Consider the following 57,671-nt stretch of genomic DNA (forward strand, 5'->3'; position numbering starts at 1 on the left):
CGCGATCTTCGCGAGCGAGCCGCCGAACTTGCCTACCGCCGTACGCGCGGCCGATACGATCACTACGTCAGTCATTTCAGTTTCCTTTTGGCATCGAATGTTAATGCGGCTCCGGACGGTTCCATGCGCTCGCGCGCACGGCTCGCGCGCGCCGCTCAGAAATCGCGTTCCAGCACGTAACGGCCGGGCGCTGCCTCGATCACCGGGTAAGTCTTCGATCCCTGCGCCGTAGCCGCCTTGACCTGCTCGCCCGCGCTCTTCGCGAGCCAGTCGGTCCAGGTCGGCCACCAGCTTCCGGGATGCTCCGTCGCTGCCTCGATCCACGCGTCTGGATTCTCGGGCAGACGCTCGGTATCGCTGTCGATCGTCCAGAAACTGCGTTTGTTCTTCGATGGCGGGTTGATCACGCCCGCGATATGCCCGGACGCGCCGAGCACGAACTTCTGCTGCCCGTTCAGCACCGGCGCGGACGCGTACGCCGATTTCCACGGCACGATATGGTCTTCGCGCGAGCCGTAGATGAACGTCGGCAGCGTGAGACGCGACAAGTCGAGCGGCGTGCCGCACACCGTCACCGCGTTCGGCACCCTCATCTTGTTCTCGAGATACGTGTTGCGCAGATACCAGACAGCCATCGGTCCGGGCAGGTTCGTCGAGTCGCTGTTCCAGAAGAGCAGGTCGAACGCCTGCGGCGTGCGGCCCTTGAGATAGTTATCGACGACGTAATTCCACACGAGATCGTTCGGGCGCAGATACGAGAACGTATTCGCGAACTCGACGCCGCGAATGAGTCCCGCAGGCGCGCCGTTCTTGCCGCCGATCGACTGCTCGCGCATCTGCACGTGCGCCTCGTCGATGAACACGTCGAGCACGCCCGTGTCGGAGAAATCGAGCATCGAGGTGAGCAGGGTCATCGAAGCGGCCGGATCCTCGCCGCGCGCCGACGCCACCGCGAGCGCGTTTGCGAGAATCGTCCCGCCGATGCAGAAGCCGAGCGTGTTGATCTTGTCCGCGCCGCTGATCTCGCGCACGACGCGGATCGATTCGAGCGCGCCTTCTTCGACGTAGTCGTCCCACGTCTTGTGCGCGATCGACTGATCCGCGTTGCGCCACGACAGCATGAACACCTGATGACCCTGCTCGAGCGCATAACGCACGAGCGAGCCTTCCGGCGACAGATCGAGGATATAGAACTTGTTGATGCAAGGCGGCACGATGAGCAGCGGCCGCGCATACACCTTCGGCGTGAGCGGCTTGTACTGGATCAGCTGCAGCAGTTCGTTCTCGAATACGACCGAGCCTTGCGTCGACGCAATGTTCTTGCCGACGAAAAAGCGCGATTCGTCCGACTGCGAAATCTTGCCGCGCTGCATGTCGGCAAGCAGATTCATCATGCCCTGGCGCAGGCTCTCGCCCTTGCTTTCGATGAGCGTCTTCTGCGCTTCGGGATTGAACGCAAGGAAGTTGCTCGGCGCAGCGGCGGCGGCCCATTGCTGGACGGTGAAGCGGATACGCTCGCGCGTCTTCGGATCGCTCTGCACGGCGTCGGCGAGTTCCTGCAGATAACGCGCGTTCAGCAGATACCACGCCGCGGTGAACGCATACGCGGGCGTCGATTGCCAGGCGGTGTCGGTGAAGCGCCGGTCCTTCAGCGACGAAGGATCGATGCTCTGCGCGCTCGCCTGCTTGAGCAACTCGGCGGCATCGCGCGAATAGTTGCTCTGCAATTCATGCAGACGCTCGGGAGCGATCGCGGCGGTCGGAATCTTCGGCAGTGTAGGCAATCCCTGCATCGCCGCGCCGAAGCCCGGCATGCTGCTCGCGAGCTTCGCGAATTCCGCCATGCCGTTCATCTTCGTGAAATCGGGCATCTGCGGCATGGCGCCGAATGACGGAAAAGCAGCGGGAAAACCGGCAGGGAATGCAGCAGGAAATGCCGCGGACGGGAACCCGTTGGGAAGCCCGTTGGCAAATGCGCCGAAAGCAGCGAACGGCGAAGCCGCCGCGTCGCTCGCGGTATTCGTCTGCGGAGTGAGTTTCGACCATTGCGCGGGATCAGCTACGCTGCGCCACGCGTTCAGCCATTGATCGAACGCCTGCTGTACGCCAGTCGTATCGGCGGATGGAGCTTCGGCCGAGGTGCTGTCGGCGGTACGGGAGCGGGAAGATGAGGAAGTAGATTTGGAAGCCATACCCGCTTTTGACCTGTGAGTCTCGCAAGACTTGGATTGCTAATGCAGGCATCGCCGGGCTTTCTGGCCAGCGCGCAAGTGTTGATGCGCCTTATGCGCGCGGCAAGAAAGAACCTTGCTACGCCGTGCCCGATTGAATGAATTCCGGGAACATTCTTGCTCCATGATGTCAGGCATGTCAATGCTTCGTCCCGATTTTGCCGCAGTGCGATATTTTTTTAATTATCGTTTTCCCCCATGCGAATTATTGCATTCGCACGGGTTTCGTCATGGGCGCGAAACGATCGTCGGGTAAGTTCCGATATTGATGATAACGGTCAGTCGTTTAGCCAGATCATCGCGGCCATGCGGCCCGTCACGCGATCGCGCCGATAGGAATAGAAACGCTCTTTCTCGATGACCGTGCAAAGTGTGCCGCCGTGAATGCGCGAGTCGTCGATGCCGAGATCGGCGAGTCGCAGGCGCGCGAGCGCGTAGATATCCGCGAGATATTTGGCGGGCGTTCCGCCCAATGGCGCGAATGCCGCTGCGGTCGCGTCACGGCGCTGCGCACGCGCCGCCGCGACGAACGCATCGAGCACGTCCTCGCCCACTTCGAAGGCTTGCGGTCCGATCGCCGGTCCGAGAAACGCGTTGAGCTTCGACGACGGCACGCCCGCGAGATTCGCGACGCGCTCGCCCGTCTTCTCGACGATCCCGCCCGCGAGACCGCGCCAGCCCGCGTGCGCGGCGCCTACCGCGCGGCCTTCGTCGTCGCAGAGAAGGACCGGGAGGCAATCGGCCGTCATCACGACGCAAACCACGCCCGCGCGATCCGTCGCGCTCGCATCTGCCCGGGTGCGCTCACCGCGTGCGAGGCGCTCGATGATCGTATGTGCATCCTCGACTTGCGTGCCGTGGATCTGTTCGAGCCACGCCGCATTACGCGAGCCCGTCAGCGCGAGCGCGCGGCGGCGGTTTTCCGTGACGGCTTCCGGCGCGTCGCCCGACGAGAAACCGAGATTGAGGCCGCCGGCGCCGGGCGCTCCACCATAAGGTGCGTCGCTCACGCCGCCCGCGCGCGTCGTGACGAATGCGCGCACACGCGGCGACACGTTCCATTGCGGCCAGACACAGTCGTTCTCGCGCATCATGCTTCGTCGTCCTCGTAGTTTTCGTCTTCGTCGTCCCAGTCTTCGCCTTCTTCGCCTTCTTCGCCCTCGCCCATTTCATACACTTCGGCGAAGTCTTCGTCCTCGTCGAATTCGACTTCCTCATCCTGTCCGAAGCCGAGCTCCGCCGCGAGCGCCGCGATGTCCTCGGGAACGTCCGCGCGCCAGTGCACTTCCTTGCCGGTTGCGGGATGAATCAGGCCGAGCCGCCACGCGTGCAGCGCCTGACGCGCGAAGTCGTTGGGCAGCGGCCTGACCGAACGTTTGCCGCGCGCGTGCCCGTACACCGGATCGCCCAGCAGCGGATGCTGCACATGCGCGCAATGCACGCGAATCTGATGCGTGCGGCCGGTTTCCAGATCGCAATGAATCGCGCTGACGGGCTGGCCGTGCCACGTGGTGCGGTCGACGGTGCGGAAATGCGTGCGCGCCGGCTTCCCCGATGCGGTCTTCACGACCGCCATGCGCGTGCGCTCGCGCGGATCGCGGCCGATGGGCGCGTCGATCGTGCCGTCGTCGGGCATGTTGCCCCACACGAACGCGACGTAGCGGCGCTTCACCGTGCGCGCCTGCAACTGGCGCACGAGGTCGGTCTGCGCTTCGAGCGTGCGCGCGACGACCATCAGCCCGGACGTTTCCTTGTCCAGCCGATGCACGATGCCCGCACGCGGCAGCCCGGCGGCGGCATCGCCGTAACGATGCAGCAGACCGTTGAGCAGCGTGCCGCTCCAGTTGCCCGCCGCCGGATGCACGACCATGCCCGCCGGCTTGTTGATGACGACGAGCGTCTCGTCCTCGTACACGATGTGCAGCGGCACCGGTTCGGGCGTGAACGCGAGCTGCTCGGGCAGAAGGTCCGGAACGAGCGTGATCGTTGCGCCGAGCGGCACGGGCTGGCGCACTTTCGCTTTCGCGCCGTCGACGAGCACGCGCCCTTCCTCGATCCAGCCCTGCAGCCGGCTGCGCGAGAACTCCGGGAAAACTTTCGCGAGCACCTTGTCGAGCCGGTCGCCCGCGAGTTCGTCGGGTACGCGCGCCGTGCGCGGCGCTTCACGGTCCGCGCCGGCGGTCGAATCGACCGACGCCGAGTCGTCGCCGGTGGCGCATGGGCTATAATCTTTGAGTTGGTCTTTGGTACGACGTGTACTTGAGCGGGTCATTTGAACGAGATTCGGCGGCATGTAAGAAAAGCCGCGCCGGAAACACAGCTAGAACAGCGAAGAATCAGCAAGAATCAGCCAGGAACAGCAAGCACTGATGCGAGCCTTCAACATCATTCATCACTCGATGCGTCAATCGATCAAGTATCTGGCGCTGGCCGCGAGCGTCGCCATCGTCACGGCCTGCCACGGCCTGCCCGAGAAGACCGACGAAACGGCGACTTGGAATAACAACAAATTATATACGGAGGCCCAGGACGCGCTATCCGGCAGCGACTGGGGCAAGTGCGCGAAGTATTTCGAAGCGCTCGAAGGCCGCGATCCGTTCGGCCACTTCGCGCAGCAGGCGCAGATCAACGTCGCTTACTGCGACTGGAAGGACAGCGAAACCGCCAACGCCGACCAGGCCATCGACCGTTTCATCAAGCTGCATCCGGATCATCCCGAGATCGCGTACGCGTATTATCTCAAGGGCATGATCCACTTCAATGACGACCTCGGCCTCTTCGGCCGCTTCTCCGGTCAGGACATGAGCGAGCGCGACCCGAAGTCGCTGCGCGAGTCCTATGACGCGTTCAAGGTCGTCGTCGACAAATATCCGCAGAGCAAGTACGCGCCGGATGCCGCGCAGCGCATGCGCTACATCGTGAACGCGCTGGCGTCGCATGAAGTGCACGCGGCCGATTATTACTATCGCCGTGGCGCGTATGTCGCCGCGATCAACCGCGCGCAGCTCGCCATCCGCGAGTACCGGAACGCGCCGGCGACCGAAGACGCGCTGCATATCATGATGCTGTCGTACGAAAAGCTCGATCAGCCGCAACTCGCCGACGACACCAAGCGCGTGCTCGCGGCGACGTTCCCGGACAGCCCGTATGTCACCGGCAAGCGCCGCGCGGGCACCGACAAGCCCTGGTACCAGATCTGGTAATCCAGAAAGCAAAAAGCGAAACGGCCGGTTGATCACCGGCCGTTTTTTTATGTCGACGAAAACTCAGGAACCCGATGCTTATTCGGCCAGTTCCGTTTTCCACTTCGCCGCGTCGCTGAAAAACTCGCGCACCACGTCCAGTTCGCGCGTGCGCTTGAACGGCGGCAGACTTTGCCAGATGCGCCGGCCGTAAGGCTTGTCGACGAGACGCGTGTCGCAGATCATCAAGACGCCGCGATCCGTCTCCGCACGAATCAGCCGCCCCGCGCCCTGCTTGAGCGTGATGACCGCCTGCGGCAGTTGATGCACGGCGAACGGACTCAGGCCTTTTTTCGTCAGCGCATCGAGACGCGCGGCGAGCACCGGATCGTCGGGCGGCGCGAACGGCAATTTGTCGATGACGACGAGCGACAGCGCGTCGCCGCGCACATCGACACCCTCCCAAAAGCTCTGGCTACCGACGAGAATCGCGTTGCCGTATGCGCGGAAACGGTCGAGCAGTTCGGTGCGGCTCGCATCGCCCTGCACAAGCAGCGGATTGTCCCAGCCGCGCCGCTCGATCACCTCGCGCAGACGATTGGCGATGCGGTCCACCGCGCGCAGCGTCGTGCACAACACGAACGCGCCGCCGCCCGCCGACTCGATTACCGGCAGCGCGGCTTCGAAGACCGCGTCGGTGAACTGCGGTGACGACGGCTGCGGCAGATTGCGCGGCACATACAAGAGCCCTTGCGACGGGTAATCGAACGGGCTCGGCAAGGTCATCGAACGGCGCGCGTTCAGCCCCATCTGCGCGGCGTAATGCGTGAAGTCGCCGCGCACCGAAAGCGTCGCGGACGTGAAAATCCACGCGCGCGGCACGCCCGCGCGCTGCTTCGCGAAAATCGGCGCGACCGAGAGCGGCGTCTCGTGCAACTGCACCGTGTGCGAGAACACTTCGATCCAGCGCACCATTTCGTTCGGCTCTTCCTTCGCCGCCTCGCGGGCGACATCCTCGTCCGCGACGACGGCGCGTTCGAGCGAGGTCGGCGGCGTCGTCCAGCCCGCGAGCAGATCCTGCAACTCGCGCGCGCGACGCACCAGCGCCTGCAACGATTCGGCCCGCTCCGCATGCGACGACAGCGCCGCCGCGAGCGCCGACAGGTGCGTCTCGAGCGTGTCAAGCGACTCGAATATTGGATGACTGTCCGGCAACTGGCCGAGCGACAGCCGCACCGAATCTTCCTTGAACGCGAGCCGCACGTCGCGCGCCGCGCGCTCGAGGGCCGCGCCGAGCTTGGTCCAGTCGGCGGCGTCGCGCGCGTGCGACAGACCTTCGGCGACCGTATCGCGCGCGAGTTCGAGCAGTTGCGTGGTCGAAAGCGTATCGCCGAAGAAAAGCGTCGCGGTTTCGGGCAACTGATGCGCTTCGTCGAAGATGATCGTGTTGGCCATCGGCAGGAGTTCGGCCATGCCGGTGTCGCGCAGCATCACATCGGCGAAAAACAGATGGTGATTCACCACGACGATATCCGCCTGCTGCGCCTCCTTGCGCGCCTGCATCACGAAGCATTCCTTGTAATGCGGGCATTCCTGGCCGAGGCAGTTGTCGCGCGTGGACGTGACCATCGGCCAGACGGGCGAGTTCTCAGGCACGCTCGCGAGTTCGGCCTTGTCGCCGGTGCGCGTGATCTTCGCGAAACGGACGATCTCCTGCAGATGCGAAGTGTCCTGGCGCGTCGGCAGACGGCCGTTGTCGGCGGTGCGCTCGAGGTAGTAGTGGCACAGATAGTTGGCGCGGCCTTTGAGCATCGCGACCGAAACCGGCACCGCGAGCGCGTCGCGCACGGTCGGGATGTCGCGCTGAAAAAGCTGGTCCTGCAGATGCTTCGTGCCCGTCGACACGATCACCTTGCCGCCCCACAACATCGCCGGGACGAGATACGCATAGGTCTTGCCGGTGCCCGTGCCGGCCTCGACGATGAGCGTATTCTCGCCACCGTCGATGGCCGTCTTCGCCGTCGCGATGCCGATGTCGTCGGCGGGCTGCTCTTCTTCCGGCGCGTAGGGCTTGTCGGACGGACCTAGCTTGCGCGCGGGGCGGCGCTGCGCCTCGAACATCGCGGGCTCGGGCATCGCGCGTCCGGACGCTTCCATCGCGGCAGCGACCGAGCGCGCCATTTCGATCTGCGATGCGCGCGGCCGATATCCGTCGATCGCGCGCGCGAGCAGCCCCTGCGCGGAGAAGATGGCGTCGAGCTCGGCGCCGCGCTTGTCGTTTAGCGCGAGCGGCGCGGCTGCGTCGTCACTGGGTTGTGCGGATGAGTTCAAGGCGTGCTAAATCCTGCGGCGGGTTTCGGCGAATGACAGTAAGTGACAGTGAGTGACAGCGACTCTCGGCGCGCACGCGAAAAGCGCCGTCGCCGGCACGAAACCGCGGCCGGCGCGCGGCGTTCAGTGCGCGTCCGAGTCCAGCTGCAATTGCAGCAGGAGAATGGTGTCCTTGACCTTGAGCTTGCGCTTTTTCAGGCGCCTCAGCTCCAGGTCGTCGATGCCGGTCATCTTTTCGATCAGCGTGGCCAGACTGTGATGCTCGTCCTGCAATTGCGCGATGCGATCGCGCAGCACGGCGGCATCCATGGCGGGTTGTCGGGGTGCGCGCGGGGATTCACTAAAGCGCTGCTGCATGCTCGCCTCCTTTCATCCACTTGGCGCGGGCCCGGACAGCGAGCCCGAGTGCCCTATTTACCTTGCTGCTGTTGTTGCTGTTGCAGTTTCAACTGCTCCTGGCGCTCCTGTTCCTGCTGTTGCGCCTTTTCCTGCGCTTTTCTGGCGGCTTCCTTCTGACGCGCCTCGACTTCCGCGCGATGCTGTGCGGCTTCCTGCTGCTTCTGCTCGTAGCGCTGCGCCTTTTGATCGCGTTCCTGCGCATCCTGCACGCCGCGCGCGCGCGCCTCGTCGAGCTGCTTCTGATAATCCGCCTGCTTGCGATCGTACGCTGCCTGATTGGCTGCGCGCTGAGGGGCTTCGGCCTCGCGCTGCGCGGCGGCCAGCGCGTTCTGGCGCTGCCTGTCCTCGTAAGCCTGCTGGCTCGCTTTCTCGTTCGCGGCGCGCTGCGGCGCTTCCGCTTCGTATTGCGCGCGCTTGATGGCCGTCTGCTGATCGCGCTGCTTCGCCCGCTCGGCGCGTTGTTCGTCGTCGAGCGCGAGCTGCTCCTGGCGAATCTGCTGACGCGTCTCGCGCATTTCGTTGCGCGCGTTGTCGATACAGTGATTCACGAAGAACTTGCTATAGCAGTCGTGCTCCTTGACGCCGTAGCGGTAGTCGTTCTCGGAGGTCCGCCGGTCGAGTGCCTTCTGGCGTTGCGCGAAATCGGCTTGCGGCGAATCGCCGGCGGCGGGCGCTGCCTGCGCGCTCACGGATGATGCGGAACCGGCCGGACCGGCGGCTTGCGCGAACGCGCGTTGCGGCGCGAATGCGCCCGCCGCGCACAGCAGCAGGACAGCCGCGAAAGCCGGCGTGTTCGAAAGGCGGAAGTTGGGCAAATGAATGGGCGGCAACGTGATAAAGAATCAGGTGCGAAACGGCTTGTGCGATGTCCAAATTCTATCATCGCGCGCCGGAGCGCTCTTTCATTTATGGCAAAATGCCCCGCTCAGCAACCCGGTCCGAACCTGGCTCGCCACGCGCTCAAGCCGCACGCGCCGCCCCGCTTTCGCGAAGGCCGCGCGTGCGCAGCGGATCTCGCCGGCGAGCCGCAGACAGTGCAGAATCATGACGCAAACCGTAGCACTCAAGATCGTACAGCGCATTGCCACCGAACTCACCGTGCAGCCGCGTCAGGTCGCCGCCGCCGTGGAGCTTCTCGACGAAGGCTCGACTGTTCCGTTCATCGCCCGATATCGAAAGGAAGTCACCGGCAACCTCGACGACACGCAACTGCGCACGCTCGAAGAACGCCTGCTGTATCTGCGCGAACTCGAAGATCGCCGCGCGACGATCCTGCAAAGCATCGACGAGCAAGGCAAGCTGAGCAACGAATTGCGCGGCGCCATCGAAGGTGCGGACAGCAAGCAGGTGCTGGAAGACCTCTATCTGCCGTATAAGCCGAAGCGCCGCACGCGCGCGCAGATCGCGCGCGAAGCGGGTCTCGAGCCGCTCGCGCAGGCGCTTCTCGCCGATCCCACGCTCGATCCGCAGGCCGAAGCCGCGAAGTTCGTCGATACCGACAAAGGCGTCGCCGATATCAAAGCCGCGCTCGACGGCGCGCGCGACATCCTCTCCGAGCAATTCGGCGAAACGGCCGAAGTCCTCGGCAAGCTGCGCGAGCACCTGTTCAACCAGGGCCTCGTCATGTCGACCGTGGTGGACGGCAAGCAGAGCGAGGAAGGCGAAAAATTCCGCGACTACTACGACTACAGCGAAACGATCCGCACCGTGCCGTCGCACCGTGCGCTCGCACTGTTCCGCGGCCGCAACGCGGGCGTGCTGAGTGTGAAGCTCGGACTGGGCGAAGAACTCGATGCGCAGGTTCCGCACCCGTGCGAAGCGATGATCGCGGGACACTTCGGCATCGCCAATCGCGGGCGCGCCGCCGACAAATGGCTCTCCGACGTGTGCCGCTGGTGCTGGCGCGTGAAGGTGCAGCCGCACATCGAAACCGAATTGCTGACGCAACTGCGCGAAAACGCGGAGCACGATGCCATTCACGTGTTCGCGCGCAATCTGAAGGACCTGCTGCTTGCGGCGCCCGCCGGCCCGAAGGCTGTGATCGGTCTCGATCCGGGTTTGCGCACGGGCGTAAAGGTTGCGGTCGTCGATCGCACCGGCAAGCTGCTCGCGACCGACACCATCTATCCGCACGAGCCGCGCCGCGACTGGGACGGCTCGCTCGCGAAGCTCGCGCGCATCGCGCAGGCCACGCAGGCGGAGCTGATCTCGATCGGCAACGGCACGGCATCGCGCGAAACCGACAAGCTCGCGAGCGAACTCATCGCGAAGCATCCGGAACTGAAGCTGCAGAAGATCGTCGTGTCGGAAGCGGGTGCGTCGGTGTATTCGGCGTCCGAACTCGCCGCGAAGGAGTTTCCGGAGCTCGACGTCTCGCTGCGCGGCGCGGTATCGATTGCGCGGCGTCTGCAAGACCCGCTCGCGGAACTCGTCAAGATTGAGCCGAAGGCGATCGGCGTCGGCCAGTATCAGCACGACGTGAATCAGCGCGAACTCGCGCGTTCGCTCGATGCGGTCGTCGAGGATTGCGTGAACGCGGTCGGCGTCGATGCGAACACGGCATCGGTCGCGCTGCTCGCGCGCGTGTCGGGGCTGAACGCGACGCTCGCGCGCAACATCGTCGATTTTCGCGATGCCAACGGGCCGTTCCCGTCGCGCGAGCATCTGAAGAAGGTGCCGCGTCTGGGCGATAAAACTTTCGAGCAGGCAGCCGGCTTCCTGCGCATCAACAACGGCGAGAATCCGCTCGATCGTTCGTCGGTGCATCCGGAAGCGTATCCGGTCGTCGAACGCATTCTCGCGAAGATCAAGAAGCATATCGGCGATGTGCTCGGCAAGCGCGAAGCGTTGACGGGTCTTTCGCCCGCCGAATTCGTCGACGATCGTTTCGGCCTGCCGACCGTGCGCGACATTCTCAGCGAGCTCGAGAAGCCGGGCCGCGATCCGCGCCCCGAGTTCAAGACGGCGACGTTCAAGGAAGGCATCGAGAAGATCTCCGATCTCGTGCCGGGCATGATCCTCGAAGGCGTCGTGACGAACGTTGCGGCTTTCGGCGCGTTCGTCGATATCGGCGTGCATCAGGACGGGCTCGTGCACGTCTCGGCGATGTCCACGAAGTTCATCAAAGACCCGCACGAAGTCGTGAAGGCCGGCCAGGTCGTCAAGGTAAAAGTGCTGGAAGTGGATGTGAAGCGCCAGCGCATCGCCCTCACCATGCGTCTGGACGACGATTTCGCGCAGGCTTCATCGAACGCGGGCGGTGGCGCAGGTGCATCGCAATCGCGCGGTTCGCAGGATCGATGTTCGGGGCAGCGTCCGCAGCAGCGTCGCGAGCCGGAACCATCCGGCGCGATGGCCGCGGCGTTCGCGAAACTGAAGCGGTGACGTTTCGCGCCGTCAACAAAAAACCCCACGTTTTGCGACGTGGGGTTTTTTTATCGCTGGCGGGCGATGGACGACGCAGCGTCAGATCTCGATCTTCGTACCCAGTTCCACCACGCGATTGGCTGGAATACTGAAGAAATCCGTCGGCTTAGCGGCGTTCTGATGCATCCACGCAAACACGCGCTCGCGCCATACCGACATGCCCGGCAACTCCGTCGGCACGACCGTCTCGCGCGCCATGAAGAACGACGTGTCCATCAGCTCGAAGGTCATCGCGTGGGTGCGCGTGATCTGTTCTAGCACGGCCTTCACATCGGGCGTCTCGTTGAAGCCATACGCCGCCTTCACGAGAAACAGTCCGCCGCCGATGTCCTTCACTTCGACACGATGCGCGTCGTCGACATAAGGAATGTCGCGCGTCAGGAAGTTCATGAAGATGGTGCGTTCGTGCAGCACCTTGTTGTGCTTGAGGTTGTGCAAGAGACTCACGGGCACGAGCGAATCGCTGCCGGTGAGATAGATCGCCGTGCCCGACACGCGATGCGGCGGATGCGCGAGCAAGCCCTGCAGGAACGGCATCAGCGGAATGCCGTCCGCCGCCGTGCGATCCTTCACGATCATACGGCCTTTGTACCAGGTCATCAGCAGGAAGAAGAGCGCCCCGCCGATGCATAGCGGCAGCCAGCCGCCCTGCTCGATCTTGAGCAGGCTCGCACCGAAAAAGCCGATGTCGATCATCAGGAACACGGTGATCATCCCGCCGACGAGCCAGCGGTTCCAGCCCCACAGATTCACCATCACGACCGACACGAGGATCGTGGTCGTCAACATGGTCGCGGTGACGGCGAGACCGTATGCGGCGGCAAGATTCTCCGAACTCTTGAAGCCGATGACGATGCAAAGGATGATGAAAAGCAGCATCCAGTTGACGAGGGGAATATAGATCTGGCCGATCGCCAGTTCAGACGTATGCATTATCTTCATGCGCGGCACGTAGCCGAGCTGGATCGCCTGACTCGTCAGCGAATACGCGCCGGAGATCACCGCTTGCGACGCGATCACCGTCGCGACCGTCGACAGGATCACGAGCGGCAGCAACGCCCAGTCGGGCGCGAGCAGGAAGAACGGATTCTCGATGGCCTGCGGCGAGTGCATCAGCAACGCGCCCTGACCGAAGTAGTTGAGCAGCAGCGAAGGCATCACAAAGCCATACCAGCCGTAGCGGATCGGCTTCACGCCGAAGTGGCCCATGTCCGCGTAAAGCGCTTCCGCGCCGGTCAGCACGAGCACGACCGAGCCGAGCACGATATACGCCTGCAAGACGTGCTGCGCCATGAAGGACGCCGCGTAATACGGATTGAGCGCGACAATGATGCGCGGCTCCATCACGATATGCGCGGCGCCGAGCACCGCGAGCGTCGCGAACCACACGACCATGATCGGACCGAAGAGCTTGCCGACGACCGCCGTGCCATGACGCTGAATCCAGAAGAGCAGGATCAGGATGACGATGGTGATCGGCAGCACATAGGGCGTGAGTTTGGGCGCCGCGATCTCCAGACCTTCGACGGCCGAAAGCACGGACATCGCGGGCGTGATGACGGCATCGCCATAGAACATGCATGCGCCGAAAATGCCGAGCATCATCAGCACGCCGGAGACCTTTCCGGCCTCTCTTACGCTGCGCAGCGCGAGCGTGGTCATCGCGAACACGCCGCCTTCGCCGTTGTTGTCGGCGCGCATGACGAAGAGCACGTACTTGACGGCGACGACCATGACGATCGCCCAGAAGAGCAAGGAGATGACGCCGAGAATCGACGCTTCCGACAAGCCGATGCCGTGCGACGGGCTGAAGGCTTCTTTGAGTGAGTAGAGAGGACTCGTGCCGATGTCGCCGAAAACGACACCGATCGCCGCGAGCGCAAGCGAGTGTAAAGGCTGTTTATGCTCGTGCGCGTGAGTCGTGTTAGTCATAAAAGCGAGATATCCGTCCAGAGCGGAAAGAAACGAACGCCATTCTATCTAACGTCGCACGCGAAGACGCCTTCTCGCGTGTTGCTACAGCGCGACGAGAGGCGCGAGAGAGAGTGTAGCATCGTGCTCCGCGTGCGTCGGCGGGCGCGTCGAATACAGTCGTGTGCGCTTCGGTCAAAGAAAAACGCCGCTGCACCGGGCGTGTGCCAGGTAGAGCGGCGGCGTCATTCGAAACAATCAGAGCTTGCGATTCATGCACGTCCGTTCTGCGTGCCGCGCTTGATCCATGCGCCGAGGTTGTGCGGACGCACCGTGTCCCACTCTTCGAATGGCTGATGTATCCACGGATTCGTTTCAAGATGCTGAACGTGATAGTCGGGCTTGACCTTCGAGCAGGCCTTGTACCACAGCACCGCCGAGCGCACCGCCGTGATCGCCGGATAACGCTCCTTCAGATGCTCCTGCACGCGTGCGAGCGTGACGCCCGAATCGACCAGATCGTCGACGAGCAGCACGTTGCCGGACAGGTCGCCGCGCGTCATCGTGATGTATTGCGCGATGTCGAGATCGCCCTGCTCCGTGCCCGCCGCCTCGCGGTACGAACTCGTCGCGAGAATGGCAAGCGGCAGATCGTAGATGCGCGAAAGCTGGTCGCCCACCCGCAGGCCGCCACGCGCGAGGCACAGGATCTTGTCGAACTTCCAGCCCGATTCGTGCACCTTCAGTGCGAGCAGTTCGATCAGCCGGTGATATTCATCCCAGCCGACCCAGAGGTTCTTGTCGTCGTTGCGCGGGTCCGTCATCGCGATCATGGTGAGGCTCTTTCGAATGCTTAGGTTATATACGAAATGTGGCCGCTGATGCGGCCACATTTTTACGGCGTCCGGTTCCGGTCGATGCGCGTGCGGCGCTCAGACCTTGAACGGATGGCGAAGCAGGATGGTTTCATCGCGGTCCGGACCGGTCGACACCATGTCGATCGGCACGCCCGCCACTTCCTGCACACGCGTCAGATAGGCGCGCGCGTTTTCCGGCAGGCCGTCCCATTGCGTGATGCCGATGGTGCTTTCCTTCCAGCCGCCGAACGTTTCGTACACCGGCTCGCAGCGCGCGACTTCCGATGCGCCGCGCGGCAGGATATCGACCGGCTTGCCATCGAGTGTGTAGCCCGTGCAGAGCTTCACTTCGTCGAGGCCGTCGAGCACGTCGAGCTTCGTGATGCACAGGCCCGAAACGCCGTTGATCTGGATCGCGCGGCGCAGCGCGGCGGCGTCGAGCCAGCCGGTGCGGCGCGGACGGCCCGTGACCGAACCGAATTCCTTGCCGACGGTCGCGAGGTCGAGACCGACCTTCTCCTGGCGCTGCGGATTGTCCGCGTCGTACAACTCGCTCGGGAATGGGCCCGAACCGACGCGCGTGCAGTACGCCTTCGTGATGCCGAGAATGTAATTCAGGCGCTGCGGCCCGATGCCCGCGCCCGCAGTCGCCGCGCCCGCGACGCAATTGCTCGACGTGACGAACGGATACGTGCCGTGGTCGATATCGAGCAGCGTGCCTTGCGCGCCTTCGAACAGCAGATTGCTGCCCGCGTGGTTCGCGTCGTAGAGACGGCGGGAGACGTCGGTGACCATCGGCGCGAGACGGTCGGCGTAGCCGAGCATCGTGTCGAGCGTTTTCTGGAAATCGACGGCCGCAGCACCGAGATACTGCGTCAGCACGAAGTTATGGAAATCGAGCGCTTCGCGCAGGCGTTCTTCGAACACCGGGCGATCGAACAGATCCTGAACGCGCAAACCGCGGCGCGCGACCTTGTCTTCATACGCCGGGCCGATACCGCGGCCGGTCGTGCCGATCTTGCCGGCGCCGCGCTTGGCTTCGCGCGCCTGGTCGATGGCGACGTGATACGGAAGCACGAGCGTGGCGGCTTCCGAAATGAACAGGCGCTTCTGGACGTCGATACCCGCCGCTTCGAGTTCGTCGATTTCCTTGAACAGCGCTTCCGGCGACAACACGACGCCATTGCCGATGTAGCAGGCCGTACCCGCGCGCATGATGCCCGACGGAATGAGGCGCAGAATGGTCTTCTTGCCGCCGATGATGAGCGTATGGCCGGCATTGTGACCGCCCTGGAAGCGCACGACGCCCTGGGCGTGGTCCGTCAGCCAGTCGACGATCTTGCCCTTGCCCTCATCACCCCACTGGGTGCCCACCACGACGACGTTGCGCCCCGGGTTCACATTCACTGCACTGGCAGACATGTTGATTCGTTAGCTGGTTAAAAACGTATTTTACCTATGTTCGCGGAAGGTTCCGAGTTTTTCGGGACGCGTTTCGCGATTTCGTCACGGTCGCGCGATTGGATTGCACTAAGCAAAATCCGTTGCCGATCAAGCGACTATATGCACCGTCCGCATCACGCGCGCGTTTCGACGGTCCATGTGCCGTCGCGCTCGACGAGCACGCGGTCGAACGCGAATTCGTCGAGATCGTGGTCGTGGCCGGGCAGCGCCTGAATCACCACTTCGCCCGCGTCGCGCAGCGCGAGAATCGCCACGCGCAACGGCTCGTCGTGCTTCCACGGCGCGAGGATCGCGCTGCCGCGCGCGTCCATCGGCGAAATGCGCGCCACTTCACGCAGATCGAGCGAGAAGCCCGTCGCAGGGCGCGCGCGGCCGTAGGCGAGACCGACGTCATCGTACCGGCCGCCGCGCGCGACCGCGTTCGGCACGCCATCGACATAAGCCGAGAACATCACGCCGCTGTGATACGCGTAGCCGCGCAGATCCGCGAGATCGATCATCAGCTCCGCGCCTTCGACCTGGGCCGCGAGGAACGCGAGGTCATCGAGCGCGCGCGCGATCACCGGCAGATTCGGCAAACGGCCGCGCGCGATCTGCAACACCGATGCATCGCCATACAGCGACGGCAGCGCGCGCAGCGCCTCGCGCGGCACTTGCCCGAGATGCGCGGTCAGTTCGTTCAGGCGCGGCACGTCCTTGCTCGCGAGCGCGTCGTAGAGCGCCTCGCCGAGCGATGCGGCGGCCGGCTCCAGTTCGAGCAGCGCGGCGAGCACGCCCGCGTGGCACAGATCGAGGCGCACTTTCTTCAGACCTGCGAGATGCAGCGAATCGAGCATCAGCTGCTGGATCTCGAGGTCCGCTTCGAGACCCGCGTGACCGTAGATTTCCGCGCCGATCTGAATCTGCTCGCGCGTCGCGTGCAGACCGCGCGGGCGCGTATGCAGCACCACGCCCGCGTAGCACAGACGCGTCACGCCCTGACGATTGAGCAGATGCGCGTCGATGCGCGATACCTGCGGCGTGATGTCCGCGCGCAGGCCGAGCGTGCGCCCCGACAACTGATCGACGAGCTTGAAGGTGCGCAGGTTCAGATCGCTGCCGCCGCTCGTCAGCAGCGATTCGAGATACTCGAGCATCGGCGGCATCACGAGCTCGTAGCCGTACGAACGGAAACGGTCGAGCAGACGCCGGCGCAACTCTTCGATCTTGCGGGCTTCCGACGGCAAAACGTCGGCGATATTCTCGGGAAGTAACCAGGTGGACATCGATGCGATTCCTACGGGACGCGAGGCTCGACGCTTCGTGCGTGGCGCTCGTCGGTCAGGGACAGAAAGATAGAAACAAGATAGGCCAAACGACGCGATGCTGCCGGCGCCCGCTCACGTCGCGATCAGGAGCAGGATCAGCCCGAGCACCATCGCGACCAGCCCGCCGATGCGGATGTGGTGAACCGGCCGCTCCGCGATGCGGCGAAAGGTGTCGCGCCACGCGGTCGGAAAAACGAAGGGAAACATACCTTCGATGATCAGCATCAACGCAAGTGCGAGCAGTAACGTCTCGGCCATGTCCAAGGGATTTTTATCGATGCCGCGCGGCCGGGACGATCCGACCGCGCAGCGCGCACGGGATCAGCGCTTCGCCGTGGGCGAAGCAGGCGTGTCCGCCGCGCCGCCGTTCGGGCTCTTCATGAAGCGGAAGAAATCGCTGCTCGGGTCGACGATCATCACGTCGCCCGGCTTGAACGTCTTCTTATACGCTTCGAGGCTCTGATAGAACTGGTAGAACTGCGGATCGCGTCCGTACGCATCGGCCGCTATGGCCGCCGCCTTGCTGTCTCCTTCGCCCTTGATCGACTGCGCCTGGCTGTAGGCGTCCGCGAGGATGGCCTGCTGCGTGCGTTCCGCGTCGGCCTTGATCTTGTCCGCTTCCGCCGTGCCCTTCGCGCGCTCGTTCGCCGCGGCTTGCTGGCGGGCCGCGATCATGCGCTTGTACACCGAATCGGCCACCGCCGACGGAAAGTCGATGCGCGTCATCTGCAGATCGACGAGTTGCACGCCGAACGCCGCAGCCGCGCCTTCGATGTTCTTCTGCGCGTCGGTTTCGATCGCCTGCTGGTTGCCGAGCGCATCGGTGAGCGTGCGCTTGGCGAAACCGCTCGCGAGCGCCGTGCGCGCGAGCGCGGTGATGCGCTCCTGCGCCGTCTGCGTGTTCTTTTCGTTGCTTTCGAAGAGCTTCAAGGGATCGGCGACGCGATACTTGACGACCGTGTTCACGAGCACTTCGTTCTTGTCCGAGGTCGAGAAACGATCGGCGCCGGATTCGTCGATGGTGAGCGTGCGCGTGTCGATGAGCGTGAGCGTCTGGAACGGCAGCGGCAGCTTGAAGTGCAGCCCCGGGCCTTCGAGACGCGGATTGCCTTCGCCGTGCGCGGCGACGACGGCGGCGTGTCTTTCGTCGACCGTGAAGATCATCGACGATCCGATGAACAGCACGATCACGACTGCGACGATGAGCGCAATGATTCGATTCATGTTCGCGCTCCTTATTGCAGGTCTTCGGACCGGCTGCGCGAGCGAAACGCATCGCGCGAGCGCAGCGGATCACCGCCGGCATTCGCACTCGCGCCGCTGGCCGCGCTCGCCGCGCTGGCGGGTGCGGCCGCGGCCGGCGCCGATGCGCTCGCCGCGCCCTGCGCGCGCGCCTGCGGCGTTTCCGTCATCGCGGGCGTACCCGCGCCGCCGCCGGCGTCCGTCGATTCCTTCGCCTGCTGCCGGTTGGCTTCGACGAGCTTGTCGAGCGGCAGGTACACGACGTTATTGCCGGCCTTGCTGTCGACGAACACCTTCGTGGTGCGCGAGTAAATCTGCTGCATCGTGTCCAGGTACATGCGTTGACGAATGACCGCGGGCGCCTTCGAGTACTCCGCGTAGACTTCCTTGAAGCGCTCGGCGTCGCCTTGCGCCTGCGTGACCTGGCGATTGCTGTAAGCCCTCGCCTCGTCGATCAGCTTGCCCGCGTCGGCTTTCGCGCGCGGCAGCAGTTGATCCGCATAGGCCTGCGCGGTGTCGCGCGCGCGCTCGTTGTCCTGACGCACGCGCGCCGCTTCTTCGAACGCCGACTGTACCTGCTGCGGCACCTGCACGCTTTGCACCGCGACGCCCGTGACCTGCAGGCCCGTACGGTAGGTATCGAGCGAGCGCTGGATCGTCTCGATCAGGCGCGCGCGCAGCGCCTCGCGATCCTTGTAGAGCATGTCGTCCGTCGACAGACCGCCCGCGATCTCGCGGATCGCGGACTGCGCGGCCTGCGTGACGCTGTCGTCGGCATTGACGCTGCGGAACAGGAAATCGGTGGGTGACTTGATCTGATACTGAACGGCGAAGCGCACGTCGACAATGTCCGCGTCGTTCGTCAAAAGCGACGCGTCGCGCACGTTGCCTTGCGAGAGCGCCGTGCCGCGGCCGACTTCGACCGAACGGATCTGCGACGTATCGACGATTTCGCTTGTCTGGAACGGATACGGCAGACGCCAGTGAATACCTTGCGCGACCGTCTGACGATACTGCCCGAACTGCGAGACGACGCCGACATGGCCGTCCTGCACGACGAACACGCCGCTGCCGAGATAAATGGCGATCAGCACGCCGATGACGATGCCAAGGCCGATCTTCGTGCCACGGCCGTTCTCGCGCGGCGCGCCGTTGCCGGGCTTCCTGCCGAACACCCCGGCAATGCGGCGATTGAACTCGCGCCACATCTCGTCGAGATCGGGCGGGCCTTCGTCCTTTCCGTTCGGGCGCTTGCCGTCCTGCGGACGCTTCGAATCGTTCTTCACGCCATTGCCGTCGCCCCGCCCCCAGCGCGGGTCGTTGATCGAAAAGACGGCATGCTCAGCTTGCCGGAAAACCCGCTCTTTGTAGTCGTTCACTCGGTGATTCACCATTAGACAGCCGGGGTCGACGCCAGGTCGATGCGATTCCGAAGCAACTCAATGTCCGTGCTCGGGAACCTTGCGATCGTCACGTTCAGCGGCCGGCCGGTCGTGTTCCGGCTGCGCGTTGGTGTCGTGTGTGGCGTTTGACCCGGACTGCGTGGATTGCGTTGCTTCGGACGTTTCGTGCGGCTCCGATAATTCGGCGAGCACGCTGGGAAGGCCCGCATCGGTTTCTTCGGATTCCGCCGTGGCGATTTCGGCGATGGCAGCGCGCAGCGCATCGAGCCCCTGACCCGTGCGTGCGCTCAAGAAAACGCGCGAAATATTACCATACTCGTCCCTTTCAACCGCCTCGTCGCGGGCCGCGAGCTCCGGCACCGAATCGATCTTGTTGAAAACGAGGATCTGGCGGATGTTGTCCGCGCCGATGCCGCGCAACACCTCGTTCACCTGATCGATCTGATCCAGGCGCACCGCGCTCGATGCATCGACGACATGCAGCAGCACGTCCGCATGGATGGTCTCTTCGAGCGTGGCGCGAAAGGCGGCGACAAGCTGGTGCGGCAGTTCGCGGATGAAGCCGACCGTGTCCGACACGACCACATGACCCGCTTCCTCGCCGAGAAAGACGCGGCGCGAGGTCGTATCGAGCGTGGCGAAAAGCTGGTTGGCCGCGTACGCCTGCGCCTTCGTGAGCGCGTTGAACAACGTGGACTTGCCCGCGTTCGTATAGCCGACGAGCGACACCGACATCGTGCGATTGCGCACGCGCTGGCGCCGCTGCGTGCCGTGCTGGCGACGCAGCTTTTCGAGCCGCGACTTGAGCGCCTTGATGCGCTCGCCGATCAGCCGGCGGTCGGTTTCGAGCTGCGTTTCACCCGGACCGCGCAAGCCGATACCGCCCTTCTGGCGTTCGAGGTGAGTCCATGCGCGAATGAGGCGCGTCGACAGATATTGCAGTTGCGCGAGCTCGACCTGCAGTTTGCCTTCGTGACTGCGGGCGCGCTGCGCGAAGATGTCGAGAATGAGGCTCGTACGATCGACCACGCGGCGATTCAGCGCGACTTCGAGATTGCGCTGCTGCGCGGGCGCGAGCGCGTGATTGAAGATGACGAGTTCGACGTCGTTCGCCTCACACTGCAGACGCAGTTCTTCGACCTTGCCGCTGCCGATGAACATTTTGGCATCGGGACTCTGACGGCGGCCTGTGAGCGTGACGGCGGGATGGGCGCCCGCACTTTGTGCGAGCAGGCTGAGTTCTTCCAGACTGGCTTCGAAATCGATCTTGCCGAAGTCGATGCCGACGAGCGCTGCGTTGATCAAATTAATATGTTTAAGTATTTGAAGCGACCGGCGAGTTGCTTAATGTTCGCTTTTGAATTAGCAATTCGCGCCGGCCGCGACATGGTTTAGGACGATTCAGCGTCCGGGTGGAAATTCACCGGGCGGGCCGGCACGACCGTCGAAATGGCGTGCTTATAGACCATCTGGGTGACCGTATTTCGGAGCAACACGACGTACTGGTCGAACGATTCGATGTTCCCTTGGAGCTTGATGCCGTTGACCAGATAGATCGAGACCGGCACGTGCTCTTTACGCAGCGCGTTCAAAAACGGGTCTTGTAACAATTGCCCTTTGTTGCTCATAGCAAACTCCGTGTTTTTTTGCAGGTTGGGTTTATTGCGGGCGAAGAAAAAGAGATCCGCCGACAATCGCTACACTATAGCTGATTTTCGCTGTTTCACGTTTCCGGCGCCGGATCGGCCAAATGGCCAACGGCACCGAACCGTAAGGCTTTGCGCGACTCTTACTCCTTGTCCGCGTAAGGATTTCGGCTCGACCGAAACTCTATGCGAAGTGGAGTGCCGGCAAGTCCGAAAGTTTCGCGAAAACGCCCTTCCAGATATCGCTTGTATGTGTCCGTGATCGCGTCGAGCGCATTGCCGTGCACGACGATGATCGGCGGATTCTGCCCGCCCTGATGCGCATAACGCAGCTTCGGGCGTACGGGTCCGCGACGGCGCGGCTGCTGGAACTCCACCGCCTCGATCAGCGCGCGCGTCAGCTTCGGCGTCGGCAGCTTGGCCATTGCGGCGGCGTAGGCGTCGTCGACCGATTTCATCAGCGCGCCGATGCCCGTCTTTTCCAGCGCGGAAACGTAGTGGAATTTAGCAAAGTCCAAAAACTTGAGCTTGCGTGTCAGGTCCGCCTTCGTGCGCTCGCGCACATGCGAATCGAGCCCGTCCCACTTGTTCACGCCCACTACCAATGCGCGGCCCTGTTCGACCACGAAACCGGCGATATGCGCGTCCTGCTCCGAAATGTCCTGCTGGGCGTCGAGCAATAGGATGACGACGTTGGCATCGGAAATCGACTGCAGCGTCTTCACGACCGAAAACTTCTCGATGGCTTCGAACACCTTGCCGCGCCGGCGCAAGCCCGCCGTGTCGATCAACGTGTATTTGCGGCCTTGTCGCTCGAAATCAACATAGATCGAATCGCGCGTGGTGCCGGGCATGTCGAACGCGATCACGCGCTCCTCGCCGATCAGCGTGTTCACGAGCGTCGACTTGCCGACGTTCGGACGCCCGACGATCGCGATCTTCACGCCGTGCTGCGCCTTCTCCGCTTCCGTCTCTTCCGGCTGATCCTTGTACGCGATGTCGAGCGCGTCGTTGATCATTTCGACGACGCCGTCCCCGTGCGCCGCCGAGATCGCGCGCGGGTCGCCAAGACCGAGCTCGTAGAAGTCCGCCGCGACCGCCGAGTACTTCATGCCCTCGGCCTTGTTCACGACGAGAAAGAGTGGCCGGCCCGTCTTGCGCAGATAGTCGGCGATCGACTTGTCCTGCGGCGCAAGGCCGTTACGCCCATCGACGATGAACACGACGATGTCTGCCTCTTCCACCGCCTGACGCGTCTGCCGCGCCATCTCGTGGAGGATGCCGTCCTTCGCGACCGGCTCGAAGCCGCCCGTGTCGACGACGAGATACGGACGCTCACCGCCCACGCGGCCTTCGCCGTAATGGCGGTCGCGGGTGAGGCCCGGCAGGTCGGCGACAAGCGCGTCACGCGAGCGCGTCAGCCGGTTGAAAAGAGTCGATTTCCCAACATTGGGGCGCCCGACGAGGGCAATCACGGGTTTCATCTGATTTTGTTCAAAGTTGAACGCAAGGCGAACGCGGAACGGGCGGTACAACCGTCTCGTTGCGTTCCGCTACGCCGCGCAATGGCTGCGCTTGTCGAAAATTAGCATGGATTCGGCCTGCCGCACGCGAGGCGCGCGGTTGGACGGATCGTCGGCGGTCGATCGCCGGTCTTGCCTCGTTCGAGGCTCTTTTTTTGCGCGACGCCTTCGCGCGGCGCGCTTCGTTCTTGCGACCCTGCTTTTGCTTGCGGGTTTTATCGCGCCGCACGCGTGGCGTGGCGCTTCTTTCTCGTGCGGCTCGTCGTGGCGAGCCTGCCGCGCCGCCTGCTGCTCGCGCCGCGCTTTTTCCGATGGACCGCGAGAGAGCGTCGCCCGCTCGCGGCCCGCCTTCGATCAGTTGCCCGGACGGAAACCGTAGAGATCGCCGTCATGCGTCTGCACGACGAGCGTGCTGCCCGCCAGCACGGGTGCCGCGGTGATCGCACTGCCATCGGTCGGCGCGCGGCCGATGAGCTGGCCGTTTTCCGTGTTGAGGAAATGAACGAAGCCCTTGTAGTCGCCCACGACGACCGCGCGGCCGAGTATGAACGGCACGCTGACGACGCGGTTCTTCAGCACGTCGGTCTTCCAGAGCGGCGAACCATCCGATGCGCGGAACGCGTTGACGACCGACCAGTCGTCGCCTGCCGCGACGATCTGCTCGTCCTGCGCGAGGCCGCTGTCGCTCGAGAAGTTCTTTTCCCACACCGGGCGGCCCGAGTTCGCATCGAAGCAGCCGATGCGGCCCTGGAACGTCACCGCGCAAGTCTGCGCGCCGACGAGCCCCGGCGCGCCGGTCACGTCGTTGATGCGTTCGACTTCGGTCACGCCCTTCGGATACGACACCGGCGCCTGCCAGTAGGCATCGCCCGTTTGCAGGTTGATCGCCGCGAACGTGCCTCCGGGGAAGCCCGCGAGCACGGCCTGATTGCCCGCGAACGTCATGCCCGCCGCGACGCGCAGATTCAGAGGCACGGCGCGCAACTGAAAGACCCACTTCTGTTCGCCGGTCTGCGCGTTGAATGCGATGACCTTGCCGTCGATGGTGCGCACGACCACGAGATCGTTGCCGACGAGCGGCGGCGACACGATCTCGCCCGGCGCGGTGGCCGTCCACAGCAGCTTGCCGTCGCTGCCGAGCACGTCGACCTGGCCCTTCAGGCCGCCGACGGCGGTGAGATTGCCGTCGCTGCCGACGCCCGCCGACAGATCGTCCTTGAGCTTGGTGCGCCAGACGTCCTGCCCGGTCTTCGCGTCGATCTTGGCGACGGTGCCGTTCGTGCCCGCGGCGAAGACGTAGTCGCCCACGGCGACCGGCGCGAACAGATAGCGCCCCGCCTTGCCGACGCTCGCCTTCCACGTCTGGTTGACGTTCAGCACCGGCTTGAAGTCCGCGAGCGGGACCGGCACGCGGCGTTCATCCTTGGTCGACGAGCAAGCGGTCAACAAGACGGTCATCGCACAGGCGAGCGGCACGGCGTAGCGTTTCAAAAAAGTCATCGGTGGACGCAACATGGATTGGTGAATTGGGTTGATCGGCGCTGCCCGCCGCATCGCTTCATGGCGACACCGTGACGGGCGGCTTGATTGACTGATGGCTGTATGGACGGATACCGATTGAATCGATGACGATCAGCCGCCGAGCGCATCGAGCTTGAACTGGATCAGTTGACGCGCGGACGTGTCGTTCTCGGGCAGCGCTTCGAGCGCGACCTTGTAGGCGGCGCGCGCGTCGTCGCGTTTGCCCTGCGCGGCGAGCAGGTCGCCACGGCGATCCGCGATCACGCCTTTGAACGCATCGAGCGGCTGATCCGCGAGCAGCTTCAGGCCCGCGTCGTAGTTCTTCTCGTCGAGCAGCACGAGCGCGAGACGCAGCTTCGCGATCTGCTTGTACTCGTCGTCCTTCGCATGATCGATGGCCCATTGCAGTTGCGCCTTCGCGCCCGCCGCGTTGCCCGCCATATAGAGCGACTTCGCCGCCGCGAGCGCCGACATCTGCGCGTAGCCCGTGCTGCCGAACTTGTCTTCCATGTCCGACGCGACACGCGCAACGAGCGCCTGGTCGTTGCCGTTCACGGCCTGCTGCAAATGATCGTAGAGCACCGACGCTTCGGCTGCCTGGCGGCGCTGCCAGAAATTCCATCCGTTGTACCCGGCCCCAATGAGGAGCGCCACGAGCACGACCCACGTCGTGGTGTTACCCCATTTGCCCCACCAGGCCTTTACGCTTTCAAGTGATTCTTGTTCGTCGTGATAGCTCATCGTCCAGCTGATCCTTCCTGCGTTTCAATTCCCTCAACGAGCGCCGCGCGCGATGCCGGATCGTTGCGATCCTGGCCGATGCGCGCGGTCATGCGCCTGATCTCAGGCGCCCTCGTCATCGGCGGTTGCAACCATCGCATTGATTAGGTATTCGGTCAAGTCTTCCGCCGGAACGTTCACTTGCTCGTTCTTTTGCCCGCCCGACGTTTCGTCGACCGAACGACGCAGCGACTTGACGCCGATCATGCCTTGCGCGAGTTCGTCCTCGCCGAGCACGACAGCGAATGCCGCGCCGCTCGCGTCGGCCTTCTTCATCTGCGACTTGAAGCTCGCCGATGCGCCGTCCGGGCTGCAATGCAGGATGACGTCGAGACCGGTGTCGCGCAGCCGCTCCGCGACGATGAACGCCTGCTCCGCCGCCGCTTCGCCCTGATGCACGACATAGACGTCCGTGCCTTCGGCTTCCGGCACGAGTTGCTCTTCCTTCAGCAGTTCGAGGATGCGCTCGACGCCCATCGCCCAGCCGCATGCGGCCGTCGGCTTGCCGCCGAGTTGCTCGATGAGCGGATCGTAGCGCCCGCCGCCCGCGACCGTGCCTTGCGCGCCGAGCTTGTCGGTGACCCACTCGAACACGGTGAGGTTGTAATAGTCGAGGCCGCGCACGAGACGCGGATTGATCGTGAACGGAATGTTGTTCGCCTTGAGCAGACGCTGCACCCCTTCGAAGTGCTTGCGCGACTCATCGCCGAGAAAATCGACGAGCTTCGGCGCGTTCTGCGCGATTTCCTGCATCGCCGGATTCTTCGTGTCGAGCACGCGCAGCGGGTTCGTGTAGAGACGGCGCTTCGCTTCCTCGTCGAGTGAATCGACGTGCTTCTCCAGATATGCGATCAGCTCCTTGCGATGCGCCGCGCGCTCTTCGGCCTGCCCGAGCGAATTCAGTTCGAGGCGAATGCCCGTGAGCCCGAGGTCGTCCCACAGACGCTGGCACATCATGATGATTTCGGCGTCGGTATCCGGGCCGGCGAAGCCGAGTGCTTCCACGCCGACCTGATGAAACTGGCGATACCGCCCGCGCTGCGGACGCTCGTGACGGAACATCGGGCCGACGTACCACAGGCGCTTCGGGCCGTCGTACAGCAGGTTGTGCTCGATGGTCGCGCGCACGACCGCCGCCGTGTTCTCCGGGCGCATGGTCAGATGCTCGCCGTTGAGCGCGTCGGTGAAGCTGTACATCTCCTTCTCGACGATGTCGGTCACTTCACCGATACCGCGCGTGAACAACTGCGTATGCTCGACGATCGGCGTGCGGATGTTCTGATAGCCGTATGCGCGCAGCATCGACTTGACGGTGGTCTCGAAGAAATCCCACAGCGCGGCATCCTGCGGGAGGATGTCGTTCATGCCTTTCACACCGCTCAGTTTTTCGAGCCGTTTCTTCTGTTCAGTCATCTTTTCTTAGAGTGATGCCGCGGATGTCTCGACGCGCTGTCCGTAAGTGCGCTCGACATAGTCGCTGACGATTTGCTGAAATTCCTCGGCGATGCGCTCGCCGCGCAGCGTCTTCACCTTCACGCCGTCGATGAACACGGGCGCGGCCGGATTCTCGCCCGAACCCGGCAGGCTGATGCCGATATTCGCGTGCTTCGACTCGCCCGGCCCGTTGACGATGCAGCCCATCACCGCGACGTGCATCTTCTCGACGCCGGGGTACTGGTCGCGCCACGTGGGCATCGAGTTGCGCAGATAGCTTTGAATCTGCGATGCGAGTTCCTGGAACAGCGTGCTCGTGGTGCGGCCGCAGCCCGGACACGCGATGACCATCGGCGTGAAGGAGCGCAGGCCCATCGTCTGCAGGATTTCCTGGCCGACGACGACTTCGCCCGTGCGCGCGCCGCCGGGTTCCGGCGTCAGCGAAATACGGATGGTGTCGCCGATGCCTTCCTGCAGCAGCACCGAGAGCGCCGCCGTCGACGCGACGATGCCCTTCGAGCCCATGCCCGCCTCGGTCAGGCCGAGATGCAGCGCGAAGCTGCAGCGCTTCGCGAGTTCGCGATACACCGCGATCAGATCCTGCACACCGCTGACCTTGCACGACAGGATGATCTTGTCGCGGCCGAGGCCCAGTTCGACGGCGCGTTCGGCCGAACCGATCGCCGACTGGATCAGCGCTTCGTACATCACGCTTTGCAGTTCCCACGGCGCCGAGCGCGCGGCGTTTTCATCCATCATGCGCGCGAGCAGGTCCTGATCGAGACTGCCCCAGTTCACGCCGATGCGCACCGGCTTGTCGTACTTGATCGCGGCTTCGATCATCTGCGCGAATTGCGTGTCGCGTTTCGCACCCTGGCCGACGTTGCCCGGATTGATCCGGTACTTCGACAGCGTCTCGGCGCACGCGGGATGATCGCGCAGCAGCAGATGGCCGTTGTAGTGGAAGTCGCCCACGAGCGGCACCGTCACGCCCATGCGGTCGAGCTGCTCGCGGATATGCGGCACGGCGGCGGCCGCTTCCGGCGTGTTCACCGTGATGCGCACGAGCTCGGAGCCAGCCTGCGCCAGTTCCTTGATCTGGATCGCGGTGCCGATGGCGTCGGCGGTGTCCGTGTTGGTCATCGACTGCACGCGCACCGGCGAATCGCCGCCGATCGTCACGAGCTGGCCGCCCCAGCGCACGTCGACGGCATGCGACGAACGGCGCGTCAGCGGACCGCCGAAAACCGGCTCGGTCGAACAAATCTTGCTGCTGATCAGGGATTGAGCTTCGGATTGCATCGAAAAACCCTTTGGCAACCTTGCCGCCGATACGGCGCCGAGTTGCGTGTGTGGAACCTCAAACGGGCGTCACGGCTTGCACCGTGACGCCCTCGACTTGTTCGTCGCGCTCGCCGGACCGGTCTCGCAAACTCAAGGCAGCGAGAGGCGTGCGACGTTTCCGCGTGCCGAGGCATAGCGCTTGGCATCGACGGGTTCGTCGTCGACGGACAACGACTCGACGCCCTTGACGTTGCCGACGGTCACCTTGAACGGCGCCTCGCCTTGCACGCGCTGCGTGCTGCCCGAATGGACGAGGCCGGAGAACAGTTCCTTGCCGTCCTTGCCGCGCACGCTGAACCAGCTATCTTCCTTCACTTTCAATTCGACCGCGCTCGAGCCGCTTCCCGCGACAGCCGGTTCTGCCGTTGCGGCAGCCGCCGTCGCGGCGCCCGACGCAGCCTTCGCAGCCGGCGCGCTCGCCGCTGCCGGCGCACTCGCGCCCTGCACGGCTGACAACGTCGACGACGAAGCCGGCAGCGCGTTCGTGCCGAGCGGACGCGGCATCGGCTGCTCGCCCGGCGCGGCCGCCACTTCGGGCAGCGACGCCTGGCCGGTGTTGGCCGCGGCGGCCTCGTCGGGCGTCGGCGTGGACGTCGTGCCCGCCGCTTCGTTCGCACCGGATGTCGACGTCGACGACAAGCCCACGCCTGTCGTCGCTTTCAGACGTGCGAGCCAGTTGTTCGAGTCGCCGCCGGTGTGCCACATTACGAGCACCGCCAGCACGACGATGATCGCCAGCACGCCCCACAGCCACGAACGCTTGCGGCCTGACGGATTACCCAGCGGCACCGACATGCGCGCGCGCGGAAGACCCGCACCGGCGGAGGCCGGCACCTTCAGATTGTGCTCGATGCTGTCGCCGTCGCGGCGAAACGCCTGTGTGAAGGTCGCCGGATCGGCGCCAAGCACTTTCGCGTAACTGCGCACGATGCCAGCGGCAAAAGTGCGGTCCGGCAACTGGCTGATATCGCCCGCTTCGAGCGCGAGCAGTTTCGACGTCGACACCTTCAGACGCGCGGAAACGTCGTCGATCGACCATGCCTTCGCCTGGCGCAGTTGCGCGAGACGCGCGCCGACCGCCTGTATCGAGTCAAGCGGCCCCGCCTGGCTCGCATTCGATGCCGCACTCTCTCCGTCGGGCTGGCCGTCGTACTGACTGCCGGACCGTTTGACGGAATGACTGCCGATAGGCGTCGGGTGCTGCGGCTCACTCATGCCAAATTCCTCACATCGATTCTTTTATAAAGCGCTGTCGCTGGGTTCGGTTTGAAAAACCACGCGAACGATACAACTCCGGCGCCATTGCAAACCGCTTTATAACAAAATGTTCGGTTTTCGTGCCGCCCGGCGACGCTCGACGCGCTTCCTCGCTGCGGCCTTCTCCGTTAGAACGCCCATCAGATCGGCCGGACCTCGATCGTTTTGCCGCCTGCGCGGCTCATCCGTTCAGCCAGGCGCGTGCGATCCTGCACCGCGCCCGCGAGCTGACCGCAGGCGGCGTCGATATCGTCACCGCGCGTCTTGCGCACGGTGGTCACCACGCCCGCGTCGATGAGAACCTGCGCGAAACGCTTGATCTGCTCGTTCTTCGAACGCGTCAGGCCGGATTCCGGAAACGGGTTGAACGGAATGAGGTTGAACTTGCACGGCACGTCGCGCGTCACGGCAAGCAGTTCGTGCGCGTGCGCCTCGGTGTCGTTGACGCCGTCGAGCATGCAATATTCGAACGTGATGAAGTCGCGCGGCGCGACTTTCAAATAACGCTGACACGCCGCCATCAATTCGCGCAGCGGGTACTTCTTGTTGAGCGGCACGAGCATGTCGCGCAGCGGATCGTTCGGCGCGTGCAGCGATACGGCGAGCGCCACCGGCAGATCCGCGGCGAGGCGGTCCATCATCGGCACGACGCCGGACGTGGACAACGTCACGCGGCGGCGCGACAAGCCATATGCGTTGTCGTCGAGCATCAGGCGCATGGCCGGCACGACGGCATCGTAATTGAGCATCGGCTCGCCCATGCCCATCATCACGACGTTCGTGACGACGCGCTCGCCCTTGCCCGGCCCGCCGACCTCGCGCCCAAGCGATTTGCGCAGCGCGAACTCCGCCATGCGCAACTGGCCGATGATCTCGCCTGTCGTCAGGTTGCGGGAAAAGCCCTGCTTGCCGGTGGAACAAAACCGGCAATTCACCGCGCAGCCCGCCTGCGACGATACGCACAGCGTGCCGCGCGTCTCTTCGGGGATGAATACGGTTTCGACCGCGTTGCCGTTGCCGACGTCGATCAGCCACTTGCGGGTGCCGTCGGCGGAAACGTGGTCGCTGATGATGTCGGGCATCGCCATATTGGCGCGGCCCTTGAGTTTTTCGCGCAGCGATTTCGCGAGATCCGTCATGCCGTCGAAGTCTTCGGCACCGTATTGATGGATCCAGCGTTGCAATTGCTTGGCGCGAAACGGCTTTTCGCCCAGGCTCGCGCAGTACGCGGTGAGCCCGGCGGCGTCGAGATCGAGAAGATTGACGGTGGTGCTGCTCGTCATGTCGAGATGTGCCATTTCAGGTTGCGAAGCCCGGAACATGGGTTGCCCGAGACCGTTCGCGCCGATTCTGCTTAATACGACTTCCAGTGCGTCGAGGCGCGATGCCGTGCTGACGATGCGGCCAGCACGGCGACACACGCAAGAATTAACGCGAGTAGACGTTCACTTGCGGGAAGAAGAACGCAACTTCCTGCGCAGCCGTTTCCGGCGCGTCCGAACCGTGCACGGCATTGGCGTCGATGCTGTCGGCGAAGTCGGCGCGGATCGTGCCCTTGTCGGCCTTCTTCGGATCGGTCGCGCCCATCAGGTCGCGATTCTTCAGGATGGCGTTTTCGCCTTCCAGCACTTGAATCATCACCGGACCCGAGATCATGAATTCGACCAGATCCTTGAAGAACGGACGCGCGGCGTGCACGGCGTAAAACTTCTCGGCGTCGGCGCGCGACAGATGAACCATGCGCGACGCGATGATCTTCAGACCCGCGTTCTCGAAACGGCTGTAGATCTGACCGATAACGTTCTTTGCCACTGCGTCCGGCTTGATAATCGACAGGGTGCGCTCGATCGCCATGAAAAACTCCAAAAAATGAACGGTTTACGAATTAAAACGAATCGACAATTGTAGCACGAAGCAAGGTATGATTGCGATTGAAACCTTACGACGCCGTAAGGATCAAACTCAGCGATGACTTGAACCTCCGGACTGCCGGATCAGCCATTCGGACTATTGAATTCGGCGCGCGCCGGGGCCATATTGGAGCAAACCGCCGCATTGCAACGGCATTTCGCGGGGCGAGCGGCAGCCAGGCGGTCCTAATATTGGTTTAAGTCGGCGCACCTTATCATTCGTATATGACGGATGTGGCGGGCAGACCAAACGACAGACAATTGAAGCAAGGAGAAACCATGAACGAATCACCCTACAGCTTTGGCCGTAATGGCAGCGTCACTTCGGTCGAGACGCGCAACCGCGTGCTGCGCAACACTTACTGGCTGCTCGCGCTCTCGATGGTGCCGACGGTGCTCGGCGCGTGGGTCGGCGTCGCGACGGGCTTTTCGCTGTTCGCGGCCACGAGCCCGGCAATGAGCTTCATCGCGTTCCTCGCGATTGCATTCGGCTTCATGTTCGCCATCGAAAAGACCAAGAACAGCGGCATGGGCGTAGTCGTCCTACTCGGCTTCACGTTCTTCATGGGCCTGATGCTCTCGCGTCTTCTGAGCTTCATTCTCGGCTTTTCGAACGGACCGCAGCTCATCATGATGGCCTTCGGCGGCACGGGCGTGATCTTCGCGGCCATGGCGACCATTGCCACCGTCAGCAAGCGTGATTTTTCGGGCCTGGGCAAGTTCCTGTTCATGGGCGTGATCGTCATCCTGCTGGCGGCGTTCGCGAACATCTTCCTGCAATTGCCCGCGCTGATGATGACGATCTCCGTGCTCGCCATCGTGATCTTCTCGGCGTACATGTTGTTCGACGTGCAGCGCGTGGTGAACGGCGGCGAGACGAACTACATCAGCGCAACGCTCGCGATCTACCTCGACCTGTACAACGTGTTCACGAACCTCCTGGCGCTGCTCGGCATTTTCGGCGGCAACCGCAACTAAGCCAGATGAACGCGGCAGAAACGAAAAACCGGCCTTCGGGCCGGTTTTTTTACGCCTGCGCGCGGCGTCGTGGCCGCAGCGGAGCTCAGTCGCGCTCGAATAGTGCAATCGATTCGACGTGCGACGTATGCGGGAACATGTTCACGACGCCTGCGCCCTTCATCCGGTATCCCGCTTCGTGCACCAGAAGGCCCGCATCGCGCGCGAGCGTCGCCGGATTGCACGACACATAGACGATGCGTTTAGGCAACGGCCCGTCGCCGCTCTGCGCGATGTCCGCGAGCGCCTTCGACACGGCGAGCGCGCCTTCGCGCGGCGGATCGATGAGAAATTTGTCGAAATGCCCGAGCGCGCGCAGATCGTCGGCGGTGACTTCGAACAGATTGCGGCACGCGAACGACGTATGTCCGTCGACGCCGTTCGCCTTCACATTCTCGAGCGCACGCGCCGTCAGTGCCTCGCTGCCTTCGATCCCGACAACTTCCCGCGACACGCGCGCGAGCGGCAGCGTGAAGTTGCCGATACCGCAAAAGAGGTCGAGCACGCGATCCGACTTCTCTGGCGCGAGCAGGCTCAACGCGCGGCTCACCAGCACGCGATTGATCTGGTGATTCACTTGCGTGAAATCGGTCGGCTTGAACGGCATGCGGATATCGAATTCCGGCAGCGTGTAAGCCAGTTCGCTATCGAGCGGATAAAACTGGTAGACGGTGTCCGGGCCTTTCGGCTGGAGCCACCACTGAACGCCGTGCTCGTCGGCGAACGTGCGCAGCAGCGCTTCGTCGGCTTCGGTCAGCGGCTCCAGAATGCGCAACACGAGCGCCGTCACGTCCGATCCGACCGCAAGCTCGATCTGCGGCATACGATCGCGAATCGACAGCCCCGCCACCAGATGACGCAGCGGCACAAGCATCGCGGAAACGTGCGGCGGCAGCACTTCGCAGCTCGTCATGTCGGCGACATAGCTGCTCTTTCTTTCGTGAAAGCCGACCAGCACGCCGCCCTTCTTCTCGACGTGCCGCACGGTCAGGCGCGCGCGATAGCGGTAGCCCCACGACGGTCCGTGGATCGGCCGGAACATGACTTCGGCGCGCAGCTTCGACAGATGTTGCAGATTGTCTTCGAGCACGCGCTGCTTCACGGCGATCTGCGCGCGCACGTCGAGATGCTGCATCGAGCAACCGCCGCAGGTGCCGAAGAACTGGCACTTCGGCTTCGCGCGGATCACGCTCTCGCGCAGCACGCGCACCACTTGCGCCTGCTCGAAACTGGGCTTCTTGCGATAGCTCGAATAGCTCACTCGTTCGCCCGGCAGCGCGCCCTCGACGAAGATGACCTTGCCCGGCTCGCCGTCTTCGTTGACCGTGCGGCCGACGCCGCGCGCTTCCATATCGAGCGACTCGATTTCGAGTTCGGGCGCGACGAAGTTCGGATCGGGCGTGACGGATTTGGCCGGCGCGGCGCGGCGGCGATGCTGGTTTTTTCGAGCGGCTTCGGACACCTGCGTACTTCCTGCTGATCGTTAAGGCAAAGGCGAGATTGTAGACGAACGTTACGCGCTCATTCGGCGAACGCCGCCAGATATTCCGCCCAGTGCGGCGAAGTCTCCTGCGCGAGCGCGTTTTTCACGAAGCTGATTTCGTCCGTGTACTCGCCGGGCGTAAAGCCGCCGCGCATCATCTGAAAGCGGCAGTACATCAGATACGTGTTGACGACATCGGTCTCGCAATAGTTGCGGATTTCGTCGATATGGCCGTCGCAATATGCGTCCCAGACCTTGCCGCCGTCCATGCCGAGCTTGCCGGGAAAGCCGCATAGTTTCGCGAGCGCATCGAGCGGCGCATTCGCGCGCGCCTGATACATCGCGAGCACGTCCATCAGGTCGATGTGCCGCATGTGATAGCGGCTGATGTAGTTGTTGAACTTGAACTCGCGGTCGTCCTGACCGAGATCCCAATAGCGCGGCGCGGCGATGCCGTGAACCAGCGCACGATAATGGAGCACGGGCAGATCGAAGCCGCCGCCGTTCCACGACACGAGTTGCGGCGTGTACTTTTCGATCACGCGATAGAACGACTGAATGAGCGCGGCCTCGCCGTCGGCCGCCGTGCCGAGCGAGCGCACGCGAAAGCCGCTGTTGTCGCGGAACACGCAGGAAATCGCCGCGACGCGCTGCAAGTGATGCGGCAGAAAGTCATTGCCGACGCGCTCGCGGCGCGCTTCGAACGCATGTTCGGCGACCTCGCGGTCGGAGAGATCGTCGGGCAAATCTTCGAGACGGCGAATGCCGTCGACATCGGGGATGGTCTCGATGTCGAAAACGAGAATCGGTGTCATTGAATCCTGGAGCGCGACGCCTTTCGTCGAGAGGCGCCGCCAAAGCGTTAAAGCACGGCGTCCTTGCGAACGCCGTTGGATGCGAAAAAGCGCTTGAGCCGCACGAGCGCCTCTTGCTGGATCTGGCGCACACGTTCGCGCGTGAGGCCCATTTCGTCGGCGAGCTCTTCGAGCGTCGCGGGCTCGATATGGTTCAGCCCGAAACGCCGTTCGATCACGTGCCGGTGCTTGTCGGACAGGCGCGAGAGCCACAGCCGCGTCAGCGATTCGAGTTCGCGATGCTGCACTTCCGCGTCGGGCGACTGGCTCTGGTCGTCCGACAGCAGATCGAGCAGGCTGCTGCCCGGATCGAGATCGAGCGGCGCGTCGAGCGAAGCCGTGTGCTCGTTGAGCGCGAGGATATCGGTGACTTCCTCGGGCGTCTTGCCGGTGAGATACGCGATATCGTCGATGCTCGCGTCGCGGCGCTCGGGCGCGACGCTGTCGTTCGAATTGGCGGAATTTTTTTCCAGATGACGCTTCGCGCGGAGCACCTGATTGAGCTCGCGGATCACGTGCACCGGCAGACGCACCGTGCGCGCCTGATTCATGATCGCGCGCTCGATGCTCTGGCGGATCCACCAGGTGGCGTACGTCGAGAAACGAAAACCGCGCGTCGGATCGAATTTTTCGATCGCGTGCATGAGGCCGAGATTGCCTTCCTCGATCAGATCGAGCAGCGGCACGCCGCGATTGAGATAACCCTTCGCGATACTGACGACGAGCCGCAGATTGCGCTCGATCATGACCTGCCGCGCCTCGAATTCGCCCGCCTTCGCGAGCCGCGAATAGCGTTGCTCTTCCTCGACGGTAAGCAGAGGCTTCACGCTGATGCGGTTCAGGTAATGCTGAATGGTGTCGGCCGTGAGTTCGGCCTGCAGGAGCGAGCGGAAATCGTCGGCGTCCGGCGCGGCTTCCCGCTCGCCTTCGCCGGATTCCTCGCTGTTCTTTCCGCGGCTGCCACCCTCTTCCTCTGAGTCGACATCGACGTCTACGTTGTCGATGTCCTCATCCTGGGTCGAAGCACCGTCTTCCACCGACACTTGCAAAGGTCGGCTGATCGTCTCAGTCTCGGCTTGCGGGGAGCGGCGCTTCGTTTTTGGCATGATGGTTTCGCTTTATTGCGGCGGCAAATACTTCAGTGGGTCAACAGGTTTTCCCTGCCGGCGAACTTCGAAATGCAACATCACGCGGTCCGAATCGCTGTTCCCCATCTCAGCGATCTTCTGCCCTTTAGTCACCGCGTCTCCCTCTTTTACCATCAAAGCACGGTTATGTGCATACGCAGTCAGAAAAGTCGCGTCGTGTTTGATGATAATGAGATTGCCGTAGCCGCGCAGCCCATTTCCGGAGTAAACCACTCGGCCATCCGCTGACGCGTTGACCGCATCTCCCGCCGCACCGCCAATATTCAAGCCCTTGTTTTTCGCGTCGTCGAACGTGCCGATGATCGGACCGCGCGCCGGCCAGATGAACGCCGGCTGACCGCTCGGCGCCGTCGCGTTCGCGTCCGCGCCGGGCACGCCCGCCGCACCGGGAACGCCCGGCGCCGACGCCATGCCAGCTGCCGCGCCCGCCGTTCCCGGCGTCGCGCCCATGCCTGAATTCGCACCGTAATACGGCGGCTGCGCGGTCGCGCCCGGTTGCGGGTTCGCGTAAGCGTTCGCGCCATTCAACGGTTGCGTCTGCACGCCGCCACCGACGATCGGCGCGGTCGCCACGCCAGGCGTCGCCGCCGCGACGTTCGCGCCCGGAGGCGCCACGCGCATCAACTGGCCGACTTCGATCTGGTTCGGGTTGGTCAGGTTGTTCCACGCCGCGATGTCGTGATAATTCTGACCGTTTTCGAGGGCGATCCGATATAGGGTGTCGCCCGGCTTCACACGGTAATAGCCCGGCGGCGGCGGGCCGTTGTCGGGCGTCTGCGCCGCCGTCGTGCTGAGGGGCGCGCCCGTTCTGTCGACGACCGGGGCCATGTCCATGCGCGTCGAACACGCCGCCAGCGCCGATAACGCAAGCACGCACACGCCGCGCTGCGCCGCGCTCAAGGCTTGGTCCGCACTTCCTACTCGCAAAGCACGCAGGATACTCATCGGTGTCAAATCACTCCAGATTTTAAGGGTACAAAGAAAACGCGATCGAGCTGCTCTTCCCGCCATTGACTCGCCGATACGCGCGTGACAAGCGTCAGCACCTGCGACTGCGCGGCCTGCGATCCGACCGGCGCGACGAGCCTGCCGCCCACCGCCAGTTGATCGAGCAAGGCTTGCGGCACGTCGAGGCCCGCGCACGCGATCACGATCGCGTCGAACGGCGCGGCTGCCGGCAAGCCAAGGCGGCCATCGCCGTAATGCAGCCTGATGTTCGGCACACGCAACGGCCGAAGGTTGAGCTTCGCGCGCTCCGAGAGCGGACGCACGCGTTCGATCGAATAAACCTCAGTGGCGACCTGCGACAGCACCGCCGCCTGATAGCCACAGCCGGTGCCGATCTCCAGCACCTTGTTCAACGCGCGCCCCGTCGCGACCAGTTCGATCATGCGCGCGACGACCGACGGCTTCGAGATGGTCTGGTGATGGCCGATCGGCAGCGCGGCGTCTTCATACGCCTGCGCCGCGAGCCCCGGATCGACGAACATGTGGCGCGGCACGACCGACATTGCGTTCAGCACGCGCGGATCGGTCACGCCGTTCGAGCGCAGCCGTTCGACCATGCGCTCACGCACCCGTTCCGACGTGAGCGTCTGCGTGCTTGCCAGCGCGACGTTGGGCGCGCCTTTCCTGGTCGCGGTCGCGGCGGCGTTCGCATCGCGCTCGGCGGGACGCGTGGCCGTGCGCAGCGCATGCGACGCATGATGTGCCGGCGCCGCGCTCTTGCCTGCACCCGGAACCGGTTTCGCCACGCCAATGGCCGGCTTCGCGACAGGACGCGCGGGAAACACGGACGAAGCCGGCTTTGCGGATGCCGCCGCCGTCGCGGGATTTTTCATCGGCACGCTCGCCGCGCGCGACGAACCCGGTTTGACCGGCGCCGCCGCCGCAGGCTTCACGGCCGAAACGGCGGCCTGCTTGCCGCGCGTGTCTTGCCCGCGCGCCGCGGGCTTGCGCGGCTCGCGAACCAGATCCGCGAGCGCCAGCGGAAAGCGCTTGGCGCGCTCGTCGCTCATGTGCGACCGCTCCCGGCGCGCGCCCATTCGCGGGTCTCGGCCATGAGCTTCGTATGCGTCAGGTCGAGTTGCAGCGGCGTGATCGAAACGAAGCCGTTCGCGACCGCGTGAAAATCCGTGCCTTCGCTCGCGTCGAGCGCGTCGCCCGACGGGCCGATCCAGTAGATCGGATTGCCGCGCGGATCGCTTTGACGGATGACTGGCTGCGACGGATGACGCTTGCCGAGGCGCGTCACTTTCCAGTCGCCCAACTCATCATAAGGCAGGCTCGGAATGTTCACGTTCAGCAACGGATGACCCGGCATCGGATGTTCGAGGAAATGCGCGACGATCTCGGCCGCGACGCGCGCGGCGTCGTCGAGATGGAGCCAGTCGCGTCCGACGAGCGAAAACGCGATCGCCGGAATGCCGAACATGAAGCCTTCGGTCGCGGCGGCCACCGTGCCGGAATACAGCGTGTCTTCGCCGACGTTCTGCCCGTTGTTGATGCCCGACACGACGAGATCCGGCCGATGCTCGAGCATGCCCGTGAGCGCGATGTGCACGGAATCGGTCGGCGTACCGTTCACGAAATTGAAACCGTTGGGCGCCTGATGAACGCTCAAGGGCCGCGACAGCGTAAGCGAGTTTGACGAGCCGCTGCAGTTCTGCTCCGGCGCCATCACCGTCACTTCGCCGAGCGGCTGCAGGACGCCGTGCAGCACATTGATGCCGCGCGCCAGATAACCGTCGTCGTTGCTGAGTAGGATTCGCATCCGACGATTGTAACCGAGGAAAGTGGCGCGACGACGACTCGAACTGCCATACACTGAGCCACGTTCAACGAGGAGAAACCATGCGCGCAGTACGATGCAACGAACACGGATTGCCCCATACGCTTTCGATCGAAACGCTGCCCGATCTGCGTCCGGAAGCGGGCGAAGTCATCATCGACGTGAAGGCGGCGAGCGTGAACTTTCCCGACGTGCTCATCATCCAGAACAAGTACCAGTTCAAGCCGCCGCTGCCTTTCACGCCCGGCGCGGAATTCGCGGGCGTCGTGCGCGAAACCGGCGCGGGCGTCACGCGTCTTGCGCCCGGCATGCGCGTGGCCGCCTACACCGCGCAAGGCGCGTTCGCGGAACAGGCGCGCGCGAAGGAGACGGATTGCGTCGTGTTGCCCGATGACGTCGATCTCGCCGATTCCGCCGCGTTCACGCTCGCTTACGGCACGTCGTATCACGCGCTCGTCGATCGCGGCGAACTGAAAGCCGGCGACACGCTGCTCGTGCTCGGCGCGGCGGGCGGCGTCGGCGTCGCGGCGATCCAGATCGGCAAGATCGTCGGCGCGCGCGTGATCGCGGCCGCATCGAGCGCCGAGAAACTCGCGTTCTGCCGCGAGCATGGCGCGGACGAGGTCATCGACTACACGAGCGAAGACTTGCGCGAGCGCGTCAAGACGTTGACGGCGGGCAACGGGCCGGATGTCATCTTCGATCCCGTCGGCGGCGCGTACGCGGAACCCGCGTTTCGCAGCATCGGCTGGCGCGGGCGGTATCTCGTCGTCGGCTTCGCGAACGGCGAGATTCCGAAACTGCCGCTCAATCTCGCGCTGCTGAAAGGCGCGAGCATCGTCGGCGTTTTCTGGGGCGGTCACATGCAGCGCGAGCACGCGCGCGCTGACGAGGAATTTGCGACGATGGTCGACTGGATCAAGGCCGGCAAGCTGCGGCCCGTCGTCACGAAACGTTATTCGCTCGATGAGACGCCGCAAGCGCTCGACGACATGATGAATCGCCGCGTCACCGGGAAGGTCGTGATCGAGCCGTGATGCTCGCGCTCAGAAGCGCCGCGATTGCGCGCCGGGCAACATGCCGATGCGCGTCGCTTGCGGCGTCTGCATCGGCTTGGCATCGGCGAAATCGGTCATCGGATAATGATGCGGCGCGCGCGCATGCTTGCCATGCAGCCGCTGAAACGCGGACGTCACGCGCCGCACGCTCAGCAGGCGTTGCCACAAGCGTTCGCGAAGGCTGCCGAACGGCAGCAAGGACGGCGGCAACACGACCGCGCCCGGACCCCAGCCCGGACGCCACGAGCGCGCGAGACCTTGACGCATGAAGAGGGAAAGAGTTGGCACGCCGATGCACGATGCGAGATGACCGAGACCGGAATCGTTGCCGATGAACCACGACGACTCCGCGATCCACGCCGCAACTTCGTTCAGACGCGGCAGCGCGTTGACCTCGCAGCCTTCTTCCGCGATATCGCCCCAGACGCCGAATTCCGCCGGCGCGACGAGAAAGCTCGGCTGCAAGCGGCGACGCGCGAGCACACGCGATAGCGCGAGAAATTTCCTGCGGCTCCACATCTTCTCGGGATGGCTGCCCGTCGGATGAATGACGACGCGATCGGCGAAGCGCCCGCGCATGACGCCGGCCGGCACGACGAGACCGTTCGCGCGCGTCACGTCCGCAAGACCGAGCACGTTCGCCGCGATATCGACGATACGGTCCACCATGTGCTTCGAACCGCCGTATTCCGGCAGCGCAGCGAGACAGAGGGTCTTGCCGGAGCGGCTCAGCGTGGCGGCGTAGTCGGTCGGGCGAAGCTCGATCACGGTGTCGAACGCGCCCTGGCAAGCGTCGCGATGTCCGACGGTGATGCGGGGAAACCAGTCGGCGAGTTGCTCCGCAACCCAGCCGAACACGACCGGGCGATATCCGTTGCGGATGAGATTGTCGACGAGCACGAGCCCGATGAGGCTGTCGCCGATCGGCGATGGCAACACCACCGCTATCGAACCGTCAGTTCGCAGTTTCATTGCTGGTCTCGCGGGAAGCGCGTCGGCGAACGCCGCGCAGATTCCGCGCATGATGTGCGGCTGCAAAGTGTCGCTCGATTGCGTTACGGCTTGATGTGCCTTTGGCGTCCGTTCACCCGAAAATGACGGCGGCCAGTTCGCAGCCCGCCGCACGACGCCGGTTCAGCGCAGCATGATAGCGAGGTCGGAAGTACCGTGCCAGAACGGATATTCCCAAAAAGGTCCTGCGCGTTGCCGCAAGCGTCGCCTGCCTCAGAGCTTCTCGGTTTCGCCGCTCTTCGGCTGCCACTTCATCAGCCTGCGCTCGACCAGCGCGACGAGGCCGTCGAGCACGAGCGCGAATGCGGTCAGCACGAGAATGCCCGCGAAGACCGTGTTGATATCGAACGTGCCTTCGGCTTGAAGAATCAGATAGCCGACGCCGCGCGCCGAGCCGAGATATTCACCGACCACCGAGCCGACGAACGCAAGTCCCACCGACGTATGCAGGCTCGAAAACACCCAGCTCGTCGCGCTCGGCAGATAGACATGCCGCAGCAGTTGCTTGCGATTCGCGCCGAGCATGCGCGCGTTCGCGAGCACGACCGGGCTCACTTCCTTCACGCCCTGATAGACGTTGAAGAACACGATGAAGAAGACCAGCGTCACGCCGAGCGCGACCTTCGACCAGATGCCCAAGCCGAACCACACCGCGAAGATCGGCGCGAGAATCACGCGCGGCATCGAGTTGGCGGCCTTGATGTAGGGATCGAGGAGCGCGCTCGTCGTCGGCGCGAGCGCGAGCCACAGACCGACACCGAGTCCGGACACCGTGCCGATGACGAACGCCAGCACCGTTTCGATCAGCGTCACCCACAGATGGATGTAGATCTCGCCGCCCGTAAACCACTCCCAGATACGCACGAGCACCTTCTGCGGCTCGCCGAAAAAGAACGCGGCCTTGTTGGCGTCGTCGAAATAGAAAGGCGGCACGAGCGTCGGGCTCGTCAGCACGTACCACAGCGCAAAGCACGCGAGCAGCAGCAGCCATTGCCACACGATGAGATTCGCTCGATTCGGGCGCAGCTTGTTCCACATGGTCGTTATCGTCTTATTCGGCGGCGGCGGGCTTCAGTTGCTGCTGATAGCCCTTCAACACTTCCTCGCGCAGCACGCCCCAGATTTGCGCGTGCAATTCGACGAAGCGCGGATGCGAGCGGATCTCGGCGACATCGCGCGGACGCGGCAGATCGATCGCGAATTCACCGATCGGATGCGTGCCCGGTCCCGCCGCCAGCACGACGACCCGGTCGGACATCGAGATCGCTTCGTCGAGATCGTGCGTGATGAAGAGCACGGCCTTGCGCTTGGCGGCCCAAAGGTCGAGCAGTTCGTTTTCCATCAACTGACGCGTTTGAATGTCCAGCGCGGAGAACGGCTCGTCCATCAGGATGATGTCGGGATCGAGGATGAGCGTCTGCGCCATCGCGACGCGCTTTCTCATGCCGCCCGACAACTGATGCGGATAACGATCGCCGAATCCGCCGAGGCCTACGCGCTTCAGCCATTCCTCGCCGCGTTTTTCGGCTTCGGCCTTCGGCACGCCCTGAAACGCAAGGCCGGCCGTCACGTTGTCGAGGGCCGAGCGCCACGGCATGAGGCCATCGGCCTGAAACATGTAGCCCGCGCGCCGGTTGATGCCCTTCAGCTTCTCGCCGAACACGCTTACCGTGCCCGATGAAGGTTCGAGCAATCCCGCCGATACGTTGAGCAGCGTCGACTTGCCGCAGCCGGTCGGCCCGACGACCGACACGAACTCGCCGGGCGCGATCGCGAGGTTCGTATCGCGGACCGCCGTATAACGATCGCGGCGACGCTCGCGCGATGCGAACGTGCACGTGACGTCTTCCAGCGCGAGCGCATAGTTCGATGACGAGGACATCGATCAGACCTTGACGCTCGCGAGCGCCTTCTTGACGAAATCGTTGGTCCAGGTCTTCGACAGGTCGATCGGCTTGCCCTTCACGGTTTCGTCGAAGGCCTGCAGCGTCTTGAGCGAGGTCGCGGGACCGTCGGCGGGCATCAGGCCGTCCGGCGACAGCGCTTCCTTCACGTGCTGCCACGAATCCAGATACAGCGCGCGATCGCCGAGCAGATAGCTCTCCGGCACCGTCGAGATGAGGTCCTTGCCCGAGGCGCCTTGCAGCCATTTCAGCGCGCGCACCATCGCGTTCGTGAGCGCCTGCGTCGTGTTCGGATTCTTCGTGATGAAGCTCTGCGATGCGTACAGGCAACCCGCCGGCATGTTGCCGCCGAACACCTTGACCGTGTCCGCGAGCGTGCGCGTGTCCGACACGATGCGGATATCGCCCGCGCGGTCGAGCTTGGTCATCACCGGATCGAGATTGGCGATGGCGTCGATCTGGCCGGATTGCAGCGCGGCGATCGCACCCGCGCCCGCGCCCACGCCGATGAACGACACATCGGTCGCCTTCAGCCCTGCCTGCGCGAGCACGAAGCTCGCCATGATCGACGTCGACGAGCCCGGCGCCGTCACGCCGATCTTCTTGCCTTTCAGGTCCGCGACCGATTTGTAGTTCGGCATCGCCTTCTTCGATACGGCAAGCACGATCTGCGGCGCGCGCCCCTGCAGCACGAATTCGCGGAAATACTGGTTTTTCGCCTGCAGGAGCAGCGTGTGCTCGAACGCGCCCGAGACGACATCCGCGCTGCCGCCGACCGCCGCCTGCAGCGCCTTCGCGCCGCCCGCGAAATCGGCGATCTCGATGTTGAGCCCTTCGTCCTTGAAGTAGTTGCGGCGCTCCGCAATGGTGAGCGGCAGATAGTAGAAGAGATTTTTGCCGCCGACCGCGATCGATACCTTGGTCTGCTCGAGCTTGCTCTGCGCGAGCGCGAGCGGCATGCCCGACATCGCTCCACCCGCGAGCACGACGCCGCTCGCGATGAACGTTCTGCGTTTCATCGTTGTGTCTCCTGGAATTCTTGTTGTCCGCGCGTGCCTCAGATCACCTTGGCCGCGCGCAGCCGCGCGATATCGTCGGCATGATACCCGAGCGTCTGAAGTACTTCATCCGTGTGTTCACCGAGTTGCGGCCCGAGCCAGCGCGTTTCGCCGGGCGTCTCGGAGAGCTTCGGCGTCACGTTCGGCAACGTGATCTCGCGGCCGTCCTGCCACGGAAAACGCTGCAGCATCTGACGCGCGATGTACTGCGGATCGGTGAACATGTCGGCCACGCTGTAGATGCGGCCTGCGGGCACGTCGGCGGCATTGAGCACGGCGAGCGCTTCGTCGATGCTGCGCGTGGACAGCCACGCGGCGATGGCGTCGTCGATTTCCTGCGTGCGCGGCACGCGCCCGTCGTTCGAGGCGAGCGCGGGATCGTCGGCGAGATCGGCGCGCTCGATCGCGTTCATGAGGCGCTTGAAGATCGGATCGCTGTTGCCGCCGATCACGATGCTGCCATCGCGGCACGGATACGTATTCGACGGCACGATGCCCGGCAGCGACGCACCCGTGCGCTCGCGCACCATGCCGTACACGCCGTATTCCGGAACGACGCTTTCCATCATGTTGAAGACGGCTTCGTACAGCGCGACGTCGACGACCTGCCCCTTGCCGCCGTTCACGCGCACGTTATGCAGCGCCATCATCGCGCCGATCACGCCGTGCAACGCCGCGATGGAGTCGCCGATCGATATGCCGATGCGCGGTGGCGGCAAGTCCGGATAGCCGGTGATATGGCGCAGACCGCCCATCGATTCCGCGATCGCGCCGAAGCCCGGGCGATCGCGATACGGACCGGTCTGGCCGTAGCCGGACAGCCGCACCATCACGAGAGCGGGATTCTCCGCCGAGAGCGTTTCGTAGCCGAGGCCGAGCTTTTCGAGCAGACCGGGCCGGAAGTTTTCGATGACGATATCGGCTTCCTTCGCGAGCCGGCGCACGATTTCCTTGCCTTCGTCCGCCTTGAGATTGATCGTCACGGACTTCTTGTTGCGCGCCTGCACCGCCCACCACAGCGACGTGCCGCCGACTTCCGGATAAAGCTTGCGCCACTTGCGCAGCGGATCGCCGCCGTTCGGGTCCTCGATCTTGATGACGTCGGCGCCGAACTCGCCCATGAAGCGCGCGGCGAACGGGCCGGCGATGAGCGTGCCGAGTTCCAGCACCTTGACCCCGGCGAGCGGTCCCGTCGTTGTGGTCATGGCTGCGTCTCCTTTTATGTGTTTTCTCAGAGCGGGATATCGAGCGGCTTGAAGCGCGGCGTGCCGTCGGCGAGCGTCTCGTTGAACATCGCGGCGGGCCGCACCCACAAGCCGCGTTCATGCGGCCAGAGATGCTCGTAGACGATCATCGCTTCTTCGGTTTCCGAGTGGCGCGCCACGCCGATCACGCGATACAGCCCGCCCTTGTAGTGACGATGCGTCGCGAGCGCGAGTGCTTCGGTTTCTGTCATCGACTGGAGTCCTTTCATACGGAGCGGCGATCGAGCATCGCACGCGCGATCGTGCCGGCATCGACATATTCGAGCTCGCCGCCGACGGGCACGCCGCGCGCGAGCCGCGTCACCTTTAGGCCCTTGCTCTTGAGCGTCTGCGCGAGATAGTGTGCGGTCGCTTCGCCTTCGTTCGTGAAGTTGGTGGCGAGCACGATTTCCTGCACGACGCCGTCGAGCGCGCGGTTGATGAGCCGCTCGAAGTGGATTTCCTTCGGCCCGATGCCGTCGAGCGGGCTCAGGCGCCCCATCAGCACGAAGTAGAGCCCGCGATACGTGAGCGTCTGTTCGAGCATGATCTGATCGGCGGGCGTTTCCACCACGCACAGCAACGCCGGATCGCGCTCTTCGTCGCTGCAGACTTCGCAGATCTCGCTTTCCGTGAAGGTGTTGCACTTCTCGCAGTGCTTCAGATTCCCGGTCGCGAACAGCAGCGAATTGCCGAGCTTTTCAGCGCCTGCGCGGTCGTGCTGCATCAGGTGATACGCCATGCGCTGCGCCGACTTCGGACCGACGCCGGGCAGCGCGCGCAGCGCTTCGACGAGCGCCGACAGGGCGGAAGGTTGTTTCATGTGTCCTCGGTGGCGAGCCATCGGATCGGGTTCGTCCGATGGCCGCGCAATCAAAACGGCATCTTGAATCCTGGCGGCATCGGCATGCCGGCGGTCATGCCGCTCATCTTCTCTTGCGTGGTGGCTTCGGCTTTGCGCACGGCGTCGTTGAACGCGGCGGCGACGAGGTCTTCGAGCATGTCCTTGTCGTCGGCGAGCAGGCTCGGGTCGATCTGCACGCGGCGCACGTCGTTCTTGCAGGTCATCGTCACCTTCACGAGACCGGCGCCGGACTGGCCCTCGACCTCGATCTGCGCGAGCTGATCCTGCATCTTCTTCATGTTTTCCTGCATCTGCTGAGCCTGTTTCATCAGCCCGGCGAGTTGGTTCTTCATCATGGTTCGGCTCCTTACTGGAAAACGTGTGGCAAAGGCACGCGCGATGCGCGCGCCCGATATTCAGTGCGGCTGCGCGACGCCCGAGAGCGCGCCGCGCGCCTCAATTCACGACGGATTCGCACCCGATGCGGCGATCGGCTTGATCGAACCCTGCACGATGCTCGCGCCGAAATCGCGGATCAGCGATTGCACGAACGGATCCTGCCTGATTTCCTGCTCCGCTTCCTGCTGACGGCGCGCGCGCTGGGCGGCATCGAGCGCGGCGGCAGTGCGGCGCGCGGGCGCGACGGCGACGCTGACTTCGATCGCGCGGCCGAGCTTCTCCGCGAGCGCGGCCTTCAGTTTCGCGACGTGCGCGGCGTCGGTGTACATCTGGACGGGAACGGCGAGCGTCACGGAATCCGCATCGCACGCGGTGAGTTCGCTATTGAACGCGAGCTGATAGGCGACGCCTTTCAACGGCAGATCGACGGCGAGCACGGCCCATTCGGTCGACACGCCAAGCGCGTCGAGCGGCACGGCGGGCGGCAGCGGCGTCGTGTCGACGGCGGGCGCGAGCTTCGCGGGCGGCGCGGCGTTGAAGTGCATGTCGTCGGGACCGCTATCGAACGCGGGCACGAAGCCGTCGTCCGGCGGCATGAAGTAAGCGTCTTCCGATCCCGCCGGCGGATAGTCGCCGGGCGGCATGTCTTCCCACGGCGGAATGACGCTCGGCTTCGCCGCCGTGGCCGCGGCGGGCTTCGGTTCGGGCGCGGCGGGCGGCGCGCGGCGCGGCGTCGGCACCGGGATCTGCGCGGCGGGCTTCGCTACGGGCTTCGCGGCGGATTGAGCCGCTGCGGGCGCCGCCGCGTTTCGTGCGCCGCGATCGGAGGAAAGGCGCATGCCCGCGCTGCGCAACACATCGAGCGCCGCGCTTGCGCCGCTCGAGGGACGCGGCGCGGCGGGTTCAGGCTCGGCCACGGACGCCTCGACGGCCTGACGCACCGCGCTTTGCATCGGCTTCGCCGCAACGGGCTCGCGCGTATCGGCGGTCGGCGTCGGCGCGGGCTCGGCGCTTTTCGCCGCGACGATGACCGTCCGCGCAGGTTCGGCGCTCTCTTCGGGCGGCGTTTCCTTCGCCTCGACGATGACCGTCTGCACGGCGGGCGCAGGCGCTTTCGCCACGGGCGCGGGCGCCACAGCGCGCTCGGCCATCGCGCCCGCGAGCGCGGCGCTGCGCGCGGGCTTCGCGCCCGAAGGCGCGGCGAGCGCCACGCCACCGCCCGGTCCGCCAGCCGGTTCGAACGCGAGCATGCGCAGCAGCGTCATCGTGAAGCCGGCGTATTCGTCGGGCGCGAGACCGAGTTCGCTGCGTCCGACCGTGGCGATCTGATAGAACAACTGAACCTGTTCCGCCGACAGCATGTCCGCGAAGCGGCGAATGTCCGCGGCTTCCGGCCATTCGTCCAGCACCGACGCCGGCGCGAACTGCGCCCAGCCGATTCGATGCAGCAGACTCGCGAGATCCTGCAGCGCCGTCGAGAAGGACAGGCTGCGCAGCGCCATTTCGTCGGCGATGGCAAGCACGCCGGGGCCGTCGTCGGCGGCGAGCGCGTCGATCAGGCGGATGAGATAGCTTTGATCGAGCGCGCCGAGCATGCCGCGCACGGCTTCCTCGGTGACTTCGTTCGCCGAATACGCGATGGCCTGGTCGGTCAGCGAAAGCGCGTCGCGCATAGAGCCGTCCGCCGCGCGCGACAAGAGCCGCAGCGCCTGCGTCTCGAACGCAATATTCTCTTGCTGAAGAATGTTCTCCAGGTGCGACACGATGTGCCCCGCCGGCATCTGCTTCAGATTGAACTGGAGGCAGCGCGAGAGCACGGTGACCGGAATCTTCTGCGGATCGGTCGTCGCGAGGATGAACTTCATATGCGGCGGCGGCTCTTCCAGCGTCTTCAGCATCGCGTTGAATGCTTCCTTCGTGAGCATGTGCACTTCGTCGATCATGTAGACCTTGAAGCGCGCATCCACCGGCGCGTAGACCGCACGTTCAAGCAATGCGCGAATGTCGTCGATGCCGCGATTGCTCGCCGCATCCATTTCGACGTAATCGACGAAACGCCCTTCGTCGATTTCCCGGCACGCGCGGCACACGCCGCACGGCTTCGAGGACACACCGGTTTCACAGTTGAGCGCCTTCGCGAAGATGCGCGAGAGCGTCGTCTTGCCGACGCCGCGCGTGCCGGTGAAGAGATACGCGTGATGCAGACGGCCGCCGTCGAGCGCGTGCGTGAGCGCACGAACGACGTGCTCCTGGCCGACGAGCGACTCGAATGATTTCGGCCGCCATTTGCGTGCGAGAACTTGATAGGTCATGCGCGAAATTGTATCAGCAACGACCTTGCTCAAACGCCGCTCCGGCAAGGCGAACAGACACACGGAAGCATCACGCGCAATGGCGTGCGGGGCACAAACGAATAAGGGAAAAGGCGAACTGCGGAAGAAAAGCGGAAGGTGACGAGCCCGACCCTCGGCACTGGTGGAAAACGGCTGTGGCTGCTTCGTTCCCGACCTGACCAGGTTGACCGCGCCACCATGCGAGGAGGCCCGTCACGTCGAATCATAACACGGACGATGGCATACCCGGAAGGCGTCGGCCGAATGCGCGAAACTTGGCGGCACCTTCGCGGTGCCCTCTTGTGCTTCGTATTACCGGCCTCAGATGGTCCCTATCAGTACCCGGCAACGGATAGCAAAGTAGGCTAAGATGACATGTGAATTACGCGGAAGTGGTGCATTTCGCCCTCCCGCAGATCATTCGCCGCCGTTTGCGTGCCATTCTGGCGCACGGTGCGCGGGCTGAACCCCGCCCGTTGGCGACAAAATTTTTTTCAGTTTTCGTGTATCGTGGCGAGCATTCAAACGCGGGCCTCGAATCAATAGAGGTATTCAGACAATGAGCGAATCAATCAAGCACATCAGCGACGCTTCTTTCGAACAGGATGTCGTCAAGTCGGATAAACCTGTCCTGCTCGACTTCTGGGCCGAGTGGTGCGGTCCGTGCAAGATGATTGCCCCGATCCTCGATGAAGTCGCGAAGGATTACGGCGATCGCCTGCAGATCGCGAAGATCAACGTCGACGAACATCAGTCGACGCCGGTGAAGTTCGGCGTGCGTGGCATTCCCACGCTGATCCTCTTCAAGAACGGTGCGGTCGCCGCGCAGAAGGTCGGCGCATTGTCCAAGTCGCAGCTCACTGCGTTCCTCGACAGCAACCTGTAACGGTATGTGGGCAGGCGCCGGTATGTCCCGGCGCCCGCGCCCGCATCCGACTGAGCGTCCATGACGCGCTAAAAGCGTTATCCGATGCAGCCGATGTTGTCACGCGACAACATCGGCCGAAAAGGCCCGCCCAAAGCCCACCCGAGGCGCCTGTGGCGTGTGCTATGCTAGAATCATAAGAGTTCAAGAAGTATTAAGTCTCGAGCGGTTCCGCTCACCTCTTCTCCCAAATCTTTCTGTCGTACCTCTCTCCCCGGCGGGAAACCCGTATGCATTTATCCGAGCTCAAGTCTCAGCACGTCTCCGCACTGATCGAGATGGCCAATGGCCTCGAGATCGAAAATGCGAACCGCCTGCGCAAGCAGGAACTCATGTTCGCGATTCTTAAAAAGCGCGCCAAGGCTGGCGACACGATTTTCGGCGACGGCACGCTCGAAGTGCTGCCCGATGGCTTCGGCTTCCTGCGCTCTCCCGAGACTTCGTATCTCGCGAGCACGGACGACATTTACATCAGCCCGTCGCAAATCCGCCGCTTCAATCTGCACACCGGCGACACGATCGAAGGCGAAGTGCGCACGCCGAAGGACGGCGAACGCTATTTCGCGCTCGTGAAGGTCGACAAAGTCAACGGGCAGCCGCCCGAGGCCTCGAAACACAAGATCATGTTCGAGAACCTCACGCCGCTGCATCCGAACAAGCCGCTGCCGCTCGAACGCGAAATGCGCGGCGAGGAAAACGTCACCGGCCGGATCATCGACATGATCTCGCCTATCGGCAAGGGTCAGCGCGGCCTGCTCGTCGCATCGCCGAAGTCGGGCAAGACGGTCATGCTCCAGCACATCGCGCATGCGGTGAAGGCCAATCATCCGGACGTCATCCTGTTCGTGCTGCTCATCGACGAGCGCCCCGAAGAAGTGACGGAAATGCAGCGCTCGGTGCGCGGCGAAGTCATCGCATCGACATTCGACGAACCCGCCGCGCGTCACGTTCAAGTGGCCGAAATGGTCATCGAGAAGGCGAAGCGTCTCGTCGAAATGAAGCACGACGTCGTGATTCTGCTCGACTCGATCACGCGTCTCGCGCGCGCCTACAACACGGTCGTGCCGGCGTCGGGCAAGGTGCTGACGGGCGGTGTCGACGCCAACGCGCTGCAGCGTCCGAAGCGTTTCTTCGGCGCGGCGCGCAATATCGAGGAAGGCGGTTCGCTGACGATCATCGGCACGGCGCTCATCGAAACCGGCAGCCGCATGGACGACGTGATCTACGAAGAGTTCAAGGGCACCGGCAACATGGAAGTGCACCTCGAACGCCGTCTCGCGGAAAAGCGCGTGTATCCGTCCATCAATTTGAACAAGTCGGGCACGCGCCGCGAAGAACTGCTCATCAAGCCGGACCTGCTGCAAAAGGTCTGGGTGCTGCGCAAGTTCATCCACGACATGGACGAAGTCGAAGCGATGGAATTCCTGCTCGACAAGATCCGTCAGACGAAGAACAACGCCGAGTTCTTCGACATGATGCGTCGCGGCGGAGGCTGATCGCCGCTGCTTCGAGACAAGAAAACCGCCTGCAACGTCAGGCGGTTTTTTATTGGGGCCGTGCGTACAATCCGCAACTAGTCCAGTCTTCCGATTCAACGCATGGCCAACCTCTTCACCCGCTGGTTCGGCGCGCAACGCCGCGAGCGCGCGCTGCGCAAATACGCGATCGACGACGCGCTCTGGCAACGCACGCTCGACACGTATCCGTGCTTCGGCCATCTCGGCGCCAACGATCTCGCGCGTCTGCGCGAGACCGCGAGCCTTTTCATCGCGCAGAAGGAATTCTCGACCGCGCACGATCTCGAACTGACGGACCAGATGATCGTGTCGATCGCGGCGCAGGCTTGCCTGCCGGTGCTCAATCTCGATCTCGATCTGTATCGCGGCTGGGTCGGCGTCATCGTGTATCCGGGCGAGTTCATCATCAGGAAGACGGTCGAGGACGAAGACGGCGTCGTGCATGAAGTCGAGCACGATGCGAGCGGCGAAGCGTGGGAAGGCGGCCCGGTCGTGCTCTCATGGGAAGACGCGCAGATGGCCGACGGCTCCGACGCCTACAACGTGGTGATCCACGAGTTCGCCCACAAGATCGACATGGTGACGGGCGAAGCCCACGGCCATCCGCCGCTCTTTCGACGCTGGCACGCGCCGCTCGATTCGAGCGCGTGGTCCGATATCTTCGACAACGCCTACGATCAGTTCTGCGCGCGCGTGGACGCCGTGCCGCAGTCGCGCTACGCCCGCTTCGAGCGCGAATCGCTGATCGACCCGTACGCGACCGATCATCCGTCGGAATTCTTCGCGGTGTGCAGCGAGGCGCTTTTCGTCACGCCCAAACCGTTCGAAGCCGAATATCCCGAGTTGTACCGGCTGCTCGCGCGTTACTATCGGCAAGACCCGGCGGGCGTCGGCGCGCTCGTCGAGTGAACTGTGCCGCGACCTTCAAAAAGATGTCAACCGACTGATTTTCTGGCATAATCGCCGTTTTTCGACCCTAGGCAAGTGACTCGCGCGGCACTCGTAAAGCAAGTGCAACGGGTTGGCTACCGCCAGATACCAGGAAAGACCATGAAACAAGGCATTCACCCGGATTACCGCGAAGTCCTGTTCGTCGACATGTCGAACGACTTCAAGTTCGTGACCCGCTCGACCATCCAGACGCGCGAAACCGCCGAATTCAACGGCAAGACCTACCCGCTCGCGAAGATCGAAGTGTCGTCGGAATCGCACCCGTTTTACACCGGTCAGCAGAAGATCATGGACACGGCCGGCCGCGTCGAAAAGTTCAACAACAAGTTCGCACGCTTCTCCACCAAGAAGTAAGTCGGACTTCGGCTTCAAGCAAAAAGGGCAGCTTTGGCTGCCCTTTTTTGTCGCCGCGCGGTTTGCCGCGCGTTGCGGCATCGGCCTTGCTGCGTTCGTCAACATTGTGGCGCCCGGCTTCGGGCAGCATCGATGAGCCGCCCCGATCCGTCCCAATCTGCCTCAATCCGCCCTTTAAGCCGCCGCGCGACTACAATGCCGGTTGCTTCGGCCCCGCGCCCGCTTCCGTGAGATCCGCGGACCGTCATTCATCAAGCCTTCTCGCATGCGATCTGTCGTTCGTCTGACCGCCTCCGCCACCAGCGCCCTGCCGCGCTGGCTGCTGCTCGCCATCTGCATCACCTATGCGTCGTTTGGGCTGTTCGGCCGCGATCCGTGGAAGAACGAGGACGCGGCGGGCTTCGGCGTCATGTGGACGATGGCCAACGGCGACGCGCGCGACTGGCTGCTGCCGAACCTCGTCGGCAAGGCGCCCACCGCCGATGGCCCGCTGATGTACTGGCTCGGCGCATCGGCGATACGGCTTTTGAGCCCCTGGGTCGATGCGAGCAACGCGTCGCGCGTGATCACCGGCCTGCTCTTCTGTCTCGCGTGCGCATTCGTCTGGTATTCGGCGTATCTGCTCGGCCGGCGCGAAGAAGCGCAGCCGTTCAAATACGCGTTCGGCGGCGAACCAGAGCCGCGCGACTACGGCCGCACGCTCGCCGACGGCGCGCTCCTCATCCTGCTCGCGTGCTTCGGCCTCGCCGAGCGCGGTCACGAAACGACGCCGCAGCTCGCGCAATTCGCCGGCACCGCGATGCTGCTTTACGCGCTCGTGCGCAGTCTCGACAAGCCGGTTCACGGCGGCCTCGTGTGGGGCGTGGCGATCGGCGTGGTCGGACTGTCCAGCTCGCCGGTGCTCGTGTTCGCGCTTTTGCTTTGCACGCTCGCGATGACGATCGTCGTGAAGCAGGTGCGCTCGCTGCCGCTCCTGATCTACGGCCTGCCGGTCGCGATCGTGCTGATCGCCGCGTGGGTCCTGCCGACGCTGCATTACTTTCCCGACGACGGCGAATGGTGGCTGCGCCAATGGTGGCGCAACAGCTTCTCGTTCTTCTCGGGCACGCCCGGCTCGATCTTCGGCTACGCGATCAAGAATCTGCCGCTCTTCACATGGCCCGCGTGGCCGCTTGCGGTGTGGGCCTTCGTGAGCTGGGGCGGGCTGCGCCGCTCGCCGCACGTCGGCGTGCCGCTGTCGATCATCGGGCCGCTGCTCGTGCTCGTCGTGCTGCAGGCGCACGAAACGAATCGCCTCTTCATGCTGCTTCTGCCGCCGCTCTCCGTGCTCGCGACATTCGCGCTGCCTACGCTCAAGCGCGGCGCGATCAACGCGATCGACTGGTTCGCGATGCTGAGCTTCACGATCATCGGCTCGCTCGTGTGGCTCGTGTGGAGCGCCGGCATGTTCGGCGTTCCCGCGACGATGGCGCGCAATCTCGCGCGCCTCGCGCCGGGCTTTCATCCCGAATTCAAGCTGATTTCGTTCGCGTGCGCGGTCGCCGTGACGGTCTGCTGGTTCCTGCTCGCGCGCTGGCGGCTCGCGCGTCATCCGAAGGTGCTGTGGCGCAGCGTCGTGCTGTCGAGCGCGGGCACCACGCTCATGTGGGTGCTGTTGATGACGCTATGGCTGCCGGTCGTGAATTACAGCCGGACGTATCGCGACGTCGCCGAGCAGATCGCCGATCATCTGCCGCCCGATTACACCTGCATCTCGCCCGTGCGTCTCGGTGATGCGCAGATCGCGACCTTCGCCTATTTCGGCGGCATGCATTTCGCGTTCGACGAGGATTGCGACGTGATCCTGCGTCAGGATCCGGCGGACTACGGCGAGCCGTCGTCGATGTCGGCGTTCCAGTGGAAGCTCGTGTGGGAAGGCCGGCGCGTCGCCGACCGCGACGAGCGCTTCCGTCTCTACGTGCGTATCGAGCGTCCCGTGCCGCCGGCGAAGAAGCCGCTGCGTCCGAAGAGCCTGCGCCGCGTGCAGTAATCCGATGCGCGCGCTCTCGACATCGGCGGGTACGACCGGCATGTGGCGCGACGTGCGCAAGATCGCCGCGCTCGCGTGGCCCGTGCTGATCGGCCAGCTTGCGGTGATCGCGTTCGGCGTGATCGACACCGCGATGGTCGGCCGCTTCTCCGCCACCGATCTCGCCGCGCTCGGCCTCGGCGGCTCCATCTATATATCGGTGTATATCGGCTTGACGGGGATTCTCGTCGCGTTGCAGCCGATCGCCGGCCAGCTTTTCGGCGCGGGGCGCGAAAGCGAGATCGGCGAGGAAACGCGGCAGGCGTTCTGGCTCGCCGCCGCGCTCGCCGTGATCGGCTTCGTGCTGCTCTTCCAACCCGAGCCGCTGCTGTCGCTCGCGAAAACGCCGCCCGCGCTGCACGACCGCACCGTCGACTATCTGCGCATTCTGTCGTTCGGCCTGCCCGCGAGCCTCGCGTTTCGCGTCTACAGTTCGCTCACGAACGCGGTAGGCAAGCCGCGCCTCGTGATGTTCCTGCAGGTCGGCGGCCTCCTGCTCAAGTTTCCGCTCAACACGTGGTTCATCTTCGGCGGATTCGGCGTGCCCGCGCTCGGCGGCCCGGGCTGCGCGCTCGCGAGCACGCTCATCAACTGGGTGCTCGCGGCCGTCGGCATGACGGTGCTCTTCCGGTTCGAGTTCTTCCGCCCGTTCGGCATCTTTTCGCGCTTCTGCTGGCCGGTCTGGCGGCGTCAGCTCGCGCTCCTGCGGCTCGGCATTCCGATGGGTCTCTCCTATCTCATCGAAGTCACGTCGTACACGTTCATGGCGCTCTTCATCTCGCGCTTCGGCACGACGACGCTCGCCGGTCATCAGATCGCGGGCAATCTCGGCGCGGTGCTGTACATGACGCCGCTGTCGATCGGCATCGCGTCGTCGACGCTCGTATCGCAGGCGCTCGGCGCGCAACGTCCCGACGACGCGCGCTCGATCTCGCGTCACGGCATCGGCATGGCGTGCGTGCTGGCGTTCGTGTATGGCGTGATCCTGCTTGCCGCGCGCTCGCACGTGATCGCGGCCTACACACCCGATGCAAACGTGATCGCGGCCGCGATGCCGCTCGTGCTCATCATCTTCTTCTATCACTTCTGCGACGCGCTGCAGATCACCACCGCGTTCATCCTGCGCGCGTACAAGGTGACGCTCGTGCCGACCGTGATCTACGCGGTCGCGTTGTGGGGCATCGGGCTCGGCGGCGGCTATCTGCTCGGCTTCGACGTGGGCGGCGGCGTGCCCGAATGGCTCCAGGGCGCGCGCGGCTTCTGGATCGCGAATTCGGCGAGTCTGGGCGCGGCGGGCGTCGGACTGTTCCTCTACTGGCGGCGCGTCAGTTCGCGGCATCTGTCGAACGTGGACGCGGTCTGATCGGCCGTCAAAAAGCGTTGTCCGATCCGCGCGCCAGAAAGTTCGGCGTAAGGCTCCAGTAGAATTTCGCGTCGAGGAAAACTCGGAGCGAGTGGATGAGCCGCATTACGACGTCACAAAAAAAATGGATTCTGGCCGCGACCACGCTTTTCGCCGCGCTGGGCTTGGGCGCGGCGCTGCATCGGGCCGATGCCGCGCGCATCACGAGCGTATCGCCGCAAGGCAAGGTTGCGCAGGTGCGGCAGGTCGTCGCCAAATTCGACGAACCGATGACCGCCTTCGGCAACGCGGCCGCCGCCGCGCCCGGCAAGATCGCGTGCAGCGGCGCGGACGCATCGGCGACGGCGAACACGGGCCGCTGGATCGACGCCAAGACATGGGCCTTCGACTTCGAGCGCGATCTGCCGCCCGGCGTGCGCTGCGCGCTCGACCTCTCCGACGGTCTGAAGTCCACGGCGGGAAATGCGCTTGCCGGCCCGCGCCACTTCGCGTTCCAGACGGGCGGACCGTTCGTCACGCGCGTCATGCCGAGTTACGGCGACATCGAAGAGAATCAGGCGTTCGTGCTGCGTCTGAACGGTCCCGCGACGCAGGCGTCCGTGCTCGAACACGTCTGGTGCGAATCGAACGCGCTCGGCAATCGCATTCCGGTGCGCGCCGTCGATGACGCCACGCGCGCCGCCCTGCTCAAGCAATTCCGCCTCGAAAAAGAAAGCGATCGCGTGCTGACGCTCGCGTGCCGGCAGACATTGCCGTCGGCCACGAAGATGCAGCTCGTGTACGGCGTGGGCGTGACGGGTCCGGGCGGTATCGCGAACGATGTCGAAAAGCGCTTCGACTTCAACGTGCGCGAGCCTTTCACGGCGAGCTTCTCGTGCGAGCGCGAGAACGCGAAAGCGCCATGCACGCCGTTGCGCCCGCTGCGCCTGAATTTCACCGCGCCGATCAGCCGCGCCGACGCGCAGAAGTTCGTGCTGCGCGGCCCGAAGGGCAACGCCTCTCCCCGTTTCGATGCGAACGACAAGGACGCCGAAGTCAGCAACATCGAGTTTGCCGCGCCGCTGCCCGAGCGCACCGATCTCACCATCGACGCGCCCGCGAATCTGAAAGACGTGAGCGGCCGCGCGCTCGCGAACGCCGACCTCTTTCCGCTGAAAGCCGCGACCGCCGCAATGCCGCCGCTCGCGAAGTTCTCGTCGGGCACGTTCGGCATCATCGAGCGATTCGCGGAACCCGGCATGCCCGCGATGCTGCCCGTGACGTTGCGCCACGTCGAAGCCGACCTGCATGTGCAGGGGCTCGATTCGGGCACGTCGAAGATCACGAAGCTCGAGCTCGACGCCGACGCGGACATCCGTCAATGGATGCGCACCGTCGATATGTTCGACGGCGTGTCGATGTCGCGCTCGACGATCGAAGAACGCATGCCCGCGCTGCTGAACAACGGCATCGCGCCGGTCGTCATCCCGAACAGCGACGGCACGGTGTCCGAAGATCCACAGATCGATATCCGCTCGCTGTCGCTGCTCGCAAAGCAACGCGGCGTCGAAACGCTGACGCTGCCCGCCGCAGATCCGAGGGCGCTGCGGCCGTTCGAAGTCGTCGGCATTCCGTTCCCGAAGCCCGGTTTCTATGTCGTCGAACTGAGTTCGCCCGCGCTCGGCGCGTCGCTGCTCGGCAAGAATCAGTCGATGTTCGTGCGGACTTCGGTGCTCGTCACCAATCTCGGCGTGCACTTCAAGCAGGGACGCGAGAACAGCGTCGTGTGGGTGACGACGCTCGACAAGGGCAAGCCGGTCCCGAACGCCGACGTGCGCATCACCGATTGCAACGGCGACGAAATCGCCACCGCCAAAACGGATGCGCAAGGCATCGCGAAGATCGGCAAGCCGCTCGTGTCCGTGCGCCGCTGCGACGAGGACAGTCTCGCGTGGGGCGGCTTCTTCGTGTCGGCGCGCGTGAACGATCCGGTCACCGGCGCGGACATGGCTTTCGCGACCTCAGACTGGAATCGCGGCATCGAATCGTGGCGCTTCAACGTGCCGACCGACATGAGCGCAACGCGCACGACGCGCGCGCATACCGTGTTCGACCGCACGCTGCTGCGCGCGGGCGAAACGGTGTCGATGAAGCATCTGCTGCGCGTCGAGACGCTCGGCGGCTTCGCGTTTCCGAAGAACT

The 57,671-nt window shown here is 64.0% G+C and carries 50 protein-coding genes and 1 other RNA gene (1 of these 51 running past the window's edge); 12 read left to right on the forward strand and 39 right to left on the reverse strand.

The window, feature by feature from the left end; translation table 11 throughout:
* Window positions 1-155 precede the first annotated feature (155 nt).
* Window positions 156-1,844, reverse strand: a complete 1,689-nt coding sequence (gene phaC / locus AWB77_RS31695; RefSeq protein ID WP_244158717.1) for a class I poly(R)-hydroxyalkanoic acid synthase — start codon at window positions 1,842-1,844, stop codon at window positions 156-158.
* Between phaC and AWB77_RS37110 the strand changes: the two genes are divergently transcribed.
* Complete coding sequence (locus AWB77_RS37110) at window positions 1,813-2,088, forward strand: hypothetical protein (protein ID WP_244158718.1); 276 nt, start codon at window positions 1,813-1,815, stop codon at window positions 2,086-2,088. The two genes, phaC and AWB77_RS37110, sit on opposite strands and share 32 nt — an antisense overlap.
* Before the next feature lie 421 nt (window positions 2,089-2,509).
* Here AWB77_RS37110 and pgeF read toward each other — a convergent pair whose 3' ends face one another.
* Window positions 2,510-3,325, reverse strand: a complete 816-nt coding sequence (gene pgeF, locus AWB77_RS31700) for a peptidoglycan editing factor PgeF (RefSeq protein ID WP_061138411.1) — start codon at window positions 3,323-3,325, stop codon at window positions 2,510-2,512.
* Entirely contained in the window at window positions 3,322-4,503 is a 1,182-nt protein-coding gene (locus tag AWB77_RS31705; RefSeq protein WP_082852796.1) for an RluA family pseudouridine synthase, read from the reverse strand. Before AWB77_RS31705 ends, pgeF begins: the two co-directional genes overlap by 4 nt.
* A 97-nt stretch (window positions 4,504-4,600) precedes the next feature.
* On the opposite strand from AWB77_RS31705, the gene AWB77_RS31710 reads away from it, so the two are divergent.
* Entirely contained in the window at window positions 4,601-5,434 is an 834-nt protein-coding gene (locus AWB77_RS31710; RefSeq protein ID WP_061138413.1) for an outer membrane protein assembly factor BamD, read from the forward strand.
* Between the two features lie 78 nt (window positions 5,435-5,512).
* Here AWB77_RS31710 and yoaA read toward each other — a convergent pair whose 3' ends face one another.
* From yoaA to AWB77_RS31725, 3 genes are all read right to left on the reverse strand, one after another.
* Window positions 5,513-7,744 carry a DNA repair helicase YoaA gene (yoaA, locus tag AWB77_RS31715; protein ID WP_061138414.1) on the reverse strand — a complete coding sequence of 744 codons (2,232 nt, stop codon included), beginning with the start codon at window positions 7,742-7,744 and terminating at the stop codon, window positions 5,513-5,515.
* Window positions 7,745-7,867: 123 nt separating this feature from the next.
* Complete coding sequence (locus AWB77_RS31720; protein WP_061138415.1) at window positions 7,868-8,053, reverse strand: DUF465 domain-containing protein; 186 nt, start codon at window positions 8,051-8,053, stop codon at window positions 7,868-7,870.
* Between the two features lie 101 nt (window positions 8,054-8,154).
* The gene (locus AWB77_RS31725) at window positions 8,155-8,973 is read right to left on the reverse strand and encodes a flotillin family protein (protein WP_061138416.1); all 819 of its coding nucleotides are present in this window, start codon (window positions 8,971-8,973) and stop codon (window positions 8,155-8,157) included.
* 214 nt (window positions 8,974-9,187) lie between these two features.
* On the opposite strand from AWB77_RS31725, the gene AWB77_RS31730 reads away from it, so the two are divergent.
* Entirely contained in the window at window positions 9,188-11,527 is a 2,340-nt protein-coding gene (locus AWB77_RS31730; RefSeq protein ID WP_061138471.1) for a Tex family protein, read from the forward strand.
* An 81-nt stretch (window positions 11,528-11,608) separates the two neighbouring features.
* Here the strand turns inward: AWB77_RS31730 and AWB77_RS31735 are convergent, their stop codons facing one another.
* From AWB77_RS31735 to ndk, 17 genes are all read right to left on the reverse strand, one after another.
* Window positions 11,609-13,501: a potassium transporter Kup gene (locus AWB77_RS31735; RefSeq protein ID WP_061138417.1), complete on the reverse strand. Its 1,893-nt coding sequence runs from the start codon at window positions 13,499-13,501 to the stop codon at window positions 11,609-11,611.
* A 251-nt stretch (window positions 13,502-13,752) separates the two neighbouring features.
* The gene (locus AWB77_RS31740) at window positions 13,753-14,313 is read right to left on the reverse strand and encodes a phosphoribosyltransferase (protein WP_061138418.1); all 561 of its coding nucleotides are present in this window, start codon (window positions 14,311-14,313) and stop codon (window positions 13,753-13,755) included.
* Window positions 14,314-14,412: 99 nt separating this feature from the next.
* Window positions 14,413-15,759, reverse strand: coding sequence for an adenylosuccinate synthase (locus AWB77_RS31745; protein ID WP_061138419.1), 1,347 nt, complete (start codon window positions 15,757-15,759; stop codon window positions 14,413-14,415).
* A 155-nt stretch (window positions 15,760-15,914) separates the two neighbouring features.
* Complete coding sequence (locus tag AWB77_RS31750; RefSeq protein WP_061138420.1) at window positions 15,915-17,066, reverse strand: ATP phosphoribosyltransferase regulatory subunit; 1,152 nt, start codon at window positions 17,064-17,066, stop codon at window positions 15,915-15,917.
* A gap of 114 nt (window positions 17,067-17,180) precedes the next feature.
* Window positions 17,181-17,372 (reverse strand): DUF2065 domain-containing protein, encoded by a 192-nt coding sequence (locus tag AWB77_RS31755; RefSeq protein WP_035500998.1) that lies wholly within the window; start codon window positions 17,370-17,372, stop codon window positions 17,181-17,183.
* 57 nt (window positions 17,373-17,429) lie between these two features.
* The gene (gene hflC / locus AWB77_RS31760) at window positions 17,430-18,332 is read right to left on the reverse strand and encodes a protease modulator HflC (RefSeq protein WP_061138421.1); all 903 of its coding nucleotides are present in this window, start codon (window positions 18,330-18,332) and stop codon (window positions 17,430-17,432) included.
* Between the two features lie 11 nt (window positions 18,333-18,343).
* Window positions 18,344-19,729 (reverse strand): FtsH protease activity modulator HflK, encoded by a 1,386-nt coding sequence (hflK, locus tag AWB77_RS31765; RefSeq protein ID WP_061138472.1) that lies wholly within the window; start codon window positions 19,727-19,729, stop codon window positions 18,344-18,346.
* A gap of 60 nt (window positions 19,730-19,789) precedes the next feature.
* The gene (hflX, locus tag AWB77_RS31770; RefSeq protein WP_061138422.1) at window positions 19,790-21,058 is read right to left on the reverse strand and encodes a GTPase HflX; all 1,269 of its coding nucleotides are present in this window, start codon (window positions 21,056-21,058) and stop codon (window positions 19,790-19,792) included.
* Between the two features lie 86 nt (window positions 21,059-21,144).
* Entirely contained in the window at window positions 21,145-21,381 is a 237-nt protein-coding gene (hfq, locus tag AWB77_RS31775) for an RNA chaperone Hfq (RefSeq protein ID WP_006999489.1), read from the reverse strand.
* 161 nt (window positions 21,382-21,542) lie between these two features.
* The gene (gene der / locus AWB77_RS31780) at window positions 21,543-22,883 is read right to left on the reverse strand and encodes a ribosome biogenesis GTPase Der (RefSeq protein ID WP_061138423.1); all 1,341 of its coding nucleotides are present in this window, start codon (window positions 22,881-22,883) and stop codon (window positions 21,543-21,545) included.
* Window positions 22,884-23,276: 393 nt separating this feature from the next.
* On the reverse strand, window positions 23,277-24,422 hold the full coding sequence (gene bamB / locus AWB77_RS31785) for an outer membrane protein assembly factor BamB (RefSeq protein WP_061138424.1): 1,146 nt from the start codon (window positions 24,420-24,422) through the stop codon (window positions 23,277-23,279).
* A gap of 132 nt (window positions 24,423-24,554) precedes the next feature.
* On the reverse strand, window positions 24,555-25,184 hold the full coding sequence (locus tag AWB77_RS31790; RefSeq protein WP_061138425.1) for a tetratricopeptide repeat protein: 630 nt from the start codon (window positions 25,182-25,184) through the stop codon (window positions 24,555-24,557).
* A gap of 102 nt (window positions 25,185-25,286) precedes the next feature.
* Window positions 25,287-26,636 carry a histidine--tRNA ligase gene (hisS, locus tag AWB77_RS31795; RefSeq protein ID WP_061138426.1) on the reverse strand — a complete coding sequence of 450 codons (1,350 nt, stop codon included), beginning with the start codon at window positions 26,634-26,636 and terminating at the stop codon, window positions 25,287-25,289.
* Between the two features lie 6 nt (window positions 26,637-26,642).
* Entirely contained in the window at window positions 26,643-27,959 is a 1,317-nt protein-coding gene (ispG, locus tag AWB77_RS31800) for a flavodoxin-dependent (E)-4-hydroxy-3-methylbut-2-enyl-diphosphate synthase (protein ID WP_061138427.1), read from the reverse strand.
* Between the two features lie 132 nt (window positions 27,960-28,091).
* Window positions 28,092-29,216: a helix-turn-helix domain-containing protein gene (locus tag AWB77_RS31805; RefSeq protein ID WP_061138428.1), complete on the reverse strand. Its 1,125-nt coding sequence runs from the start codon at window positions 29,214-29,216 to the stop codon at window positions 28,092-28,094.
* 182 nt (window positions 29,217-29,398) lie between these two features.
* Window positions 29,399-30,541 carry a dual-specificity RNA methyltransferase RlmN gene (rlmN, locus tag AWB77_RS31810; protein WP_061138473.1) on the reverse strand — a complete coding sequence of 381 codons (1,143 nt, stop codon included), beginning with the start codon at window positions 30,539-30,541 and terminating at the stop codon, window positions 29,399-29,401.
* Between the two features lie 145 nt (window positions 30,542-30,686).
* A complete protein-coding gene (ndk, locus tag AWB77_RS31815; protein ID WP_008349368.1) occupies window positions 30,687-31,112 on the reverse strand; it encodes a nucleoside-diphosphate kinase in 426 nt (141 codons plus the stop codon).
* A 335-nt stretch (window positions 31,113-31,447) separates the two neighbouring features.
* Here ndk and AWB77_RS31820 point away from each other — a divergent pair, with 335 nt between their 5' ends.
* The gene (locus AWB77_RS31820) at window positions 31,448-32,146 is read left to right on the forward strand and encodes a Bax inhibitor-1/YccA family protein (RefSeq protein ID WP_061138429.1); all 699 of its coding nucleotides are present in this window, start codon (window positions 31,448-31,450) and stop codon (window positions 32,144-32,146) included.
* An 85-nt stretch (window positions 32,147-32,231) separates the two neighbouring features.
* On the opposite strand, the gene rlmD is transcribed toward AWB77_RS31820, so the two are convergent.
* The 6 genes from rlmD to surE are packed head-to-tail and all read right to left on the reverse strand — an operon-like array spanning window position 32,232 to window position 38,443.
* Window positions 32,232-33,647, reverse strand: a complete 1,416-nt coding sequence (rlmD, locus tag AWB77_RS31825) for a 23S rRNA (uracil(1939)-C(5))-methyltransferase RlmD (protein WP_061138430.1) — start codon at window positions 33,645-33,647, stop codon at window positions 32,232-32,234.
* Window positions 33,648-33,706: 59 nt separating this feature from the next.
* Window positions 33,707-34,483, reverse strand: coding sequence for a 3'-5' exonuclease (locus AWB77_RS31830; RefSeq protein ID WP_061138431.1), 777 nt, complete (start codon window positions 34,481-34,483; stop codon window positions 33,707-33,709).
* A 47-nt stretch (window positions 34,484-34,530) separates the two neighbouring features.
* A complete protein-coding gene (gene rpoS, locus AWB77_RS31835) occupies window positions 34,531-35,628 on the reverse strand; it encodes an RNA polymerase sigma factor RpoS (RefSeq protein ID WP_061138432.1) in 1,098 nt (365 codons plus the stop codon).
* A 12-nt stretch (window positions 35,629-35,640) separates the two neighbouring features.
* On the reverse strand, window positions 35,641-36,615 hold the full coding sequence (locus tag AWB77_RS31840) for a peptidoglycan DD-metalloendopeptidase family protein (protein WP_061138433.1): 975 nt from the start codon (window positions 36,613-36,615) through the stop codon (window positions 35,641-35,643).
* Between the two features lie 5 nt (window positions 36,616-36,620).
* On the reverse strand, window positions 36,621-37,688 hold the full coding sequence (locus AWB77_RS31845) for a protein-L-isoaspartate(D-aspartate) O-methyltransferase (RefSeq protein ID WP_061138474.1): 1,068 nt from the start codon (window positions 37,686-37,688) through the stop codon (window positions 36,621-36,623).
* Window positions 37,685-38,443: a 5'/3'-nucleotidase SurE gene (gene surE, locus AWB77_RS31850; RefSeq protein WP_061138434.1), complete on the reverse strand. Its 759-nt coding sequence runs from the start codon at window positions 38,441-38,443 to the stop codon at window positions 37,685-37,687. The genes AWB77_RS31845 and surE overlap by 4 nt, the downstream gene beginning before the upstream one ends.
* Window positions 38,444-38,523: 80 nt before the next feature.
* On the opposite strand from surE, the gene AWB77_RS31855 reads away from it, so the two are divergent.
* Window positions 38,524-39,498 carry an NADPH:quinone oxidoreductase family protein gene (locus AWB77_RS31855; protein ID WP_061138435.1) on the forward strand — a complete coding sequence of 325 codons (975 nt, stop codon included), beginning with the start codon at window positions 38,524-38,526 and terminating at the stop codon, window positions 39,496-39,498.
* A 9-nt stretch (window positions 39,499-39,507) separates the two neighbouring features.
* Here the strand turns inward: AWB77_RS31855 and AWB77_RS31860 are convergent, their stop codons facing one another.
* The 10 genes from AWB77_RS31860 to ffs all read right to left on the reverse strand — a co-directional run bounded on the left by AWB77_RS31860 (window position 39,508) and on the right by ffs (window position 48,527).
* Window positions 39,508-40,491: a glycosyltransferase family 9 protein gene (locus AWB77_RS31860; RefSeq protein WP_061138475.1), complete on the reverse strand. Its 984-nt coding sequence runs from the start codon at window positions 40,489-40,491 to the stop codon at window positions 39,508-39,510.
* 252 nt (window positions 40,492-40,743) lie between these two features.
* Complete coding sequence (locus AWB77_RS31865) at window positions 40,744-41,568, reverse strand: ABC transporter permease (RefSeq protein ID WP_061138436.1); 825 nt, start codon at window positions 41,566-41,568, stop codon at window positions 40,744-40,746.
* A gap of 13 nt (window positions 41,569-41,581) precedes the next feature.
* Window positions 41,582-42,412 carry an ABC transporter ATP-binding protein gene (locus AWB77_RS31870; protein ID WP_061138437.1) on the reverse strand — a complete coding sequence of 277 codons (831 nt, stop codon included), beginning with the start codon at window positions 42,410-42,412 and terminating at the stop codon, window positions 41,582-41,584.
* A gap of 3 nt (window positions 42,413-42,415) precedes the next feature.
* Window positions 42,416-43,453, reverse strand: coding sequence for an ABC transporter substrate-binding protein (locus tag AWB77_RS31875; protein WP_061138438.1), 1,038 nt, complete (start codon window positions 43,451-43,453; stop codon window positions 42,416-42,418).
* Between the two features lie 38 nt (window positions 43,454-43,491).
* On the reverse strand, window positions 43,492-44,697 hold the full coding sequence (locus AWB77_RS31880; RefSeq protein WP_061138439.1) for a CaiB/BaiF CoA transferase family protein: 1,206 nt from the start codon (window positions 44,695-44,697) through the stop codon (window positions 43,492-43,494).
* 26 nt (window positions 44,698-44,723) lie between these two features.
* Window positions 44,724-44,948: a DUF1653 domain-containing protein gene (locus AWB77_RS31885; protein WP_034473750.1), complete on the reverse strand. Its 225-nt coding sequence runs from the start codon at window positions 44,946-44,948 to the stop codon at window positions 44,724-44,726.
* 14 nt (window positions 44,949-44,962) lie between these two features.
* The gene (gene recR, locus AWB77_RS31890) at window positions 44,963-45,559 is read right to left on the reverse strand and encodes a recombination mediator RecR (RefSeq protein ID WP_061138440.1); all 597 of its coding nucleotides are present in this window, start codon (window positions 45,557-45,559) and stop codon (window positions 44,963-44,965) included.
* Between the two features lie 50 nt (window positions 45,560-45,609).
* A complete protein-coding gene (locus AWB77_RS31895; protein ID WP_061138441.1) occupies window positions 45,610-45,936 on the reverse strand; it encodes a YbaB/EbfC family nucleoid-associated protein in 327 nt (108 codons plus the stop codon).
* Window positions 45,937-46,041: 105 nt separating this feature from the next.
* Entirely contained in the window at window positions 46,042-48,291 is a 2,250-nt protein-coding gene (locus AWB77_RS31900; protein ID WP_061138442.1) for a DNA polymerase III subunit gamma/tau, read from the reverse strand.
* Window positions 48,292-48,428: 137 nt separating this feature from the next.
* Window positions 48,429-48,527, reverse strand: an RNA gene (gene ffs / locus AWB77_RS31905) — signal recognition particle sRNA small type.
* 344 nt (window positions 48,528-48,871) lie between these two features.
* On the opposite strand from ffs, the gene trxA reads away from it, so the two are divergent.
* The 7 genes from trxA to AWB77_RS31940 form a co-directional block, all read left to right on the forward strand.
* Window positions 48,872-49,198 (forward strand): thioredoxin TrxA, encoded by a 327-nt coding sequence (trxA, locus tag AWB77_RS31910; protein WP_008349330.1) that lies wholly within the window; start codon window positions 48,872-48,874, stop codon window positions 49,196-49,198.
* Between the two features lie 269 nt (window positions 49,199-49,467).
* Window positions 49,468-50,733 carry a transcription termination factor Rho gene (rho, locus tag AWB77_RS31915; RefSeq protein WP_035501035.1) on the forward strand — a complete coding sequence of 422 codons (1,266 nt, stop codon included), beginning with the start codon at window positions 49,468-49,470 and terminating at the stop codon, window positions 50,731-50,733.
* 102 nt (window positions 50,734-50,835) lie between these two features.
* The gene (locus tag AWB77_RS31920) at window positions 50,836-51,663 is read left to right on the forward strand and encodes a M90 family metallopeptidase (RefSeq protein WP_061138443.1); all 828 of its coding nucleotides are present in this window, start codon (window positions 50,836-50,838) and stop codon (window positions 51,661-51,663) included.
* A gap of 141 nt (window positions 51,664-51,804) precedes the next feature.
* Window positions 51,805-52,059 carry a type B 50S ribosomal protein L31 gene (locus AWB77_RS31925; protein ID WP_050326712.1) on the forward strand — a complete coding sequence of 85 codons (255 nt, stop codon included), beginning with the start codon at window positions 51,805-51,807 and terminating at the stop codon, window positions 52,057-52,059.
* A 265-nt stretch (window positions 52,060-52,324) separates the two neighbouring features.
* The gene (locus tag AWB77_RS31930; protein ID WP_061138444.1) at window positions 52,325-54,088 is read left to right on the forward strand and encodes an ArnT family glycosyltransferase; all 1,764 of its coding nucleotides are present in this window, start codon (window positions 52,325-52,327) and stop codon (window positions 54,086-54,088) included.
* Window positions 54,089-54,128: 40 nt separating this feature from the next.
* On the forward strand, window positions 54,129-55,490 hold the full coding sequence (locus tag AWB77_RS31935) for an MATE family efflux transporter (protein WP_061138476.1): 1,362 nt from the start codon (window positions 54,129-54,131) through the stop codon (window positions 55,488-55,490).
* Between the two features lie 95 nt (window positions 55,491-55,585).
* Window positions 55,586-57,671, forward strand: the 5' portion of a protein-coding gene (locus tag AWB77_RS31940; protein ID WP_061138445.1) for an Ig-like domain-containing alpha-2-macroglobulin family protein. Its footprint extends 3,911 nt past the window's final position; the window shows 2,086 of its 5,997 coding nt (coding positions 1-2,086); the start codon lies at window positions 55,586-55,588; the stop codon falls past the right edge of the window.

The organism is Caballeronia fortuita, assembly GCF_001544835.2.
Taxonomy (GTDB): domain Bacteria; phylum Pseudomonadota; class Gammaproteobacteria; order Burkholderiales; family Burkholderiaceae; genus Caballeronia; species Caballeronia fortuita.

Excerpts from the sequence above, each read along its gene's own strand:
- surE (WP_061138434.1), bottom strand. The coding sequence starts at position 38,443 with ATGCGAATCCTACTCAGCAACGACGACGGTTATCTGGCGCGCGGCATC.
- recR (WP_061138440.1), bottom strand. The coding sequence starts at position 45,559 with ATGAAACAACCTTCCGCCCTGTCGGCGCTCGTCGAAGCGCTGCGCGCG.
- AWB77_RS31875 (WP_061138438.1), bottom strand. The coding sequence starts at position 43,453 with ATGAAACGCAGAACGTTCATCGCGAGCGGCGTCGTGCTCGCGGGTGGA.
- rpoS (WP_061138432.1), bottom strand. The coding sequence starts at position 35,628 with ATGCCAAAAACGAAGCGCCGCTCCCCGCAAGCCGAGACTGAGACGATC.
- AWB77_RS31870 (WP_061138437.1), bottom strand. The coding sequence starts at position 42,412 with ATGTCCTCGTCATCGAACTATGCGCTCGCGCTGGAAGACGTCACGTGC.
- AWB77_RS31745 (WP_061138419.1), bottom strand. The coding sequence starts at position 15,759 with ATGTCTGCCAGTGCAGTGAATGTGAACCCGGGGCGCAACGTCGTCGTG.
- hflC (WP_061138421.1), bottom strand. The coding sequence starts at position 18,332 with ATGAATCGAATCATTGCGCTCATCGTCGCAGTCGTGATCGTGCTGTTC.
- AWB77_RS31730 (WP_061138471.1), top strand. The coding sequence starts at position 9,188 with ATGACGCAAACCGTAGCACTCAAGATCGTACAGCGCATTGCCACCGAA.
- bamB (WP_061138424.1), bottom strand. The coding sequence starts at position 24,422 with ATGACTTTTTTGAAACGCTACGCCGTGCCGCTCGCCTGTGCGATGACC.
- hfq (WP_006999489.1), bottom strand. The coding sequence starts at position 21,381 with ATGAGCAACAAAGGGCAATTGTTACAAGACCCGTTTTTGAACGCGCTG.
- AWB77_RS31705 (WP_082852796.1), bottom strand. The coding sequence starts at position 4,503 with ATGACCCGCTCAAGTACACGTCGTACCAAAGACCAACTCAAAGATTAT.
- phaC (WP_244158717.1), bottom strand. The coding sequence starts at position 1,844 with ATGGCGGAATTCGCGAAGCTCGCGAGCAGCATGCCGGGCTTCGGCGCG.
- AWB77_RS31830 (WP_061138431.1), bottom strand. The coding sequence starts at position 34,483 with ATGACACCGATTCTCGTTTTCGACATCGAGACCATCCCCGATGTCGAC.
- AWB77_RS31740 (WP_061138418.1), bottom strand. The coding sequence starts at position 14,313 with ATGATCGCGATGACGGACCCGCGCAACGACGACAAGAACCTCTGGGTC.
- AWB77_RS31880 (WP_061138439.1), bottom strand. The coding sequence starts at position 44,697 with ATGACCACAACGACGGGACCGCTCGCCGGGGTCAAGGTGCTGGAACTC.
- AWB77_RS31895 (WP_061138441.1), bottom strand. The coding sequence starts at position 45,936 with ATGATGAAGAACCAACTCGCCGGGCTGATGAAACAGGCTCAGCAGATG.
- AWB77_RS31805 (WP_061138428.1), bottom strand. The coding sequence starts at position 29,216 with ATGAGTGAGCCGCAGCACCCGACGCCTATCGGCAGTCATTCCGTCAAA.
- AWB77_RS31790 (WP_061138425.1), bottom strand. The coding sequence starts at position 25,184 with ATGAGCTATCACGACGAACAAGAATCACTTGAAAGCGTAAAGGCCTGG.
- hisS (WP_061138426.1), bottom strand. The coding sequence starts at position 26,636 with ATGACTGAACAGAAGAAACGGCTCGAAAAACTGAGCGGTGTGAAAGGC.
- AWB77_RS31900 (WP_061138442.1), bottom strand. The coding sequence starts at position 48,291 with ATGACCTATCAAGTTCTCGCACGCAAATGGCGGCCGAAATCATTCGAG.
- AWB77_RS31930 (WP_061138444.1), top strand. The coding sequence starts at position 52,325 with ATGCGATCTGTCGTTCGTCTGACCGCCTCCGCCACCAGCGCCCTGCCG.
- AWB77_RS31925 (WP_050326712.1), top strand. The coding sequence starts at position 51,805 with ATGAAACAAGGCATTCACCCGGATTACCGCGAAGTCCTGTTCGTCGAC.
- ispG (WP_061138427.1), bottom strand. The coding sequence starts at position 27,959 with ATGCAATCCGAAGCTCAATCCCTGATCAGCAGCAAGATTTGTTCGACC.
- pgeF (WP_061138411.1), bottom strand. The coding sequence starts at position 3,325 with ATGATGCGCGAGAACGACTGTGTCTGGCCGCAATGGAACGTGTCGCCG.
- AWB77_RS31735 (WP_061138417.1), bottom strand. The coding sequence starts at position 13,501 with ATGACTAACACGACTCACGCGCACGAGCATAAACAGCCTTTACACTCG.
- AWB77_RS31865 (WP_061138436.1), bottom strand. The coding sequence starts at position 41,568 with ATGTGGAACAAGCTGCGCCCGAATCGAGCGAATCTCATCGTGTGGCAA.
- AWB77_RS31885 (WP_034473750.1), bottom strand. The coding sequence starts at position 44,948 with ATGACAGAAACCGAAGCACTCGCGCTCGCGACGCATCGTCACTACAAG.
- AWB77_RS31720 (WP_061138415.1), bottom strand. The coding sequence starts at position 8,053 with ATGGATGCCGCCGTGCTGCGCGATCGCATCGCGCAATTGCAGGACGAG.
- der (WP_061138423.1), bottom strand. The coding sequence starts at position 22,883 with ATGAAACCCGTGATTGCCCTCGTCGGGCGCCCCAATGTTGGGAAATCG.
- AWB77_RS31845 (WP_061138474.1), bottom strand. The coding sequence starts at position 37,688 with ATGAGCGACGAGCGCGCCAAGCGCTTTCCGCTGGCGCTCGCGGATCTG.
- AWB77_RS37110 (WP_244158718.1), top strand. The coding sequence starts at position 1,813 with ATGCTGCTCGCGAGCTTCGCGAATTCCGCCATGCCGTTCATCTTCGTG.
- AWB77_RS31860 (WP_061138475.1), bottom strand. The coding sequence starts at position 40,491 with ATGAAACTGCGAACTGACGGTTCGATAGCGGTGGTGTTGCCATCGCCG.
- trxA (WP_008349330.1), top strand. The coding sequence starts at position 48,872 with ATGAGCGAATCAATCAAGCACATCAGCGACGCTTCTTTCGAACAGGAT.
- rho (WP_035501035.1), top strand. The coding sequence starts at position 49,468 with ATGCATTTATCCGAGCTCAAGTCTCAGCACGTCTCCGCACTGATCGAG.
- AWB77_RS31820 (WP_061138429.1), top strand. The coding sequence starts at position 31,448 with ATGAACGAATCACCCTACAGCTTTGGCCGTAATGGCAGCGTCACTTCG.
- AWB77_RS31935 (WP_061138476.1), top strand. The coding sequence starts at position 54,129 with ATGTGGCGCGACGTGCGCAAGATCGCCGCGCTCGCGTGGCCCGTGCTG.
- AWB77_RS31750 (WP_061138420.1), bottom strand. The coding sequence starts at position 17,066 with ATGTCCACCTGGTTACTTCCCGAGAATATCGCCGACGTTTTGCCGTCG.
- AWB77_RS31840 (WP_061138433.1), bottom strand. The coding sequence starts at position 36,615 with ATGAGTATCCTGCGTGCTTTGCGAGTAGGAAGTGCGGACCAAGCCTTG.
- rlmN (WP_061138473.1), bottom strand. The coding sequence starts at position 30,541 with ATGACGAGCAGCACCACCGTCAATCTTCTCGATCTCGACGCCGCCGGG.
- ndk (WP_008349368.1), bottom strand. The coding sequence starts at position 31,112 with ATGGCGATCGAGCGCACCCTGTCGATTATCAAGCCGGACGCAGTGGCA.
- AWB77_RS31855 (WP_061138435.1), top strand. The coding sequence starts at position 38,524 with ATGCGCGCAGTACGATGCAACGAACACGGATTGCCCCATACGCTTTCG.
- AWB77_RS31710 (WP_061138413.1), top strand. The coding sequence starts at position 4,601 with ATGCGAGCCTTCAACATCATTCATCACTCGATGCGTCAATCGATCAAG.
- AWB77_RS31920 (WP_061138443.1), top strand. The coding sequence starts at position 50,836 with ATGGCCAACCTCTTCACCCGCTGGTTCGGCGCGCAACGCCGCGAGCGC.